At 61.7% G+C, this 57,671-nt stretch carries 44 protein-coding genes (1 of these 44 running past the window's edge); 18 read left to right on the forward strand and 26 right to left on the reverse strand.

The features are described from left to right. The first annotated feature begins 304 nt into the window (after positions 1-304). Positions 305-2,197: a penicillin-binding protein 2 gene (gene mrdA / locus PspCFBP13528_RS24705; RefSeq protein ID WP_137201719.1), complete on the forward strand. Its 1,893-nt coding sequence runs from the start codon at positions 305-307 to the stop codon at positions 2,195-2,197. Positions 2,198-2,376: 179 nt separating this feature from the next. Further along, positions 2,377-2,844, forward strand: a complete 468-nt coding sequence (locus PspCFBP13528_RS24710) for an SRPBCC family protein (protein ID WP_065952323.1) — start codon at positions 2,377-2,379, stop codon at positions 2,842-2,844. A gap of 46 nt (positions 2,845-2,890) precedes the next feature. Here the strand turns inward: PspCFBP13528_RS24710 and PspCFBP13528_RS24715 are convergent, their stop codons facing one another. Continuing rightward, positions 2,891-5,092: a TonB-dependent siderophore receptor gene (locus PspCFBP13528_RS24715; RefSeq protein WP_065952322.1), complete on the reverse strand. Its 2,202-nt coding sequence runs from the start codon at positions 5,090-5,092 to the stop codon at positions 2,891-2,893. A gap of 204 nt (positions 5,093-5,296) precedes the next feature. Between PspCFBP13528_RS24715 and PspCFBP13528_RS24720 the strand changes: the two genes are divergently transcribed. From PspCFBP13528_RS24720 to PspCFBP13528_RS24730, 3 genes are all read left to right on the forward strand, one after another. Further along, entirely contained in the window at positions 5,297-7,654 is a 2,358-nt protein-coding gene (locus tag PspCFBP13528_RS24720) for a DNA polymerase II (RefSeq protein ID WP_137201720.1), read from the forward strand. Between the two features lie 42 nt (positions 7,655-7,696). Then, positions 7,697-8,329 (forward strand): glutathione S-transferase, encoded by a 633-nt coding sequence (locus PspCFBP13528_RS24725; RefSeq protein WP_101221163.1) that lies wholly within the window; start codon positions 7,697-7,699, stop codon positions 8,327-8,329. A gap of 152 nt (positions 8,330-8,481) precedes the next feature. Next, complete coding sequence (locus tag PspCFBP13528_RS24730; protein WP_065952319.1) at positions 8,482-9,054, forward strand: DUF4174 domain-containing protein; 573 nt, start codon at positions 8,482-8,484, stop codon at positions 9,052-9,054. 116 nt (positions 9,055-9,170) lie between these two features. Here PspCFBP13528_RS24730 and PspCFBP13528_RS24735 read toward each other — a convergent pair whose 3' ends face one another. From PspCFBP13528_RS24735 to inhA, 16 genes are all read right to left on the reverse strand, one after another. Further along, entirely contained in the window at positions 9,171-10,214 is a 1,044-nt protein-coding gene (locus tag PspCFBP13528_RS24735; RefSeq protein WP_137201721.1) for an acyltransferase family protein, read from the reverse strand. Positions 10,215-10,236: 22 nt separating this feature from the next. Beyond that, positions 10,237-11,646 (reverse strand): lipid II flippase MurJ, encoded by a 1,410-nt coding sequence (locus PspCFBP13528_RS24740; RefSeq protein WP_137201722.1) that lies wholly within the window; start codon positions 11,644-11,646, stop codon positions 10,237-10,239. Next, complete coding sequence (locus PspCFBP13528_RS24745) at positions 11,646-13,079, reverse strand: O-antigen ligase family protein (RefSeq protein WP_137201723.1); 1,434 nt, start codon at positions 13,077-13,079, stop codon at positions 11,646-11,648. Before PspCFBP13528_RS24745 ends, PspCFBP13528_RS24740 begins: the two co-directional genes overlap by 1 nt. Beyond that, on the reverse strand, positions 13,076-14,179 hold the full coding sequence (locus PspCFBP13528_RS24750; protein WP_137201724.1) for a glycosyltransferase family 1 protein: 1,104 nt from the start codon (positions 14,177-14,179) through the stop codon (positions 13,076-13,078). The genes PspCFBP13528_RS24745 and PspCFBP13528_RS24750 overlap by 4 nt, the downstream gene beginning before the upstream one ends. Then, positions 14,170-15,387: a glycosyltransferase family 4 protein gene (locus PspCFBP13528_RS24755; protein ID WP_137201725.1), complete on the reverse strand. Its 1,218-nt coding sequence runs from the start codon at positions 15,385-15,387 to the stop codon at positions 14,170-14,172. The genes PspCFBP13528_RS24750 and PspCFBP13528_RS24755 overlap by 10 nt, the downstream gene beginning before the upstream one ends. Before the next feature lie 8 nt (positions 15,388-15,395). Beyond that, on the reverse strand, positions 15,396-16,724 hold the full coding sequence (locus PspCFBP13528_RS24760; RefSeq protein WP_137201726.1) for a cellulase family glycosylhydrolase: 1,329 nt from the start codon (positions 16,722-16,724) through the stop codon (positions 15,396-15,398). Next, complete coding sequence (locus PspCFBP13528_RS24765) at positions 16,714-17,904, reverse strand: glycosyltransferase (protein WP_137201727.1); 1,191 nt, start codon at positions 17,902-17,904, stop codon at positions 16,714-16,716. Before PspCFBP13528_RS24765 ends, PspCFBP13528_RS24760 begins: the two co-directional genes overlap by 11 nt. Then, complete coding sequence (locus PspCFBP13528_RS24770; protein ID WP_065952311.1) at positions 17,904-19,895, reverse strand: exopolysaccharide transport family protein; 1,992 nt, start codon at positions 19,893-19,895, stop codon at positions 17,904-17,906. The genes PspCFBP13528_RS24765 and PspCFBP13528_RS24770 overlap by 1 nt, the downstream gene beginning before the upstream one ends. A 14-nt stretch (positions 19,896-19,909) precedes the next feature. Further along, entirely contained in the window at positions 19,910-20,686 is a 777-nt protein-coding gene (locus PspCFBP13528_RS24775) for a polysaccharide biosynthesis/export family protein (protein WP_065952310.1), read from the reverse strand. A gap of 29 nt (positions 20,687-20,715) precedes the next feature. After that, positions 20,716-21,627, reverse strand: a complete 912-nt coding sequence (locus tag PspCFBP13528_RS24780) for a glycosyltransferase family 2 protein (protein WP_137201728.1) — start codon at positions 21,625-21,627, stop codon at positions 20,716-20,718. A 1-nt stretch (position 21,628) separates the two neighbouring features. Beyond that, positions 21,629-23,089: a mannose-1-phosphate guanylyltransferase/mannose-6-phosphate isomerase gene (locus tag PspCFBP13528_RS24785; protein ID WP_065952308.1), complete on the reverse strand. Its 1,461-nt coding sequence runs from the start codon at positions 23,087-23,089 to the stop codon at positions 21,629-21,631. Continuing rightward, positions 23,089-24,528 carry an undecaprenyl-phosphate glucose phosphotransferase gene (locus PspCFBP13528_RS24790; protein ID WP_101221154.1) on the reverse strand — a complete coding sequence of 480 codons (1,440 nt, stop codon included), beginning with the start codon at positions 24,526-24,528 and terminating at the stop codon, positions 23,089-23,091. Before PspCFBP13528_RS24790 ends, PspCFBP13528_RS24785 begins: the two co-directional genes overlap by 1 nt. A 393-nt stretch (positions 24,529-24,921) precedes the next feature. After that, on the reverse strand, positions 24,922-27,405 hold the full coding sequence (locus PspCFBP13528_RS24795) for a TonB-dependent receptor (RefSeq protein ID WP_065952306.1): 2,484 nt from the start codon (positions 27,403-27,405) through the stop codon (positions 24,922-24,924). 101 nt (positions 27,406-27,506) lie between these two features. Next, complete coding sequence (locus tag PspCFBP13528_RS24800; RefSeq protein ID WP_065952305.1) at positions 27,507-28,457, reverse strand: FecR domain-containing protein; 951 nt, start codon at positions 28,455-28,457, stop codon at positions 27,507-27,509. Further along, positions 28,444-28,959: a sigma-70 family RNA polymerase sigma factor gene (locus PspCFBP13528_RS24805; protein ID WP_137201729.1), complete on the reverse strand. Its 516-nt coding sequence runs from the start codon at positions 28,957-28,959 to the stop codon at positions 28,444-28,446. The genes PspCFBP13528_RS24800 and PspCFBP13528_RS24805 overlap by 14 nt, the downstream gene beginning before the upstream one ends. Positions 28,960-29,345: 386 nt before the next feature. Then, positions 29,346-30,026, reverse strand: a complete 681-nt coding sequence (gene inhA / locus PspCFBP13528_RS24810; RefSeq protein WP_101221152.1) for an isonitrile hydratase — start codon at positions 30,024-30,026, stop codon at positions 29,346-29,348. A gap of 88 nt (positions 30,027-30,114) precedes the next feature. Here inhA and PspCFBP13528_RS24815 point away from each other — a divergent pair, with 88 nt between their 5' ends. After that, on the forward strand, positions 30,115-31,080 hold the full coding sequence (locus tag PspCFBP13528_RS24815) for a GlxA family transcriptional regulator (RefSeq protein WP_065952301.1): 966 nt from the start codon (positions 30,115-30,117) through the stop codon (positions 31,078-31,080). On the opposite strand, the gene PspCFBP13528_RS24820 is transcribed toward PspCFBP13528_RS24815, so the two are convergent. Genes PspCFBP13528_RS24820 through PspCFBP13528_RS24830 form a run of 3 tightly spaced genes read right to left on the reverse strand, consistent with a single transcriptional unit; the run spans position 31,069 to position 34,616 of the window. Next, positions 31,069-31,971 (reverse strand): alpha/beta hydrolase, encoded by a 903-nt coding sequence (locus PspCFBP13528_RS24820; RefSeq protein ID WP_065952300.1) that lies wholly within the window; start codon positions 31,969-31,971, stop codon positions 31,069-31,071. The two genes, PspCFBP13528_RS24815 and PspCFBP13528_RS24820, sit on opposite strands and share 12 nt — an antisense overlap. A 25-nt stretch (positions 31,972-31,996) precedes the next feature. Continuing rightward, positions 31,997-33,823 carry a glycoside hydrolase family 15 protein gene (locus PspCFBP13528_RS24825; protein ID WP_065952299.1) on the reverse strand — a complete coding sequence of 609 codons (1,827 nt, stop codon included), beginning with the start codon at positions 33,821-33,823 and terminating at the stop codon, positions 31,997-31,999. After that, complete coding sequence (locus PspCFBP13528_RS24830; RefSeq protein WP_065952298.1) at positions 33,816-34,616, reverse strand: glucose 1-dehydrogenase; 801 nt, start codon at positions 34,614-34,616, stop codon at positions 33,816-33,818. The genes PspCFBP13528_RS24825 and PspCFBP13528_RS24830 overlap by 8 nt, the downstream gene beginning before the upstream one ends. A gap of 418 nt (positions 34,617-35,034) precedes the next feature. Between PspCFBP13528_RS24830 and PspCFBP13528_RS27985 the strand changes: the two genes are divergently transcribed. Both PspCFBP13528_RS27985 and PspCFBP13528_RS24845 read left to right on the forward strand, forming a co-directional pair. After that, on the forward strand, positions 35,035-35,832 hold the full coding sequence (locus tag PspCFBP13528_RS27985; protein ID WP_232790606.1) for a hypothetical protein: 798 nt from the start codon (positions 35,035-35,037) through the stop codon (positions 35,830-35,832). A gap of 630 nt (positions 35,833-36,462) precedes the next feature. Then, positions 36,463-37,386 carry a hypothetical protein gene (locus tag PspCFBP13528_RS24845; RefSeq protein ID WP_232790605.1) on the forward strand — a complete coding sequence of 308 codons (924 nt, stop codon included), beginning with the start codon at positions 36,463-36,465 and terminating at the stop codon, positions 37,384-37,386. Positions 37,387-37,442: 56 nt separating this feature from the next. Here the strand turns inward: PspCFBP13528_RS24845 and PspCFBP13528_RS24850 are convergent, their stop codons facing one another. Then, positions 37,443-38,594, reverse strand: coding sequence for an MFS transporter (locus tag PspCFBP13528_RS24850; RefSeq protein ID WP_101221148.1), 1,152 nt, complete (start codon positions 38,592-38,594; stop codon positions 37,443-37,445). A 282-nt stretch (positions 38,595-38,876) separates the two neighbouring features. Between PspCFBP13528_RS24850 and tssI the strand changes: the two genes are divergently transcribed. From tssI to PspCFBP13528_RS24870, 4 genes are read left to right on the forward strand one after another with little or no spacing between them, the layout of a single operon-like run. Next, positions 38,877-40,895, forward strand: a complete 2,019-nt coding sequence (tssI, locus tag PspCFBP13528_RS24855; protein ID WP_137201730.1) for a type VI secretion system tip protein TssI/VgrG — start codon at positions 38,877-38,879, stop codon at positions 40,893-40,895. Next, positions 40,895-41,731, forward strand: coding sequence for a DUF4123 domain-containing protein (locus tag PspCFBP13528_RS24860; protein WP_101221146.1), 837 nt, complete (start codon positions 40,895-40,897; stop codon positions 41,729-41,731). Before tssI ends, PspCFBP13528_RS24860 begins: the two co-directional genes overlap by 1 nt. Then, positions 41,724-42,503, forward strand: a complete 780-nt coding sequence (locus PspCFBP13528_RS27990) for a hypothetical protein (protein WP_137201731.1) — start codon at positions 41,724-41,726, stop codon at positions 42,501-42,503. The genes PspCFBP13528_RS24860 and PspCFBP13528_RS27990 overlap by 8 nt, the downstream gene beginning before the upstream one ends. Before the next feature lie 14 nt (positions 42,504-42,517). Further along, positions 42,518-44,656, forward strand: a complete 2,139-nt coding sequence (locus PspCFBP13528_RS24870; protein WP_137201732.1) for a lipase family protein — start codon at positions 42,518-42,520, stop codon at positions 44,654-44,656. 7 nt (positions 44,657-44,663) lie between these two features. On the opposite strand, the gene codA is transcribed toward PspCFBP13528_RS24870, so the two are convergent. The 4 genes from codA to PspCFBP13528_RS24890 form a co-directional block, all read right to left on the reverse strand. Beyond that, complete coding sequence (gene codA, locus PspCFBP13528_RS24875) at positions 44,664-45,899, reverse strand: cytosine deaminase (RefSeq protein ID WP_137201733.1); 1,236 nt, start codon at positions 45,897-45,899, stop codon at positions 44,664-44,666. 65 nt (positions 45,900-45,964) lie between these two features. After that, positions 45,965-47,233: a cytosine permease gene (codB, locus tag PspCFBP13528_RS24880; RefSeq protein ID WP_065952291.1), complete on the reverse strand. Its 1,269-nt coding sequence runs from the start codon at positions 47,231-47,233 to the stop codon at positions 45,965-45,967. A gap of 216 nt (positions 47,234-47,449) precedes the next feature. Then, a complete protein-coding gene (gene queD / locus PspCFBP13528_RS24885; protein ID WP_065952290.1) occupies positions 47,450-47,806 on the reverse strand; it encodes a 6-carboxytetrahydropterin synthase QueD in 357 nt (118 codons plus the stop codon). Positions 47,807-47,882: 76 nt separating this feature from the next. Further along, on the reverse strand, positions 47,883-48,962 hold the full coding sequence (locus tag PspCFBP13528_RS24890; protein WP_065952289.1) for a patatin-like phospholipase family protein: 1,080 nt from the start codon (positions 48,960-48,962) through the stop codon (positions 47,883-47,885). Between the two features lie 199 nt (positions 48,963-49,161). Between PspCFBP13528_RS24890 and PspCFBP13528_RS24895 the strand changes: the two genes are divergently transcribed. Genes PspCFBP13528_RS24895 through PspCFBP13528_RS24910 form a run of 4 tightly spaced genes read left to right on the forward strand, consistent with a single transcriptional unit; the run spans position 49,162 to position 51,753 of the window. Then, on the forward strand, positions 49,162-49,464 hold the full coding sequence (locus PspCFBP13528_RS24895; protein ID WP_057726273.1) for a PepSY domain-containing protein: 303 nt from the start codon (positions 49,162-49,164) through the stop codon (positions 49,462-49,464). Further along, positions 49,464-49,775, forward strand: coding sequence for a PepSY domain-containing protein (locus PspCFBP13528_RS24900; RefSeq protein WP_065932885.1), 312 nt, complete (start codon positions 49,464-49,466; stop codon positions 49,773-49,775). Before PspCFBP13528_RS24895 ends, PspCFBP13528_RS24900 begins: the two co-directional genes overlap by 1 nt. Then, positions 49,775-50,443, forward strand: a complete 669-nt coding sequence (locus tag PspCFBP13528_RS24905) for a response regulator transcription factor (RefSeq protein ID WP_065952288.1) — start codon at positions 49,775-49,777, stop codon at positions 50,441-50,443. Before PspCFBP13528_RS24900 ends, PspCFBP13528_RS24905 begins: the two co-directional genes overlap by 1 nt. Beyond that, positions 50,440-51,753: a sensor histidine kinase gene (locus tag PspCFBP13528_RS24910; protein WP_101221140.1), complete on the forward strand. Its 1,314-nt coding sequence runs from the start codon at positions 50,440-50,442 to the stop codon at positions 51,751-51,753. Before PspCFBP13528_RS24905 ends, PspCFBP13528_RS24910 begins: the two co-directional genes overlap by 4 nt. A gap of 504 nt (positions 51,754-52,257) precedes the next feature. On the opposite strand, the gene PspCFBP13528_RS24920 is transcribed toward PspCFBP13528_RS24910, so the two are convergent. Continuing rightward, the gene (locus tag PspCFBP13528_RS24920) at positions 52,258-54,405 is read right to left on the reverse strand and encodes a methyl-accepting chemotaxis protein (RefSeq protein WP_137201734.1); all 2,148 of its coding nucleotides are present in this window, start codon (positions 54,403-54,405) and stop codon (positions 52,258-52,260) included. A gap of 241 nt (positions 54,406-54,646) precedes the next feature. Between PspCFBP13528_RS24920 and PspCFBP13528_RS24925 the strand changes: the two genes are divergently transcribed. Together PspCFBP13528_RS24925 and PspCFBP13528_RS24930 are read left to right on the forward strand one after the other, a co-directional pair. Next, a complete protein-coding gene (locus PspCFBP13528_RS24925; protein WP_162515437.1) occupies positions 54,647-55,966 on the forward strand; it encodes a Na+/H+ antiporter NhaC family protein in 1,320 nt (439 codons plus the stop codon). 177 nt (positions 55,967-56,143) lie between these two features. Next, positions 56,144-57,671 carry the 5' portion of a methyl-accepting chemotaxis protein gene (locus PspCFBP13528_RS24930; RefSeq protein ID WP_137201736.1) on the forward strand. The gene runs 152 nt beyond the window's last position, so only the first 1,528 of its 1,680 coding nucleotides appear in the window; it begins with the start codon at positions 56,144-56,146; the stop codon falls past the right edge of the window.

A 57,671-nucleotide genomic window follows, 5' to 3' on the forward strand; every position in this document is an offset into this window, starting at 1 on the left:
ATGGTAGTGTGGGGTTTCCCCATGTGAGAGTAGGTCATCGTCAAGATTAAATTCCGAAACCCCAATTGCGAAAGCAGTTGGGGTTTTGTTTTGGCCGTTAAAAAAGCACGGCCTTGCCAGATGCGTACAGCCCCCTGAATCGCTCACCACTGCACCCTCGCTTGCCTGGATGAAATAACCCGCCGTTGAGGGAAATCGATAAAAAGTGTTTCTGCATTTTTGGTATGGTGCAGCACATTTTCACAAGGATTGATCTTTATCCGCAGGACGCGGCGTCGACCTTTTTCAACGAGATGCTGTAGAAATGCCTGAGCCGATACCCATCAAGGACCACGAAAAAGAACACCGTCTGGTCAACAAACGTTTGCTCGCCTGTGCACTCCTGGTGATCGGGATCACCTGCGCCCTGGTGGGACGGATGTACTTCCTGCAGGTAGTGCAATACGACTATCACTCCACTATTTCCGAAAACAACCGCGTTCACGTGCTGCCCATCACCCCCACGCGCGGCTTGATCTATGACCGCAACGGTGTGGTCCTGGCTGACAACCGACCCAGCTATAACCTGACTATCACCCGCGAGCGCACCACCGACCTCAAGGGTGAGTTGGACGCGATAGTCAATCTGTTGCATCTGCCCGCCGAAGATCGCGCTGTTTTCGACAAAGCGCTCAAACAGGCCCGTCACCCGTTTGTTCCTGTGACGCTGTTTTACGAGTTGACCGAAGAGCAGATCGCCGTCTTGGCCGTCAACGAATTCCGTCTACCGGGTGTGGACGTTGAACCCCAGTTCGTTCGCCACTACCCGTTGGGCGCGCACTTTGCTCACTCCATCGGCTATGTCGGACGAATCAACGAGAAAGAGTCCAAAGCCCTCGATTCAGTGGAATACCGCGGCACCCAATCGATCGGCAAAACCGGCATCGAACGCTTCTACGAATCGGAACTGCATGGCCACGTCGGTTATGAAGAAGTCGAAACCAACGCTCAGGGGCGGGTGCTGCGTGTGCTCAAGCACACTGACCCTGTCCCTGGCAAAAACATTGTCTTGAGTCTCGACGTCAAGCTCCAGGAAGCTGCTGAAGAAGCCCTGGGCGATCGTCGTGGTTCGGTGGTTGCCCTGGACCCGCAAACCGGTGAAGTGCTGGCCATGGTGAGCAAGCCGAGTTTCGATCCGAACCTGTTCGTCACCGGCATCAGCTTCAAGGAGTACGCCGCGCTGCATGACTCCATCGATCGCCCGCTGTTCAACCGCGTGCTGCGCGGGCTGTATGCGCCAGGCTCGACCATCAAGCCCGAGGTGGCCATCGCAGGTCTCGACAGCGGCGTGGTCACTCCACAAACCCGCGTGTTCGATCCAGGGTACTACCAGCTGCCGGACTTCGATCACAAATACCGCAACTGGAACCACAGCGGCGACGGCTGGGTAGATATGGACGCCGCCATCATGCGCTCCAATGACACCTACTTCTATGACCTGGCCCACAAACTCGGGATCGATCGCCTGCATGATTACCTGGCCGAATTCGGCTTGGGTCAGAAGGTGTCCCTGGACATGTTCGAAGAATCCGCCGGCCTGATGCCTTCCCAGGCCTGGAAGCGCGCCACACGCCGCCAGCCCTGGTTCCCCGGCGAAACCGTGATCCTGGGCATCGGCCAGGGTTATATGCAGGTCACGCCGCTGCAACTGGCCCAGGCCACTGCGCTGATCGCCAACAAGGGGGTATGGAACCGGCCGCACCTGGCCAAGACCATCAACGGCGTGCCACCGGTGGATGAGAACCCGATGCCCAACGTCGTCCTCAAGGACCCGCGTGACTGGGAACAGGTCAACCACGGCATGCAACTGGTGATGCACGACCCGCGCGGTATCGCCCGCGCGGCCGCGCAAGGTGCCCAATATCGCATTGCCGGCAAGAGCGGTACCGCGCAGGTGGTGGCGATCAAGCAGGGTGAGCGTTACAACCGCAACAAGACGCTGGAGCGTCATCGCGATAACGCCTTGTTTGTCGGCTTTGCGCCAGCCGAACATCCGAAGATCGTGATTTCAGTGATGATCGAAAACGGCGAGGCCGGCGGCCGTGTAGCGGGCCCGGTGGTGCGCCAGATCATGGATGCCTGGCTGCTCGACCAGGAGGGGCATTTGAAGCCGCAATATGCGACGCCGGCCAAAGCGCCTGGCGATCCCCACGTCTAGATCACTGCCACTCCCATGGGCTATCCATGCGATAGCCCACACATTTGTGCAAGGCAACTTCCCTTCGAGCATTCAGTCATACCCTATGACCAAGTCAAGGATGGGCTCATCATCATCGCGCATAACCAAAAGTTGCGCATTGGTCGATGTCGCCTAGTGTTCAATGGAGGAGGTGTCTTATGCACGTATTAGATCGCATCGAACGAAAAGTCCTGCTCAACGCATCACGTAAACAAGTGTGGGAAGCGCTCACGAATGCTGAGCGATTTGGCGATTGGTTCGGTATTGCCCTCAAGGGAAAGACCTTTGTGGCCGGAGAAACCCTCGAAGCGCCGATCACCTACCCAGGCTACGAACATGTAGTGTGGAAGGCCAGGATCGAACGCATCCTGCCGCAAACCCTGTTTTCTTTCTGGTGGCATCCCTTCGCGGTAGATAAACATATCGACTACGACAAGGAAGCACCGACGCTGGTGGAATTCACGGTTGAGGATCGCGCACCGGGCATTCTGCTGCGGGTGGTGGAATCCGGTTTCGACAACGTTCCCCAGGCTCGACGCCAGAAAGCGTTCAAGATGAATTCCCGAGGCTGGGATGAGCAAATGGGCAACATCGAAAACTATCTGAACAAAGCCCAGCGAGCCTGACGCGAACGGGCATCAACGCTGATGCCCGACGTCAACAACCGTGGATTTAGAAATCAATCGTCGCCGACAACTTCGCCACCCGCGGGTCACCCTGGCTCAGGAAGCCGCCTTGAGCCGATTCCCAGTATTTCTCGTTGGCGACGTTCTCCACCGTAGCGCCCAGTGTCATCTCACGTTGAGCCAGCGTGAAGGTGTAGCGCGCGCCCAGGTCGAAGCGGTTCCAGGCGGGCAGGCTCAGGTTGTTCGCCGCGTCGGCATACTGGCCGCCCGTGCGCAGCATGCGCCCATTGAGGGTCACACCTTGCAGGCCGGGGACGTCCCAATCCACGCCGGCGTTGAACTGGAAGGAAGGAACGCCGATGGCGCGGTTGCCGTCGTTGGCACCGTTGAGGGTACCCTTGAGTTCGGTCTTCATCAGCGTCACTCCGCCGAGCAAACGCAGGCCACTTACCGGTTCGCCGAAGACGTTCAGTTCGACGCCTTTGTTGATCTGCTGACCTTCGCGTACATAGCGCGCGGTGGTTGCATCGATCACTTGCGCATAACCTGCGCCTGGCTGCTCGATACGGTACACACCGAGGGTGGCGCCATAGGTGCCCATGTCGACCTTGACGCCCGCTTCGATCTGCTTGGAGCGCGCCGGTGCGAAGGCTTGCCCGCCACCGATGATCGTCCGGTCGCCGGATTTGAGCGGCGAGGTGGGGCCCTGTGCCAGGCCTTCGATGCGGTTGGCGTACAGGGATACGTGCTCCCATGGCTTGAACACAATGCCGTAGACCGGCGTGGTGATCGATTCGTCGTAGTTGGCTGTGCGCGTTCCGCTCATGTAGTTGTAACCCTGCACCACCATTTGCTGGCGACGTGCACCCAATGTCACCAACAGACGGTCATCAAAGAAGCCAAGCGTGTCGGACACCGCAGCGCTGCGCACGAATGTCTTGCCGGTAATGGTCGGGTCGCTGAAATCGGTGCCGGGGGTATTGCGCGGCGTGTTGAGGGTGGGGGCGGCGCCGGTCACAGGGTTGTAGAGGTTGGTTGCCCCCGGTGAACCGTTGAACACATAGGCGTTGCGCGCCTGGGTCCAGATGCCGGCCAGGCCGAAGTTGAGTCGGTGGCTGACAGGGCCGGTCTGGAACTTGCCGTTCAAGCCGGTCATTAAGCTGGCGTTGTCTTCTTCGTGTGCAATGGTCGAGCGGCTGGAGGTGGCATTGCCGAGGTTGTCGGTCAGGGTAATCGAAGAATATCGGCCCATTTCCCGGCTGTGCTTGGCACCGCCTGCGGCGTAAGCCGTCCAGTTTTCATTCAGGTCGTATTCGGCGCGCAGCATGCCCAAGGTGTCCTCCAGATTGGTGCTGCTCCAGCGGGGCGCATAGTTGGTATCCGCTGAAGGCGCATCCGGGACGTGGGTCGCGTTACCCAGGAACACCGAGTTGCGTCCGCCATTGATACGCTGCTTCTGGTACACGAAATCACCCGACAGGCGCAGTGCATCGCCACGGTAATCGAGGCCGACCGCGAACAGCTTCGAGCGCTGGTTTTCGTCGTCAATACCGGTGTCGCCTTCGCGCTGGGACAGGTTGATCCGCGCGCCAAAACGATGATCCTCACCAAAGCGCTGCCCGATATCCAGATGCTCGCCCACCCGGCCATCGCTGCTGATGTCCGTGCTGAAACGGCGCAGCGACACGTCACCGGCACGCTTGGGTTGCAGGTTCACACCGCCGCCGATACCCGAGCCGCCCGGCGTGACACCATTAATGAACGCATTGGGGCCCTTGAACACTTCCACACGTTCCAGCGCGTCAGTGGACATAATCTGGCGTGGCAGGATGCCGTACAAGCCGTTATATGAGATATCGTCGCCATTCAACGGCAAACCGCGAATCATGAAGGTCTGGGCCTGGTTCGCAAACCCTGACGCCTGGCGCACGGACGCGTCATTGAGCAGCACATCGCCGATCGTTTCCGCCTGTTGGTCGCGAATCAACTGCTCGGTGTACGAGGACATGCTGAACGGCACGTCCATGATGTCCTGATTGCCCAGTACACCCAGTTGACCGCCGCGGGCAACCTGCCCACCGGCGTACACCGCAGGCAACGCATCGGGCGCGGGGGCCTGGGCATCGATGCGCGTGGCATCCAGTTGCAAGGTGTTGCTGGTATCGGCCTGCGCAGCAACGCTCAAGGAGCAGAAAAGGGCAAGCACGGTGGGGCGAAAGGGCACGGCGAGGCGGCTACACAGAGGCATGGTCAATCCGGACGGTGAACCGTCAATGATGAGGAAGGGGGCAACACGGTGCGCTTCCTCACTGCGCGAATACGACTCCGGCGCGAATGATAGTAATTGTTATTCATATTCCGCAACAGATTTGTGAGATGACAGTTAACCTGCCGCCTTGACCGGATGCCGAGTAGAATCACGCCCTGAAAGCAATTGCCGAGGTGCGGTACGGTGGATTTACAGCAGGGTTTTGTCCTGACCCGGCATTGGCGCGACACTCCGGCGGGTACGCAGGTCAGCTTCTGGCTGGCGACCGACCAAGGGCCTCGGTGCATTCGCCTACCCGTGCAGACCTCGGTGATGTTTATCCCCGAGATCCATCGCAAGCCGCTGGGCTGGCTGCTCAAGGACGAGCGCGATATCGAGTTGCGCGCGTTGCAGTTGTGCGATTTCCATCATCGACCGGTCCTGGGTCTCTACGCCCGGCAGCACCGCCAACTGATGGACATCGAAAAGCGCCTGCGCAGCGCCGGGGTCGACGTCTATGAAGGCGACGTGCGGCCGCCCGAGCGCTACATGATGGAACGCTTTATCACCGCCCCGGTGTGGTTCGGCGGCACTGCGGATGCAGGCGGCATCCTGCTCGACGCCCAGATGAAGCCCGCCCCCGACTACCGCCCGCCATTGAAGCTGGTGTCCCTGGACATCGAAACCACGGCGCAGGGCGATCTCTATTCCATCGCCCTTGAAGGCTGCGGCGAGCGCCAGGTGTACATGCTCGGGCCACCCAATAAGCGCGATGCGGTGGATTTCAAGCTCGATTATTGCGACACCCGCGCCCAGCTGCTTGAACGTCTCAACCAATGGCTGGCCCTCCACGATCCGGATGCGATCATTGGCTGGAACGTGGTGCAATTCGACCTGCGCGTACTGCACGAACATGCCCAGCGCCTGAACGTGCCGCTCCTGCTCGGGCGCGGCGGTGAAGCCATGACCTGGCGCGAACACGGCAGCCGCAATCACTACTTCGCCGCGGCGGCAGGCAGACTGATCATCGACGGCATCGAAGCCCTGCGTTCGGCCACCTGGAGCTTCGAGTCGTTCAGCCTGGAGAACGTCGCGCAAACCCTGCTGGGCGAAGGCAAGGACATCTCCACGCCTTACCAGCGCATGGACGAAATCAACCGCATGTTCGCCGAGGACAAGCCTGCCCTGGCGCGCTATAACCTCAAGGACTGCGAGTTGGTCACGCGGATTTTCGAAAAGACCGACCTGCTCAAGTTCCTGCTCGAACGCGCCAGCGTCACCGGCCTGCCTGCCGACCGCAATGGCGGTTCCGTCGCGGCGTTTACCCATCTCTACATGCCGTTGATGCATCGCCAGGGCTTCGTAGCGCCCAACCTCGGCGACAAACCGCCCCAGGCCAGCCCCGGCGGCTTTGTCATGGATTCACGCCCGGGCCTCTATGAGTCGGTGCTGGTGCTGGACTACAAAAGCCTCTACCCGTCGATCATCCGCAGTTTTCTGATCGACCCGGTGGGCTTGATCGAAGGCCTCAGGCATCCAGACGACAGCGCCTCGGTGGAAGGCTTTCGCGGCGCGCGCTTCTCCCGCACCCGTCATTGCCTGCCGTCCATCGTCACGCGGGTTTCCGAAGGCCGCGAAGTGGCCAAGCGCGAACACAATGCGCCATTGTCCCAAGCCCTGAAGATCATCATGAATGCCTTTTACGGCGTGCTTGGTTCCAGCGGCTGCCGGTTCTTCGATACGCGGCTGGCGTCGTCGATCACGATGCGCGGGCACCAGATCATGCGCCAGACCCGTGAGCTGGTTGAGGCCCAGGGCTATGAAGTGATCTACGGCGACACCGACTCCACGTTCGTCTGGCTCGGCAGCGGCCATTCCAACGAGGACGCCGGTCGTATCGGCCAGGTGCTGGTGCAGCACGTCAACGACTGGTGGCGCAGCCATCTGCACAGCGAATACGGCCTGCAAAGTGCCCTCGAGCTGCAATACGAAACCCATTTCAGCCGCTTCCTGATGCCGACCATTCGCGGCGCGGAGGAGGGCAGCAAAAAGCGCTACGCCGGCCTGGTGGTGCGCGGCGATGGCAGCGAAGAGATGGTCTACAAAGGGCTGGAAACCGTGCGCAGTGACTGGTCGCCCCTGGCGCGGCAATTCCAGCAGGAGCTCTATCGGCGCATCTTCCATCGCCAGCCCCATCAGGATTATGTCCGCGATTATGTGCGTCGCACCTTGAGCGGTGAACTCGACGACCTGCTGATCTACCGCAAGCGCCTGCGCCGAGCGCTGCATGACTACGAACGCAACGTCCCGCCCCATGTGCGCGCCGCACGCCTGGCCGATGAATACAACGACCGCCTCGGGCGCCCGCGCCAGTACCAGCGCGGCGGCTGGATCAGCTATGTGATCAGCGTCAATGGTCCGGAGCCGCTGGAGGTGCGGCAAGCGCCGATCGACTACGATCATTATGTGACCCGGCAATTGCAGCCCGTGGCGGATGCGATCCTGCCGTTCGTGAACGATGATTTTGGCACTTTGGTGGGCGGTCAGATGGGCCTGTTCTAGGCGAACGCCCGCATAACCCCCGTCTCTCAGGAGCAAACGTCCATGTACACACTCTACGGCACCGACGAGTCCGGTTCCTGCATGATCGAAATCGCCCTGCAACGCTGCGCCGTGCAGTGGCATCGCGTGGAGGCCAGTTCCTGGCAGGACGGCGAGGGCAGCGAAGCCCTTGCGCGCATCAATCCCTTGAAACAGATTCCCACCCTGGTCACCCCCGATGGCCAGGTGCTGACCGAAAGCGCCGCCATCCTGATCCACCTGGGCCTTGAGTATCCCCAGGCCGACCTGCTGGCCGGCAACCGCGCGCAGATTCTGCGCGGCCTGCTGTATATCGCCGCCAATTGCTATTCGGCCATCGGCATCATCGACTACCCGCAACGCTGGCTGGGCGACGCGGATGAGACCCTGCAAGCGCAACTGACCACCGGCACGCGGCGCTATCTGCATCAGGCCTGGGTAGTGTTCGCCGACCAGTTTGCCGACCAGTTGTTCACGCACGACAACATCCCCAACGCGCTGGGCATCATGGCGGCGGCGGTGTCGCGCTGGGATGACGCGCGGGAAGCGCTGCACAATTTGGCCCCGGGTTTTGCCCATACCCTGGAGCGGGTGGACGCCGACCCGGTTGTGCAACCCGTATTCGCCCGGCATTGGCCGGATTGGCAGGTCTCGTAATCAGAGGAAACAATGGCCTCACTGCCCTGCAAACCCTTGCGTAGCGTGCGCCCTGACCTACGCTTCTCAACGTGGCGTAGGAATCATCCTTGAATTTGACTGTCGCAGACATGAAACTCAAGAACCCTGCATGGAATTCAAAGGAGGTGCGCATGCTCATCCGGTCGCTGACCCTGGCTACCTTGATGGCTTTTACGGGGCCGTTGTTGGCTGCCGATGATAATCCGCTCAAGCTGGAGCTGGGCAAAACCCGTCCTCTGGTCGTGGTGGAACTCGATGCGGGTAACCCGACGTTGGCCACGCTCAAGAAACAACTGGAAGAGCCTGCCACCAAGCAGTCCTTCGAAGAGCGCAGCATGGTGCTCTACACCGTGAAATTCGGCAGCATCGGTGCCGAAGGCGAGAAGTTCGCCAAGGACCCCAAGGACAGCAAAAAGCTCACACCGCCTGAGACCAATGCGCTGATCCGCGCCCTCAAACTCGGTGTCGGCAGCGGCACCAAGGTGATCCTGGTGGGCAAGGACGGTGACAAGAAACTCGAGAAGAACGTGCCGCCGGATACGCTCGATCTGAAAGAGTTCTTCAGTACCATCGACCAGATGCCGATGGCCGAGAAAGAGGCGGCTGCTGCGCCGGAACCCGCACCGGTCGAACCCGTGCCAGCGAAGGGCGCGAAACCGGCCAAACCCGGCAGCAAGCCTGCGCCGCAACAACTGGACGACTGAGCGTACAGATCCAAATGTGGGAGGGGGGCTTGCCCGCGAAGACGTCGGCCCAGCCAACATCGATGTTGGTTGACCCACCGCTATCGCGGGCAAGCCCCCTCCCACATCAGTCCTGCTTAAGGTTTAGGCGCCTTGCGCAGCGGAAACGGGAAATAGAAAAACCGCAGGAATGCCACCCGCTTGATCACTTCGCCGATCAGCAATGGCACCACCACCGCCACCACAAAGCCCACACACGCCGCCATGAGCGGATGCAGGCCCAGGCGCTCCATGAGGTCGAAAGTCTTGTGCTGGATCTCGCCGTGGAAGATCAACAGGATCAAGGTGGATTGGCCGATATAGGTCATCACCCGGGTCAGCAGGGTCGACACCATCAACACCCGCGCCAGCGCCCAGCACAGGTACACGCCGATCACCGCCAGCAGGCTGGTCCACAACCAGTGGTCGTAACGGCGCTGCGCCAGGTCCATGGTGTCGTGGCTATAGAGGAACACCGCGGCGAACAGCGCCACCGCAATCAGCAGGGTCAACAGCGAACTCTCATGCCGACGCAGCCAATCGCGCAGCAGGTAGCCGTAGATGAAGTAGGTGCTGCTGATCAGCGTCACGTCGAGGCTGAAGGGCAGGCCGGGCAGGGTCCAGGTCTGCTCGCCGACGCTGACCGGCACTTGCCAGAACCACGGCAGCATCCAGATGCCGAGCAACAGTTGCGCGCCGGCCAGCACGCAAGCGCCCGGCAACGGCAGCTTCAGGCGCTGGATCAGCCGCAGCATCAGCCAACTGAACAGGATCGCCACCCAGAAGTGCGGCAAAAACCACAACGCCTGCCACGGGATGGTATCCACCGAGGCGTAAAACACGCCGCCGATGTCCGGCAGCAACGGCTGCCCGCGCAGCACAGCGCGCACGATCACATACACCAACATGGTGAAGAAGAACGGCTTGAGCAAGCCATCGGCCTTGCGCACCGCCATCTCCACGAACGGCTGCTCGGGCTTGAAGAACACCCCGGACAAAAAGAAGAACAACGGCAGCACGAACGAGGCAATGATCGGGTAGAGCAAATCCACCGAGTTGGCGACAAACCAACTGTGGGCGTACACGATAACCAGGATACCGATGCCTTTGGCGATATCCATTTGAATCCAGCGATGTTTCATTTGAGTCTTCCCGAACAATCATTCACGCCTTGCGCCACGGCTTCAGCCACAGCCCCATACCCAGCAACACTATCGCGCCTGCCAGGGTGCTCAAGCCCAGTTGCAGCCACACGCCTTCGATTCGAAACAACAGCAGCGCCGCCAGCCCCATCAGCACGGTGCTGATCAGCCAATGCCGGGCCCACGGCAGGGCGGTGAGCAACGCCTGGCGTTGCATCAGCAGCAGCGCGGTACAGACCACGCCCGCCAGCGCCGCCAGCGGAATGCCAGCCAAACCAAACACAAACGGCAGCACGCCCAGCAGCAGCACGTTGACCAGGCTGCCGAGCAGTTCGCAGCGCAGCGGCTGACGCGTATCGCCGGCGGCGTAGGCGTAACGCGCGAGCAGGGCGTTCCATGCACCGAACACCAGGGGCACGGCAAACCATGCCAGCAACGGCGGTAGCGGCGAGCCCGCCGCCTGGTTGGGCAGCAGCAGCGCCACCAGGCTCGGTGCCGCCGCCACCAGGCCGACGCCGGCCGGCAGGGTCAGCACGCTGGCGGTTTCCAGGCCGCGCTTGAGCAGGGCCAGGCGTTCATCGCCCTGGCGTCGGCTCATCATCCCCAGCAGGACTTGATTGAGGCTCATCAGCGCAATCAGCGGCAGGTTCATCAGCTTGCGTGCCAGGTTGACCCAGGTCACCGCGCCTTCCCCCAACAGCGACGCCACCAGGCGCTCGATCAACGCCAGGCCCTGACTGGCACCGTTGCTCAGCAACAGCGGGCCGATGCGCTGGCCCAGTTCGCGCAAGGGGACGAGCGACAGCTGCACGCGCCAGGGTCGCCAGCCCTGGCGCCAGAGCGACGGCAGCAGCGCCAGTGGCATCAATGCGCTGCCGACCAGGCAGGCCAGCGCCAGGCTGTGCGGCTGGCTGGCGGTGCCTGCCACTGCGAGGTACGTCACCGGCGGCAGGTTGAACAGCAGCGAGCCCAACCCCGCCAGCACGAAGCGCTCGCTGGCCTGCAATGGAACACTGAACAGCGCATGCAGCATCAAGCCCGGTACACACCACGCCACGATCTGCAGGTTGCTGGCGGCCAGGGCCGTGGCGCCGGCCGCCAGTCCAGGGCCGAGCACCTGTACCAGCCAGGGCGCCAACAGCATCAGCAACAGGCTGGTGAACAGGGCGATCAGCATCAATGCCGGAAACAGCACCGCCAGCCAGTCCAGGCGTTCGTCGTCCTCGCGTTGCAGATACAGCGGCAACGCGGCGGCGCTCAATACGCCGCCGGCCAGCGACATGCGCAGCGCCTCGGGCAGGAACAACGCGATCAAAAACGCATCACTGCGCTCGCCCGCGCCCCAGGCCGCCACCAGCAACCACTCGCGCGCAAACCCCAGGCACAGACCCAACAGAGTTGCCACGGTCAGCCATGCGGCAGAACCGAGCATCAGGACCGCGCGCCATCAAGTACTGGCTTGCGAAACGCCACCGTTTTGACCTGGGGCAGGCGCGCCGGGAACAAGCGGCGCGCCTCCAGCACGTTAATCCCCACCATCAGCCAGAACAGCGCCACCATCACCACGGCAAAGCTGAAGTAGTGGTCAAACAAACCGCTGACCAGCGCCGACAGAATCCCGGCCGTGCTGCCCAGCCACAGCGCATTGTCCTTGGTCAGGCGGATCGGGCCTTTTTCCGGCCGGGCTTCACGCCACCAGCGCACGGTGACGGCGATAAACAACAGCATGCCGACCACGCCGGTCTTGTAGATGAAGTTCAGCCACAGGTTGGAGATCCCCAGCAACTGCGTACCCGGTACCGGCGGGTCGACCTTGAAACCGATGCCGAACGGGTACGCCGCCACGGCCTGCGGGAACATGCGGTACTCGTCGAAACGCACTTCGGTACTGGCGTTGCTCGACGAGAAAATCGTCGCCAGGCGCTCCTGCAACGGCGGATACGCGATGACCAGCGCCACGGTCAGCGCCGCGCCGATCATCAGCAAGCGACCGGTGTAAGGCACGCGCCGGGTGGCCAGCCATATCAGCACCAGCGCCAGGCTGACCATCGCCCCCCGGCTGCTGGCCAGCAGCAATGCCGCCGCCCCCAGGCACGCCACGCCCAGTCCCAGCGCGCGTTTCCAACCCTGTTCGGTCATGCCGTAACAGAAGGCCAGCGGCAGCAGCAGCGCCATGATCCCGCCGATGGCATTCGGGTGCATCCACGGCGAACCCATACGCGACGACATGGCTTCCAGGCCGAATTTCAACATGTCGAAGTTACCGTAATTGAGCAGCGCCAGGATCGGCGCAATTCCCGCCCCGGAGCGCGTGCGCACGAACACCGCGATCGACATCACCAGCATTGCCAGGGTACCCAGCAGCAAGGCGATCACCAGGCTTTCGCGGCGCTTGTAGTCGACCAACAACCTGGCCGCGAGAAATACCCCTGACAGGTTCAGCAACCAGCGCAGCCAGTTGGCCACGCCGCTGGTTTCGGCGTGGATGCTGACCTGACCGACAATGAACGGGAACACACTGAACAGCATCAGCCACAGCAGCATCTGGTCGGTGGGACGGCGGGCCAGGCGCGGCGCATCCGGCAGGCGTGACAGAAAACCGTGCCACAGCACCGCGCCCCAGGTCAGCGCAAGAATCGCTTCGCTCACGGTACTGCGGATGCCCAGGTTGAGCGTGGAGTAGGGCATGAAGGTCGCGACCAGGGCGAACAGCAACAAGCCCCAGAAGGGAAAGCGCAGGATGGTCACCGCCGCCGCCAGGCCAATCACGGCGAGAAACGCCTTGGCCGGTGACAGCACCAGGGCGACCACGCCAAACAGCGCGCCGAGGAGGATAGCGACGAGGCTTGCCAGGGAGAGTCTCATTTCAGCTCCTCGATCAGTTCGGCCAGGCGCCGGCGATAGGCGTGTTGATTGAAACGTGCGGCCCATTGGCGATGGTCTTCGGGGGTGCCTTCATCGCCGCGCTCACCCAGGCTCAGCATCAGCTGTACCAACGCAGGGCCATCGGTGGGCGAAAAGCGCGGCGCCGACGGCGGGGTGATTTCGTCCAGCGAGGTGCCGCTGGCCACGGCCACGGGGGTGCCGACGCTCAACGCTTCAATCACCGGCAAACCGAAACCTTCAGCGTAGGAGGGTTGCCATACACGTGACGCCTGGCGGTACAGCCCGTGCAACTCGGCATCAGAGACGCCACTCAGCGCATGAATGCCCGCCAGGGTGCGCTGGGCGTCGGGCAAATGCTCCAGGCTGCCCACCAGCACCAATTCCGGCACGTTGACGGACAGGCGCCGCGCCTGCTGCCAGGCATCCACCAGGAACGGCACGTTCTTGCGCAATTCACGGGTGCCGACCAGCAGCCAGAAGCCCTTGGGCAGTGGGCGCGCCGACAGGTCCGCCGCCGGTTCGTTGAACCCGTCCACCTGATTGGGCAGCACGCGAATCTTGCCCGCTGCCTGGGGAAACAACCGTGCGGTTTCGTCGGCGCTGTACTGGGAGGGCGTCCACACCCGGTCGGCGCTACGCACGGCATAGGCAATCGACAGCCGATCGGTGGTCTTGTACACCAGTGCCTTCAGGCGGCTGGCGTGGTAGTTGTCCAGGGTGATCTGGAACAGGTCGTGCAGCAGCACCACGGTACGCAACCCTGTGGGCCGGGGCGGCAACGGCAGGCCCATATTGAAGGTGCTGATGTACAGATCGATGTGCTGTTCGCGCAGGGCGCGGGGTAAAAAACCGGCTTCGAAGCGCAGGCGATTCTGCGGCTGGTGCATCGCCGTTTTCGCGCAGCCCCAGGCCGGGCAGTGCGCCTGCAACCGCGTTTGATCGCCCAGGGGCGCCACGGTAAAGCGCTCCAGTTCCAGGTCCGGCAAACTGCGCAGGGCGCTTTCCAGCGCATACACCTGGCGGCTGATGCCCGATTGCGGTGAGGTGCCGACGGTGCGGTAATCCAGGCCTACACGCATACGGGCTCCTTTTGATTGAGCGGCGACAGGGTAGCGTACACCTGCTCCAGTTGGCTGGCGGCAACGCTCCAGTCATGGGCCCGCCGCACATAGGCGCGCCCGGCTTCACCCATGGGCGCGGCGGCTTCGGGCGATTGCAGCAGGCGTACCACGGCGTCCGCCAGGCTGACGGCGGTTTGCCCGCCGAGATAATCCAGGCCGTCCACCAGGTCCAGGCCCGACACCCCCTGTTCGGTGCTGGCCAGGGGCAGGCCGGCGGCCAGCGCTTCGAGCACCTTGAGCTTGGAACCACCGCCATGGCGCAACGGCGCGAGAAACACCGAACAGGTCGATTGCAGGCTCAACAGGTCTGGCACAAAGCCTTGCCATTCGATGCGCGGGTCCTGCCAGCGTTCGCGCCAACTGGCGGGCATGCCGAAGCCGCATACGCTCATGCGCGCGTCGGGGCAGTGTTCCCAGACTTTGGGCAGGATTTCATCCAGGGCCCATTCGATGGCATCCACATTGGGCGCGTACTCATAGTTGCCCAGGAACAACACGCGGCGGGTCGACGGGTCAGGACGGGCAGCGGCGAAGTGATCGCAGTCCACGCCATTGACCACCACCGGCACCGGTTTGCCGGCGATTTTTTCCAGCACCTGCGCATCGCTGTCGGTGACCGCCACCACCTGGGTGGCCTGGCGCATCACGCGACGTTCCCAGCGCGTGTAGCGCCATTGGTCATAGCGAATGAACGGCAGCGCCCAACGCGGCAAGCGGTCGTAGGTGGCCGCACCGAGCGCCGACTCAACATTGTGTTCGGTCAGCACGAAAGGTTGGGATTGACGCACCAGGGCCTCTTCATAAGGTTGGAAGGTGTAGGTGTGCTCGACCTGCACCACGTCCCAATGTTCATTGAGCAGTTGGTTGAACCGGTCCTGCAGCGCGCTCGACAGGCCGTTGACGCTGGCCAGCAACGGGTAAGGCGCAAACAGCCCGGCCACCAGGGTCTTCACGCTGCGCAGCGGGCGGCGCGGCAGGATGATCAATTGCTCGAGAAACGCCTCCAGCACCTGGCGATCGGCCAGCGACACCGGGTGCTTGTCGTGCAGCAGCAGGGTGATCCGGTGCCCACGCGCCGCCAGGCTGCGCAGCAGATGGAACTGGCGCGTCTTGCCGCCGCTGGTGGCGGGCCAGGGCGAGTAGGGCAGGATCCATAAAATGCGCATGGCGAGCTTCAATCCCATAACAGAATTTGCAGGTTCGACTTGACCGGGACAGTCAACCCATTGGTGCCGCTCACCGGTGTCTGCGTGCCGCGCAACGGGTCATACAACGTCGCGCTGGCGAGGTTCGGCAAGTGCGCGTTACCGCCACGGGCCGACCAGAAAAACCACAGCTTGCGCCCGTCGGCGCGGGTCCAGCCGATGCTGAACAGGCCGTCGGGCAATTGGTCGGCGGTGGGCGGATCGCCGGGGGTCATTTGCGGGCCACTGACGTCGAGAAAATTTTTCAACGCGGCGTAGACCGGCTTGGGCTTGGCGTCGATATCAAGCAAGCCGTAGGCGCGGTCGCGCACGCTGGCGCGCTGGTCCAGGTCGCTCAGGGTGAACAGGAAAATCTTGTCGAAATCCAGCGCGCTCATCAGCGCCAGGCGGCGTATCACATAATCGGCCTGGCCCTGTTGGGTGATGATGTCCTGGGCTTCCTTGGGCCCGAGGTAGTTCGACCAGCCCCATTCGGTGCTCCACAGGGTTTTCACGCCGCTGTTGCGCAGCTTCTGGTTGAGGGCGGTGGTCTTGGCCACGAAGTCGAGGTTGGCCGGGTCGTTGCCCTCGGGCAGTTGCGTGTAAGGGTGGTAGGACATGACGGTGTTCAGGCTCGGCACGCCGAGGGCATCGAGGGCATCGAGCATGGTCTGGCCGTTGGGCATTTCGCTGAAAAACGCCATGCCGGCGGCCACCACCGGTTTGTTCGGGGCGACAGCGCGCAGTGCGGCGGCGGTGGTGCGCAGCAGCGTGGCATAACCGGCCGGGTCCGCCGCCGGGCGCCAGAAGCCCAGCAGGTTCGGCTCGTTCCACACCTGCCAGGCGTCGACGCTGGGGTAGCGCTGGGCCAACAGCGCCATGCGCAGCGCAAACACATTCGGGTCTCGCGGCGGGTATTGATCCTGGTAGGGCGCGCCCACCGGCGCGGTGGTGATAAACGGCGCCGAGCCGACCAGGTAAAACACTGACTTGAGCTGGTTGTCTTCAAGCCTGGTCACCAACTGGTCCAGGGTCGCCACCTGGTACTGGTCGGCGACCGGCTCCAATTGGTCCCAATGCAGGTCCAGGCGCACCCATTCCAGGCCCAGCTCCTTGAGGCGGTCGATTTGCAACTGGTAACGCTCGGGGCTGAACCACAGGAACTGCGCGTTGACGCCGAGGAAGTCCTTCCACACCACCACCTTGTTGCCTTTGAGCACATGGCTCTCGGCGTCGGCCTGGCGCCCCCAGATAAAGGCGGTCAGCCCCAGGGCGGCGACCAGCGCAAGGGTGGCGAAATAAGTCCGTTTACGTGCCATACGGGGCCCCCGCAATTGCCTGTTCGAAGAGCTGCTTGAAGTGCTGCGCCGTCAGCGGCCATAAGCGTTCGCGGCCGATGGCGCCGGCGCGTTCGGCCCAGTCGCGGGCCAGGGTCGGCGTACGGGCCAGGCGCAACAACTGCTCGCCCAGCGCAGCCACATCGCCTTCGGGATAGATCGCGCCGTTGCCGCTGGCGACTTCCTCGGCAAACGCCCGCGCATCGGAGGTAATCGCTCCACGTCCGCACGCGGCGGCCCAGGACAGCGCGCCACTGGTGCCGCGTTGGCGGCCGAGCAGGCCGAGTTTTTTCGATTCGCGATACGGCAGCACCATCACATGGTGGGCCTGGATCGTCTGGGCAATCTCGTCAGCCGGCAGGTTCAGCCGCCAATCGATGACGCCTGCCAGGCCGAGGTCGGCGATCTGGCGGTTCAACTGCTCCAGGTAATTGCCGCCCGCGCCAAACGCCATTTCGGCGGCAGTGCCACCGGCCAGGGTCAAGCGCACACGGTCACGCAATTGGGGGGCTTGCTCGAAGACGGCGGCCAGGGCCTGCAACAGGTCTTCAATGCCTTTGCCACGGTAGATGAAACCGAAATACAACAGGTGCAGCGTATCCAGCGGCGGCAAGGCCACGGCTGCAATCGCCAGGTTGGCGTGATGGATGACCGCCACCTTGCCGGCCGGCAGTTGCATACGCTGGCTGAGGCAATCGGCGCCCAGGCGGGTCAGGGTAATCAACCGCGTCAGGCCCCGCGCGACCTGGCGTTCTTCACGCAGGGTCAGCGGGTCTGCCAGCACCACTGCCGCCTGCGGCAACGGGCTGGGCAGGCGCTCCAGCAGGTTGAGCGGGAAGGGCAGGTGCTCGCGCCGCCACACGATGCGCTCGGGGTCATGCACGGTGGCCGTCAGCGGCAGGTCAGGGTAGCCCTTGCGCAACTCGCGCAAGGCCAGGAACTCTCCCAGGCGCCCGCCGCCCAGCTCGGCGTGGACCAGGTCCACGCTGCGCCAGTCGAACGCGGCAACGGCCTGCCTGATCGCCGCGCTCGAGCCTTCCACGCCGCTCAACGGTGTCAGCACCGTCACGCCCAGTTGCTCCAATGCCGTCTTGAAATGGTTCGCATAGTCGGCGATCCCGTTTTTTTCCGGCGGCAAAGGTGCAAGCAGGGCGATGCGCATCAGAACGCCCCCCGGTATTTGGCGATGGTGCGCAGTACCTTGGCCGGCACTTCGAACTTGCGCCGGTTGATGATGATGCCGTCGACTTTGCCGAATGCTGTATTGAGGATCGACAGCGCGTGCTCCACCACCGGCACCGTGCTCTTGCGGGCTTCGACCACCAGCGCGATCAGGTCGGCGCGGCGCAGGTTGACGAAGGCATCGCGGTTGTCCAGCAGCGCTGAGGCGTCCAGCAGCACCACTTCACCTGGCGCCGCCGGATCAACCCCGCCGACGCGCACGGTGATACCGTTTTCCTGGAGCAATAGGCGCAGTTGCTCCACCACGAAGGTCACCCCTTCACCGTGGCGCGCCGAGGTCAGCCCGAGGGTCAGGCCGCGTTCGGCCACCCGGTCCAACTGCAACAGGCCGTACAACCGGTAGATGCTCGCATTGAACGCGTTGGTGCCTTGCGCGGTGCTGGTGTCCAGCTCCGGCAGCGTGGTCCACAACGGCAGGCCGAACTTGCGTTCCACCAGGCCACCATCGTGAATGCGTTGATCAAGCAGGTAGCACAGGTAGACCACCAGCAGGCCGACGACGATGGCGAACGGGATCGCCAAAAACAGCATCAGCAGGGTTTTCGGGAAAATGCGGCCTGGGTTCAGGGTGGCTTCCTCAATCACTGCAATGTTGCTGATCTGGCTGTTATCCAGCTCACGGTCGATGCGCGATTTTTCCAGGTTATCCACGTACAGCGCGTAGTTACGCTCGGTGGTATTCAGCTCACGGGACAGGCGCGCCAGCTCCGGCTCGATATCCAGGGCTTCCTTGCGTTGCGCTTCGAGGTTGACCAGTTGTTTCTGCTGTTGCACCAGTTGGGTACGCAACGCCAGGTTGTTGCTGGACTCATCGAGCAGCACGCGCTGCAAGTGGATTTCGAGCGTGTTCGGCGCGCGGTTTTCCGAGCTTTGCACGGTGTTGCTTTCATTCGAGACCTGGACCTGCATCGCTCGAATCGACGCGTCCAGGGCTTTGACCGGCGGCGCGTTATCGGTGTAGGTGCGCATCATGTCGGCTTTTTCCAGCAGCTTCTGGTTGAGCAGACGGCGCAAGTCCTGCTGCTGCGGGTTCAGCGCAATCTGGCGAACCGTGGTGACTTCCTTTGGCTGGGTCTTGAGCTGGGTGCGCGTGCTTGCAATGGCGCTGTCGGACGAGGCGATCAAGCGACTGGTGTTGAACGTCTCGCCCCGCAGTACGTTGATGCGTTCGGATAAATCTTCCAGGCGATCGGTAATGCTCGCTGCGCCGATCCGGTTCAGGTGAGTGAGGATCTGCTGCTTGTAGCTCTTGATTTCGGTCGCGCTGTTGGCCGCCTGACCTTCATAGAAGGCATACAGGCTCTTGCGTCCCAGGGCCTCGGTGCGTTCGTTGATGTAGGTCTCGACCCAACTCTTGACCACCGCCTGGGCGATTTGCGGGTCGCCCCATTTGAAGCTGATGTCCATCACCGTGGAGCCCGCCGCGTGGCTGACTTCAAAGTTCTTCTCCAGGCTCGCGGCGAGGCGCTCCACCGGTGTGGTCTTTTCAACGATGCCCACGGTTTCCAGCACCACCCGTACGCCGTCGAACACTGCGCCGATACCGTTTTTGACATAGAACTTGGTGCGCTTCCAGACGCCTTCCGGCGGCGGCATTTTGTCGATGACTTCCAGATAATGCTCGGCTACCGCCCGCACGATCGGGCGCCCGGTGAGCAGGCGTTCTTCATCGACAATCGGGTCGCGCTGAGTGCTGGGCATCACCAGCGCCTGACGGTTGCTGATTTCGATCGGCAGCGTCGAGTCACGCCCCGGCTTGACCAACAGGCGCGCGGTGGATTCGTACTTGGCCGGCAGCAGGAAAGCCCCCAGCAAAATGATCACCAGCGCCGCGATGGCCGCCAGCCTGAACTCCTTGCGGAAGATGAAGAACAGGCGCAGAAGATCGCGAAAAGAACGGATCTCGATCATGGGATGTCGCTCCTTTAGTTACTGCCGCCGCTGGTTCGGGTGTAGTTGTAGCCAACCCCGATCGACTTGGTGAATGGGATCAGTTGGTTCAGGTAGGTATCCACGCCCTGGATGCGCTCGCCCACGTTGGATTTGGGCACGAACACCACGTCACCGCGTTGCAGGGGCACTTGTTTGCGCCCGTTGGGACCGGTCTTGAGGTATTGGCTGAAGTCCAGGAAGTAAGCGCGATAGACGCCCTGGGTATCTTCGCGCAGCAGCGCGACCATGCTCGCATTGCCCGCCGGGTTCACCCCGCCGGCGCCGACAATGGCTTGCTCCAGGGTGTTGGCCGAGGCGATTGCCACCGTGGTCGGGTTGTTCACCGCGCCGCCAACAATGATCGAATTGGCCGGCGCCTGGTTGATGTTCACCGTCACCCGCGGCTCGCGATACACCGGCGCGAGCTTGTTGCTGAGCTCGTCCGCCACTTCCGTCGGCGTGCGCCGGGCGACCTGGATCGGGCCCAGGAACGGGTAGTTGATCTTGCCGTCGCTTTGCACCGTGTACAGCGTCAGCTCGTAGATCGTACTGACGTTGAACGCCGACAGCGTTGGCATTTCCCCGGCGTCGCGCACGATGCGCAACTGATCGCCGACGCGGATGCGTTCCACCGCCGGCGGCAGTTGGGCAAGCTGGTCGAGGGCGCGCTTGCCTTCCTCGACGGTCTTGTCATCAGGCGCGACGATGCGCGCGGGTGTATTGCAGGCGGCCAAGGCCATCATGGCCAGGACGAGCACGGTTCGTTTCATCAAATAGGATTTCCTGTAGGTCATGATGCTCACCTCCAATAACCGGGGAACATGCTGATGCGCCGCTTGAGGGCCAGAGGTAGCCGGCGTTCCTGATGACCCAGCCGATAGCCGAGTAACTTGAACGCGCTGCGCACCAGTACTTCAGGTACGCGGTGCCAGGCACCGGCTGCGCGCAATGCCGCGAATTCAGCCAGTACATAGCGTTTACCTTCACCGCCGGCATCGCCAAAGGCCTGGCGTATCCACGGTTCGCGACCGTAGAACACGCCGATGTCGAAGTAGCGGTGAAACTCGTCCATGAGCCGGTAATCGTGGGAGTGGTACACCTGCGCGGAGGCGGCGTAGCGCACGGTGTAGCCTTCGATCAGCATGCGTGCCGCAACGTAGGCGTCTTCGCTGCCGATGACATCGGCGGGGAAGCCGCCTACGGCTTGCAGGGCGCTGCGCCGATAGACGGAAAACGAATCGGAGCTGAAACAGGTCTTGATCCCCAGTTCCGGCGCATCGGCCAGGCGCTTGCTGCGGCTTTGGGCCGGGTAATTGAAGTGTCGCGACTGCGCCCCCAGCACCCCGGCATCCGGGTGCGGCAACTGGCGCCCGTAGGCCACGCCGTTGAGCGGGTCCTGCTGCAATTCAACGAGCAGGTTGGCAAAGGTTTCCGGGGTGGCCGGAATGGCGTCCTGGGTCATCACGATCAGGGCGTCACCGTTCACCTGTTCACTGGCCCAGCGCCGCGTGCCGCCGTGGTTGAAGTCGCGGGCGTCGATCACCTCGACCCGCGCGCCGTAGTCGCGAAAGCGCGCTACGGTGTCATCGCTGGAGGCGCTGTCGACCACCAGCATCTCGTCCGGCTGCAGGGTCTGCATCTTCAGCGCGGGCAGCAGCCGCGCCAGGTGGCTGGAGGCGTTACGTGTCGGGATGATCAACGAGGTGCGCATGTCACTTCTTCACTTCGGCAGGCGCACGCCCGTAGATGTCATCGAAGCGCACGATATCGTCTTCGCCCAGGTATTCGCCGCTCTGCACTTCGATCATCACCAGATCGATGATGCCCGGGTTGGTCAGGCGGTGTTTGTGTCCGGCCGGTATATAAGTGGATTCGTTGGCGTTGATCAGGAATTCACGTTCGCCATTGGTGATCTGCGCCGCGCCGCTGACCACCACCCAGTGCTCGCTGCGGTGGTGGTGCATTTGCAGCGACAGCGACGCCTGGGGTTTGACCACGATGCGCTTGATCTTGAAGCGGCTGCTTTCCTCCAGCACGGTGTAGGTGCCCCACGGCCGGGTCACGGTGCGGTGCAGGCTGAAGGCCGGATGATTCTGGCGCTTGAGTTCGGCCACGATGTAGCGCACGTCCTGGCTGCGGTTGGCGTCGGCGATCAGCAGGGCGTCGGGGGTGTCGACGATGATCAGGTCACGCACGCCGACCGCACCGAGTACGCGCTTGGGCGAATCGATGTAGCAGTTGTGCACGTCGTGCAGGATCGCTTCGCCATTGACCTGGTTGCCCTGGGCATCGCTGGGGGTGAGCTGGCGCAGGGCTTCCCAGGAACCGATATCGCTCCAGCCGATGTCGCACGGCACCACGGCCACTTGCTGGGACTTTTCCATCAGCGCCACGTCAATGGAGATGTCCGGCGCGCTGGCGAAGGCATCGCTGTCCAGTTCGCGCTGGCGCGAGGTTTTGTTTTGCAGGTGCTGGCTGTGTTCGAGGGCGGCACGCGCAGCAATCAGAACGTCGGGGGCATGGGTGTTCAGTTCATCCACCAGAGTGCTGGCCTTGAAGCAGAACATGCCGGCGTTCCACAGGTGTTTGCCGCCGTCGAGGTAGGCTTGGGCGGTGGCCAGGTCGGGCTTTTCGACAAAGCGCTTGACCCGGTTGCCCAGGCTCAGCGCTTCGCCTTTTTCGATATAGCCGAAGCCGGTTTCCGGGTGGTCAGGCTGGATGCCGAAGGTCACCAGGTAGCCGGCTTCGGCCAGTTCGCGGGCCTGGGTCACTGCCTCGGCGAAGGCGCTTTCATCGAGCACCAAGTGGTCGGCTGGCATCACCAGCAGTTGCGCGTCACCGCCGAAATGTTCCTGCACATGCAGCGCCGCCACGGCGATGGCCGCTGCGGTGTTGCGTCCGAACGGTTCGAGCAGCAGGTCCAGGGGCAGGTGGGCCTTGTTGACGCCGCGGTAGTCGTCCAGGGTGCGAAACAGCAGGTCGCGGTTGGTCACCGTCAGCACGCTTTCCACACCGGGCAGGCGTGCGGCGCGCTGGAAGGTTTTCTGCAGCAGGCTCTGGCCGTCGCGCATGCGCATGAACGGCTTGGGCATGTTCTGCCGGGACACCGGCCACAAGCGTGTGCCCGAACCACCGGAAATAATGCAGGGAATCAATCCGTTGAGGGTATTCATCAATAGACTTCCTTGGTGGAAAGGACGGCCGGGACCGTCATGAAAACGATGTACAAGTCAAACCACACCGACCATTTGGAGATGTATTCCAGGTCGTACTCGACGCGTTTCTGGATTTTGAACAGGGTATCGGTTTCGCCCCGGTAGCCGTTGATTTGCGCCCAACCGGTGATGCCTGGCTTGACCCGATGCCGCGAGCTGTATTCGCTCACCGCCAGTTCAAAAGGAATGCCTGCAGCCTTGGTTGCGGTGGCGTGGGGGCGCGGGCCGACCATGGACATGTTGCCCAGCAGTACGTTGAACAACTGGGGCAGCTCGTCGATGCTGGTTTTGCGGATGATGCGGCCGACGCGTGTGATACGCGGGTCTTGGCGGGTGGTCTGGCGTTCGGCGGTGAAGTCGCTTTGGTCAGTGAACATCGAACGGAACTTGAACACGCGGATTTCATTGTCGTTGTAGCCGTAGCGGTTCTGGCGAAACAGCACCGGGCCCTTGGAATCGAGCTTGATCGCGATGGCCGTCAACAGCATCACCGGAGACAGCACCACCAGGGCAATGCTGGCCAGCAACAGGTCTTCGCAGCGCTTGATAAAGGGCGCCCAGCCGCGCAGCGGTAGCTGCGAGGTGTTGAACATCAAGATACCGCCCACGTCGGTAATGCGGCTGTGGCCGTAGCGCAGGGCGGCCATGTCCGGCACCAGCATCACGTTCACCGACATCTGTCGCAGGCGATTGACCAGCCCAAGGATACGCTGCTCGGCAGACCACGGCAGGCAGATCATCACTTGGTTGACCTGCTCGGCGCGGATCAGTTTTTCCAGGTCGCGGGTGTTGCCCAGCAGCGGCAGGTTGCTCAGCTCCTTGGGGATGCGTTCGGTGCGGTCGTCGATAAAACCAATCAGGCCGGAGCGGATATCGCCATTGCGTTGCAGGTGGTCGGCGATATGCACGGCGGTGTCGGTGAAGCCCAGAAGCACCGTGCGTTGCAGGTATTTGCCCCGGCGCATCAGGCTGCGGTACAGGCGCAGCATCATCATGCGTTCCAGGCAGAACAGCCCAAGGCTTGCGAAGTACCAGGCCACAAGATTGCGCGGGTTCAACTGCGGGAACACCTGCAGGATCTGGTACATGAACAGCAGGATGCAGAACGCCGACGACCAGGCCACGATTTTGGCGCGCAAGCGCAGGCGGTTGCTGAACAGCTCTTCGGAATAGATGCCCAGGGCCTGGAACAAAATAATCGTCAGGAACGCGAAGAACAGCAACAGACCCAGAAAGCGCGAGCGCATTTCAAGTTCCATCGGGTCGATGAAAAACGCCAGCACCAGCGGCGGCAAAATGGCAGTCAGGCCATGGATCAACTTGACAAAAATGACAAAAAATTCAACGAAACCTGCACGAGTCAAAAACAAACTGACAACTGATGACTTCTCTCGCATACGAACATCCCTCATTGCATACCAGGTTCGCTTTGCGACTGTTCAACTGAGCAGGCGGAGCGCTACAACTGGTTAAAACGCAACCATCATCCAAGTGGAACCATCCAAATGAAGGTAGTTTTGCGGGAAAAAGGTAAAAAAAAGACTCCTTATGCGAATTGGCCAATAAATTGACGTCGTGCTGGATTTGGCATTGCTGGGAGGTAGAACAGGCTTTTGCATGTCATATGCTTGACGTTCCTTGTACTGGCACTTGGCACTGGGGGGGGTGATTTTGAGTGTAGGAACAAATGTGAGAATTTTCCTGCCAGCTGTGAAAAGGTTTTTTCGCGTGGCAGGAAAAGGGGACGCGCAGGGGCGATTAAGTGAAGCAATCGCCCCTGGGAAGGGGGGTTAGAACGTGCCTTTCAAACTGACGGTGAAATTGCGCGGTTCGCCATAAAAATTACCCCAGGACGCCGTGCCTACGGTTTGATAATAATTTTTGTCGAAGAGGTTTTTGCCGTTCAGCGCGACGGTCCACGTGTCATCCACACGGTACGCCAGGCGCGCATCCCACAGGGCATAACCGGCTTGCTCCAGCTTGATGCCCTGCAGCCGGTAATTGCTGCTCTGTGCATTGACGCCAGCTCCCACGCTCCATTTGGACAACGCGCCATCAAGCTGGTAGTCGCCCCACATGCGCAGCATGTGCCGGGGCACGTAGGTATTGGACGCGCCACCTTCAAGGCTGCTGTCGATATTCTTCAACGATTTGGTCTGGGTGTAGGTGTAGCCGCCGGATACCTGCAGACGCTCGAGCAATTGGCCGCTGACTTCGGCTTCGATGCCCTGGGCGCGTACTTTGCCGGTGTCGGTATAGCAATAGCCATCGGCGGAGGTCGGGCAAAAACTCAGGAAGTCGGTCTCGGCGCCGTTTTTCTCGATCGCGCGGAACAGCGCCAGCGAGCTGTTGAGGCGCCCGTCGAACCATTCGCCCTTGATGCCCAGCTCGTAGTTGTTGCCGATTTTCGGTTTGAGCGCTGCGCCATCGGCCGTTGCATAGGCACTCTGCGGCTGGAAGATATCGGCGTAGCTGGCGTATACCGACAGGTGCTCATTGAGGTCATAGATCAGCGCGGCAAATGGAGTGACTTCGCCGCTTTCTTTGGTGTGTGCGTCTTGCACGCTCCATTCGCCCCAGCCCAGGTTGTTTGACTGGCGGCGGTTGTCGTACCAGCTTACTCGGCTGCCGACGATAAACATCAACGGCTCGGCCAGACGCAGGCGCAGCGTGGCGTAGGTGCCGTATTGCGTGGCAGTTTCCTTGACCGTGCCGCCGCGGTACATGTTCGGCCAGAAGGTGTCATTGGCCGGTTCCGGGAAATGGTGGTCGGGTTGATAAATGCTTTGGCGCCTGGGCAAGTTCTGGATCGCGTAGATGTCGTCCTGGGTGCCACGGCTGCCGTTGGCGCCGAGGATCAATTCGTGCTCCAGGCCGAACGCTTCGAACTTGCCGTCCACGTAGGCATCGAGGCCGAAGTCCTTGTGGTCGTAATCCATCAAGGCTGCATAGGAATTGGCGGTAGGCAGCGGGTTGCCGTAAGCGATGGTGCCTTCGCTGGCGGCATACTTGGTGTCTTGCAGGTTGCGGCTGTGCACGGCGGCGACTTTGAGTGTCCAGTCGTCGTTGAAGTGATGGGTAAGGTCGGCGAAGAACGTGGCACGCCGGCTTTGCCAGTCGTTCCAGGATTGGCCCAGGCACGTGGAGCGGCTGAGCTTGGCACTCTTGCCGTCGCTGTAGCGCGGCAAGCCACCCCAGCACGGGCTGGCATCGACGTCTTCATAACTGGCGCCCAGGCCCAGAGTGGTGTCGGGGTTGAGATCGATGTCCAGCGCGCCGTAGAACGCGCGATCCTTGCGCTTGGAAATATCCATATAGGAGCCGCGATCCTGCTGGCTGAACGCCGCGCGGCCACGCACGGTGCCGCTGTCATTGAGCGGGCCACCGGTGTCGACATCGGCGCGGTAGTTGTCCCAGGTGCCGGCGGACAGCGACAGGCTGGACGTGGGCCTGGCCTGCGGTCGCTTGCGCACGAAATTCACCGCGCCGCTGGCGGTGCCGGCGCCCTTGAGCATGCCGGCCGCGCCTTTGAGCACTTCCACACGGTCATAAATCGCCATATTGGCGCTGAAACTGTCGGCTTGTACGTAGTCCTTACCCATGTCCAGCGGCACGCCGTCGTACTGGTACTGGCCAAGCATCTTGAAACCACGGGAATAGAAATACTTGCCGCCCATGGGCGATTCATAAGTGGTGATTCCCGGCGTGCGCTCCATCACGTCGTCGATGGTGGTGACGTTCTGGTCGTCCATCAATTGGCGGGTCATCACGCTTACCGACTGCGGCGTTTCGCGCAGGCTGTGTTCGCCTTTGCCAATGGTGACCGCGCCAGTGGTGTAGGCGCCGGTGCCGTCGGTCATCGCCCCCAGGCGTTCACCACTGATCATCGTGGCGCCCAGGTTCAGCGCGCCGGTATCGGCTGTTTGCGGTAGCAGCAGCCAGGTGCTGTTGCCCTGGCGTTGGGCTTGCAGGCCCTGACCCCGCAGCAATTGGCCCAAGGCGTGTTCGGGTTCAAAGCTGCCGTTGAGCCCGCTGCTGTTCTTGCCGGCGACGCTGCTGGCGTCGTAGGACAGGCTGATCCCGGCCTGTCGGGCGAACTGGTCGAGTGCCGAGGCAAGCGGGCCGGGGGCGATCCGCCAATCGCGAACCTGGGTGTCGGCGGCACTTTCGGCCAGCGCCGTCAGGGGCAGGCTGGCCCCGCCCAGGCAGGCGCCGAGCAGGGCGGCCCGTACCGCGTGCTTGAGGGATGAACGTTTGGAGGGGAACGCTTGCATGACCGCGGGTGCTCCTGAAGAAGTGGATAAATCCGGCCTGTTGATCGGCCTTTCCTTACAGGTCGAGCGGCAATGAGAATTCACCTCATTTATTTTTCCGGTTAAGCCCGCGAGGACAGGGTCACCCAATAGCGACTGTGGTAGGTCAGGTTGACCGGCAACGATTGGGCCAGCAATTGGAGCACCTGATCGGTGTCGTCCAGTTGATACGTGCCCGACACCCGCAGCGCGGCCACGGCTTCGCTGCAACGCACCAGGCCGTGGCGGTAGCGGCCCAGTTCGGCGAGGAAGTCATCCAGGCGCATGTTGTGGGCGCTGATGACACCTTCGCTCCAGGCCCAGGGATCGAGACCGTTGACCGGGGCAGGGCGCACGCCGCTGCGGTCGAACAGCACCTGTTCGCCGGGCTTGATCACGTGGCGTGCGTGAGCGGCGTGGCGGTCGGCAAACACCGCCACCGCACCCTGTTGCACCACCAGCAGCGTGCCGTGGGATTCTTCACGCACCAGAAAGCGCGTGCCGAGTGCGCGCAGGTCACCGTCGCGGGTGTGTACCCAGAACGGGCGATTATCGGCGCCGGTATTGATCAACACCTCACCCTGGCGCAGGCTCACCAGGCGCCGCTCGGCATTCAGCGCGACGTCGATAGCACTGGCGCTGTTGAGCTGCAGCTTGCTGCCCTCGTTCAACGCCACCCAGCGCCGCTCACCGGTGGCGGTGCGGTAGTCGGCCATCAGCGCGGGCAGGGGCGTGTAGTCGCGGCCCAGCCAGGTCAAACCGGCGGCACCGGCCAACAGCCCGAGCAGCTTCAAGCCATCACGACGGCTGATGCGCTGGCGCGCGCCATCCAGTGCATGGCGACCGATATGCGCGGGCAATTGGCTGAAATCGTCATTCATCGTCGCCACTCGCTGCCACGCCAGTTGATGCGCGGCGCTGGTGTGCAGCCACTGTTCAAAGGCGGCGGTGGCGGCGTCGTCAGCGCTGTTGAAGCGCAGTTTGATCATCCACTGGATCGCCTGGTCCACCAGGCGCGCATCAACAGTCGGCATAACGCAAGCGATAACAGGCATGCAGCGCCTTGGACAGGTCGCGCTCCACCGTGGCCCTGGACACGCCCAGGCGCACGGCGATCTGCGGGCAGGTCAGGCCGTCCAGTTGCGCCAGCAGGAACGCCTCACGCACCCGCGGTTTGAGTTGATCGAGCAAACGGTCGATGCGCTCCAGGCTGTCGAGGATCAGCAAGCGGGTTTCCTCGCAAGGCACTTCGACCTGTGGGAAATGCGCAAGGCTTTCCAGGTAGGCGCGCTCCAGTTCGCGACGCCGGTATTGGTCAATCATCAGACTGCGCGCAATGCTGCTCAAGTAAGCGCGTGGTTGCTGCAAGGTCTGTTGCCGGCGCGCGTTGAGCAGGCGCACGAAGGTTTCCTGGGCCAGGTCGGCGGCGTGCTCGCGGCAGCCGGTACGCCGGCTCAACCAGCCGCGCAACCAGGCATGGTGGGTTTGGTACAGCTGGCCGATGGCGGCATGGTCCAGTGGTTGATCGCTCGACATGGGCATCCCGGCGCAGCCGTCTTAATTGATAATGTTTCGCATTCTAGTCGTTGAGTGTGGGAATGGGCAATGAGTGCAGTGAGCGTGGCTTGCACCCATCACCGATCTGACGTCGAGCGCAGTCCAAAGGGTGGGAGGGGGCTTGCCCCCGATAGCGGCCTCTGGGCTAACCCGGCGTCCTGCCAGGTTGCCCACGGATTCAAGCCTGTGTTCGGCCAGCGTGGTTTAACGGGGCGCCTAAGATCAAGATCAAGAGCCAGATCAAGAGCGACTCGCTGCGCATCGTGGTTAGCGTTGGGCGCTACAGAGTTGTGTAGATACTTATGCTTATCAGGGGCGAGCCCTCTCCCACATTTAGATCTGCATGCATCAGTGGGAATTCAGGCTCAACCCAGGCGCGCCGCCGCCCGCGCAACAATCTCCCCACGCACCCTGCGCGATTCTGCGGTGCGCTTGTGGGCTTCCTCCAGCACATGACTGGGCGCCGTATCCGGGCGGCCCGAGTCGAACGGTGGGGCCGGCGCATATTCGATTTGCAATTGCACCAGTTGCGCGGCCGCTTCGCTGTACAACTCCGCCGCCAGAGTCAGTGCAAAGTCGATACCCGCCGTGATCCCACCGCCGGTGAACAGGTTGCCGTCACGCACCACGCGCGCTTGCACCGGGATGGCCCCCAGTGGCGCGAGCAGGTCGTGGTAGGCCCAATGGGTGGTGGCTTTGCGACCGCGCAGCAGACCCGCCGCGCCCAGTACCAGCGAGCCGGTGCACACCGAGGTCATGTAGCGCACGGTTTGCGCCTGGGCCTTGAGGAAGTCCAGGGTGCCGGTGTCTTCCATCAATGCCCCAACGCCCGAGCCGCCGGGTACGCACAGTACGTCGAGTTTCGGGCAGTCGGCGTAGGTCATGGTCGGCGTAAACACCAGGCCGGTGCTGGAGGTGACGGGTGCCAGGTCCTGCCACACCAGGTGCAGCTTCACGTCCGGCAGCGAACCGAGCACGTCATAGGGGCCGGTCAGGTCCAGTTGCTGGATACCGGGAAATAGCAGAAAGCCGATGTGCAAGGTCATGATGCAGCTCCGTCAGGGGGTGGACGGTTCCATTCTAGAGGCCTAGGCTTTGGCGAATACGCCATTGAGCCCACAGATCTCGCCAAATATGCCCAGAGTCATTCATGTTCTCGCTTTCGATAATGCCCAGGTACTCGATGTCACCGGGCCTCTGCAGGTATTCGCTTCGGCCAATGACCTGGCCCGCCAGCGCGGTTTGCCTTTGCCGTATGCGGTGAATGTGATCGCTGACCAGGCGAAACCGGTGGTGACTTCTGCGGGCCTTGGGCTGCTGGCCGATCCGCTGCCCGCCGTCGATCAGCCGTGCGACACGCTGGTGATCGCCGGCGGCTGGGGCGTATACGGCGCCGCCGAAGACCCGGCGCTGGTGCACTGGGTGCGGGAAAAGTCGCGGCACACCCGGCGCATGGCCTCGGTCTGTACCGGCGCTTTCCTGCTGGCCGCCAGTGGCCTGCTCGACGGTTGCCGCGTGGCCACTCACTGGACGCGTTGTGAAGAACTGGCGCGCAAGTTTCCTGCGCTGACGGTGGAGTCCAATCCGATTTTTATCCGGCAAGGCGCGCTGTGGACCTCAGCCGGCGTGACCGCCGGTATCGATCTGTGCCTGGCCCTGGTGGAGGAGGATCTGGGGCGTGCCGTAGCCCTGGAAGTGGCGCGGCATCTGGTGGTGTTTCTCAAGCGCCCCGGCGGGCAGTCGCAATTCAGCGTTACTTTATCCCTGCAAAAGAGCGACAGCCGCTTTGCCGAGCTGCACGCCTGGATCGCCGAGAACCTGAGCCTGGACCTGAGTATTTCCACGCTGGCCGCCCAGGCCGGCATGAGCGAGCGCAGCTTCGTGCGCCACTACCGCGCCGAAACCGGCCAGACCCCGGCGCGGGCCGTGGAGCTGATACGTGTCGAGAGTGCGCGCCGGCAATTGGCCGACAGCACCACCTCGATCAAACGCATCGCCGTGCACTGCGGGTTTGGCTGTGAAGAGACCCTGCGGCGCAGTTTCCTGCGGGCCCTGTCGGTGACGCCCCAGGCTTACCGCGAGCGATTTTCACCGCTGTAGCAATTCCAACAGCGCCGCCAGGGTGGCCTGCGGCGCTTCCTGGGGAATATTGTGGCCCACGCCGGGCAGCACTTGCCGTCGATAAAATCCGCTGAAATGCTCGATGTCGTCGTCTTCTGCAGGCGGCGGCCCCACGCCGTCATCAGCACCGCACAGCGAAATGCTTGGCACCGAAATCGGGGGTTGCAGCGCCAATGCCTGCTCGATGGACGCCAGCGCCGGGTCGCCCGGTGCGTACAGGAAGCGATGGCGGTAGGAATGGATCACCACTTCGACAAAATCGGGGTTATCGAACGATGGCGCGGTTTGTGCGTACAGGCTCGGCCCGCGCGTCCAGGACGGTGACCACAACGACCACAACAGCTCGCACAGTTCCCGCCGGTTGGCGGTCAGGCCATCCACGCCGCGCTGGGTGTGAAAGTAATACTGGTACCACAGGCGGTGTTCTGTCTCAGGTGCTCGCGGCTTGAGTGACCGGGCGATGTTCTGGATGTTGTAGCCATCGCCGGTCACCAACCCGCGCACCCGTTCCGGCCACAGCGCCGCGACGATACAGGCGGCGCGCCCGCCCCAGTCATAACCGGCCAGGGTGGCGCAGGGGATGGACAGCGCGTCCATGAAGTCCAGCAAGTCCTTGCCCAGCGCTGCCTGCTGACCGGAACGCATGACCTGCTCATTGATAAAACGCGTGGGGCCGTACCCGCGCAGGTAGGGCACCAGCACGCGATAACCTTGCTCGGCCAGGCCCGGCGCGATGTCGTCGTAGCCGCGAGGGTCGTAGGGAAAACCGTGCAGCAGGATCACCGGCTCACCGTCGAGCGGGCCGTGGGTTTCATAGGCGATATCGAGCATGGACGTGCGCACGTAGAGCAGTGGGGCGAGGGTGGTCATGACCGGCTCCTGAGCAGGGGGGATATCATGGTTGCCATACCGTTTTCGCACCACTGAGTTTACGGTCCAGAAACGTCGCCGCACTGATCAGCGCCAAATGGCTCAATGCCTGGGGCGTATTGCCCAGGTGCCGTGCCTGGCTGTCGAACTCTTCGGCGTACAGCCCCAGCGGGTTGGCGTAGCGCAGCAGTTGCTCGAACTCAAGGTGAGCCTTTTCCACCTGGCCGGCGCGGGCCAGGCATTCGACGTACCAGAACGAACACGCGGCAAACGCGCCTTCAGTGCCTTGTAACCCATCGATCTGGCTGTCGTCGTTGCGATAACGGTAGACCATGCCATCGCGGACCAGGCTTTTCTGGATCGCCTCCAGTGTCGACAACCAGCGTGGATCGGTGGCGGCAACGAAGCGCACCAGCGGCATCAACAGCATCGAGCCGTCGAGGGCGGTACTGCCGATGTGCTGCACGAAATGCCCACGTTCTTCGTTCCAGAAGTTGCTCCAGATATCGGCATAGATCGCTTGGCGGGTCTGGTCCCAACGCGCGAACGGCGCCGGTAACGAGCGCTTGGACGCCAGGCGGATCGCCCGGTCCACGGCCACCCAGCACATCAGGCGCGAGTGCAGGAAGTGATGCTGCTCGCCACGCATTTCCCAGATGCCGACGTCTTGCTGATTCCAGATTTCGCAGACTTGATCGACCACTTCCACGGTGTGCTTCCAGCCTTCGTGGGAGATGGCTTCGCCGTATTTATTGACCAGGTAAACCGCATCCATCAGCTCGCCGTAGATATCCAACTGGACCTGGTCAAACGCTTCATTGCCCACGCGCACCGGCTGGGCGCCGCCATGGCCGCTGAGGTGATCCAGGGTGGTTTCCGACAACTCCTGGCGGCCATCGATGCCGTACAGGATGTTGATTTTGGTCGGCTGGCCGCAACAGTCGCTGACCCGACCCTTGAGCCAGCGCATGTAGGCGTTGGCTTCCTCGACGAAACCCAGGCGCATGAACGCGTAGACGGTAAACGAAGCGTCGCGGATCCAGGTGTAGCGGTAGTCCCAATTGCGCTCGCCGCCGGGTGTCTCGGGCAGGCCGAAGGTGGCGGCGGCGATGATTGCGCCGTGTTTGCGTGAGGTCAGCAACTTCAGCGCGAGGGCCGAGCGGTTGACCATTTCACGCCAGCGTCCGCGGTAGTTCGATTGACCGATCCAACTGCGCCAGAACTTCAAGGTGCGTTCCAGGTAGAGGTCGGGGCAGGCGTTCGTCACGCGGGGATCGTCCTGGCCGCCGAGGACGAATTCAGCGCTCTCGTTCTGGGCCAGGGTGAAGCTGGCCGTCGCGACATGTTCGTCGAGGGTCAACGGGTGGCTGCCCGCCAGCCGTAGTCCGGGCTGACCGTCCGCGCGGAACAACACGCCTCGATCGACGGCCTCGGCGTGGGTCTTGGCGCGGGCGTAGTCATGGCGCACGGCGCAGCGTAGATGGAGCGTCGCCGTGCCGCTGACCACTCGCACGCGGCGGATCAATAAAGGTAGATCATCGACTTCTTCGCTGACGGCCAGCAAATCAGTGATTTCCACCACCGCCGCATCGCTGAGCCAACGGGTTTGCAGCACATTGGTGTCGGGCAGGTAGATCTGCTCGCGGCGTGCATTGGGCAAGTCCGGGGTGAGCTGGAAGGTGCCGGCCTCGGGGCTGTCGAGCAACGCGCAAAAGATCGATGGACTGTCGAATTCCGGCCAGCAGAAAAAATCGATACTACCCCGGTCATTCACCAACGCTGCGCTGCGCATGTCGCCGATGATGCCGTGGGCATCGATGGCACTTTGTGGTTCGTTCTTCAAATCAACCATTGCCACGAAACTCCGGATAAAGGCTCATGCCGCCATCGATGAACAGGGTGCTGCCGACCACGTAATCGGACGCGTCGCTGGCTAGCCACACCACCGCATTCGCCACGTCTTGCACATCGCCGACGCGGCCGTAGGGAATCAACTTGAGCAGCTCCTGTTCTGCGGCGCCTTCAGTGGCCGCACGGTTGATCGCCGTGCGAATCGCCCCCGGCGCAATCCCGTTGATCCGAATGCGCTGCTCGCTGACCTCCTGGGCGAGGGTGCGCATCAGCATCTCCACACCGCCTTTGGACGCTGCGTAATTCACGTGCCCGGCCCAGGGAATCAACTGGTGCACCGAGCTCATATGGATGATCTTGCCGGCGGCGCGGGACACGCCCTCACGCACACCCTGGCGGTTGAAAATTCGCACTGCAGCGCGTGCGCAGAGAAATTGACCGGTGAGGTTGACGCCAATCACCGTGTTCCAGTCCTCGAGGCTCATGTCGACCAGGTTGGCGTCTTTCTGCAGGCCGGAGTTGGCGACGAGAATATCCAGATGGCCGAAGGCATCGAGGGTCTGGGCGAACAGACGTTCGACGTCGGCTTCTTTGGACACGTCCCCAGCGACGGCAATGGCTCGGCCACCGTTGGCATTGATCTGCGCCGCGAGCGTTTCGGCCGGTGCCGCCTGGGAATTGTAGTTAAGCACCACGGCTGCTCCGGCCTCGGCCAGCGCTTTGGCTGCACCCGCGCCGATGCCGGAGCTGGCACCGGTGACCAAGGCCACTTGTTGCTGCAAGGAAATCTGCATCACCCACCCGCTGTTTAATGAGAGTCTTTTGTGCTGACTGATGCGGGGCAATGGAAGTTCAGCATGCTGTTGCGCGGGACGACGGGGAATAACCGATGGAACTGTGATTTCTCACGTACACCAAGGCCCCCTCTGAAGGCGATGTGCCGTTCAAGGGCCGCGACCTGCCGCTCATCCTGCCCAGGGTGAGCGGCGATTGGCGTTGTGCTGTGAATGGGGAAAATTTCGCGGTGTGCCTTTCATCTGTCACGACCTCCTTCCTACCCGCATTCAGAAGTTTTCAACACGTCGAGGAACCCAATGCCATCGCTCTGCCACACAGCAAATGCCTGCTGGTGCATACCTGCGCCACGGTTCATTCATCGCTGGCACAACTGCAGCAGCAAGGCACCGCCCTAAATCAGAACTGGAGCACCACATGTCGGTATCCGCATCCAATCAAGCGTTGCCCTCAGCCATTGACAACCTCTCGCAGCCGCCTGCAGCCGCCCAACCCAGCCCTGCGGCCAAGGGTGCGGGCGCGGCAGGCCCAAGTTTCGAGCAGTCGGCGAGTCAGCCCGGCCCGGTTTTCGATAGCGCAACGCAGTCTTCGAAATCCGGCTTCAATCCAGGCCCACCTCCACGTCCCAACCCCACGCTGCCGGATCCTTATTACGGCAAGCAAAGCAACGAGCTGTTGGCTCAGGGGCTGTTGAATAGCTACAACGCGTTCAAACCCTGGTATGCACCGAACGTCACGCCTGGACATGTCGATAAGTTGGCCGGTCGGCCCCTGACCGGTAACCCGGAGCGGGATGCGAATATCAGGCTGGCCAGGGAGTTGCTCAAGCGCCCAGGCCTGATGCAGGCTCTGGATCGAAATAACGGAACGGGGTCTTTGGACCAGTCCTTGTCCAAAGACGACATCAATAAATTCATTCTTTCGTCCAACCCTCTGAAGCTTCAGGACGACAGGCAACTTGCCCAGAATGTCCTGAATAACTTCAGTGCGTTGAAAGGGCCGTGGTGGAGCGCTGACAGAAACGCCATCGATATCAACAAGTTCGCACAGCTCGCTGCGCGCCCGCTTTATGGTCATGCGCCAACCGACAGCATCACCCAACTGTCTAGGGAAATCATGAATCGTTCGGAGCTCAAGGGCTCGATGGACAACGTTTTCGGGTTCCTGCGCGATGGCAAGATCACTCGAGACGACCTGTATCGGCTCCTGCGCTAAGACCTGGCTTCACTGCGTTGTATCGGCTGGTGGATTCCCCAGCCGCGAAATCGCCCGTCGGCGATGCGGGAACCATTTGCAAGTATTTACCACGAACAGAGCATCCATCGGTCTTACCCTTGGATGCCTTCGTCTACTGGAACAGGTAATGGCCTATGAATTCCACATCATTTGAACCTCGCCAGTCTCACTCCCAGTACGCTGTTGCAAGCTTGCCTGCTCCGGCAACTCCGGTGCAAAGCCCAGGCAAATCTCAGGCAAAGGGGCTCAACCTCACGTCATCGCCCAAGTTCAGTTTCAAGGCGCCTACGACCGAAGACTTTGACAGGGGCTCGCGAACCTCGGAGGACGGGCCGGCGCCTCGGTCTGCGTTGTCATTGCTCGAAACACTCTGGAGCAAATTATCACGTCGACCGTGATCCCTAGACGGACCACGTTGGGGAAAAGTCCGGCCAGTCTGGCTGGTTACAAACGCTCAAGTTTTACCTCGCCCATGCGCAGGACTTCTCGGAACCAATATTTTTTGAGTTGCCACACATCCGTTGCGTGTCTCGTGCTGACAGTCGACGAGGGTTGAAGACTGGGCACTCCAGGTTCAGTTGATGGAATCTAACTAGGGTGGGAATGAACATGACTTACGGGATTACTCCAGGCGCTGGAATACCTCTCATACCAAATCAGGAGCCTGCGCCGGCCAGTGGTGGTTACACGCGACTCAGCGTCGTCGACAAGGCGATCGGCACTCAGCAGCCGCTGGCAACGAACTCGAGTTTTGTCTCGAACAACCTGATGGTCAACGGCGCCAGCCGGCATTTCGACGGTCAAGGCATGTACGGCGGAATGTCGAATGTAGGAAATCCCTATATCAGTTCGGATGACCATCTGCTGGCGACAGACCTGGTCAGCAACTTTTCCATGCTGGATAAGTTCAAGACAGATGGCCATCTGACCCAGGGCGGACTGCAAAAAATTGCCGGTGAGGATGTGCATAAAAGCAGCGTCTCGGAACGCACCATCATGTTGGCCAGGGAGATACTCAATCGCCCCAGGGTCAACGAAGCGATTCTTGTGGATGGCGGTAAAATCACACCGGAAAGTCTGGCCAAAGCAGCCGAATTGCTCACCGGTAATACCAACCCCAATACCCAGAGCGCGGATCCGTTCCATAGCATGTCCAACGCCCAGGTCGTTACGACATTCAGGGGCATGTTTGACCAGCTACGGGATAAGTCGGAAGATTTCTCCTGGCCATGGGATAAACACAGGTTTGTAAAAACAGACACGCTTGTCGAGATGAGCAAGGATCCTGACGAGCTGGATAGTAAAGGTAATGTTGTGCGAGACCCCGCCAACGGTTTCCCGAAAAAGCAATACAGCGAACAGCTGGTGTACCTCGCCAAAAATATCGTTGAAAGGCCCGGCTTGCTGGACTCGCTGGACAATTACAAGGCTAACGGCTTCGCCCTGACGGGAAGTCGTAACAGTGATGGGTGGCTGAAGAACTACAGCATCGATCGATGGTTGGAAAACGATAAGATAGAAAAGGGCAACTGAAGGCGCCGCAGAGGCATGAGCGGGTTGCATGAATCAAGCCGCTCATACAGGCGAATTTATACGCGCAGTATCCTTCCGCTGATCGCCACCGCCGCCAGCAAACCACCGATCAGCAGGAAGGCGGTTGCCATGCTGCTGCCATGGGCAATGAACCCGATCACTGCCGGCCCTGCCAGGATGCCTGCGTAGCCCAGTGTGGTAATGGCGGGTACGGCAATGTGTTCCGGCATCACGCTCTGCTTGCCGACAGCGGTATAGAGCACCGGGACGATATTGGAGCACCCGGCGCCCACCAACGCGTACCCGAGCAGCGCCATTTCCCAGGCAGGGGAGAGCGTCGCCAGGAACACACCGGCCGCTGCCAGCGTCCCACCGCCCACGATCACTCGGGTAGCGCCCAGGCGCCGCACAATAATGTCACCGGTCAGGCGCCCGGCGGTCATGGTCAGGGCGAATGCCGCGTAGCCCAGGCCTGCATACGCTGCGTCCAGCCCGCGCTCGGCACTCAGGAACACCGCGCTCCAGTCCAGTACCGCGCCTTCAGCCAGGAAGACGATGAAACACAGGCAGCCGATAAACAGCACCACGCCATGGGGAATGGCAAACGCCGGCCCCGAGCTTTCACTGCCGTAGGGCAGTAAATGGGGCGCGGCCTTGAGCAGCGCCACTACCATGATGACGATCACTACCAGGGTTGCCTGCAGCGGCGACAAGCCCAGCCCCAGCAGGCCGGAGACACCCGCCGCACCCACGATGCCGCCCAGGCTGAACAAGCCGTGGAAGCCCGACATCATGGTTTTCCCGCTGGCTCGTTCAACAATCACCGCTTGCAGGTTGACGGTCGAATCCACGGTACCCAGCCCTGCGCCAAACAGGAACAACCCCGCCATCAACAGCGGAATCGAACTCACGGTGGCCAGCATCGGCAGCGCCAGGCAGATCATGATAGTGCCGGCGGTCAACACGCGCCGGCAGCCAAAGCGCGACGCCAACACCCCTGCCACGGGCATGGCGAGAATCGATCCGACCCCCAGGCACAACAACAACAGACCAAGCGTGCCTTCGTTGAGTTGCGCGCGTGCCTTGGCGTACGGCACCAGCGGCGCCCAGGCCGCGATACCGAAGCCGGCGATGAAAAAAGCGATGCGGGTGGACATTTGCTCCAGCCGCCCGGGAACCACGGGGGCGGAAGTGGGGATGGCAGTCATGAATAATCCTTGGCGTTGCGTTCAACGAACGATGTCCGGCGCGACATCCTTGCATATCAGGCCTCGTCGGGCGAGCCGGGTTCCGTCGGGATCAGCGGGCGAGGCTTGGTAAAAGACGCTTCCATTCTCGCCGTACGAATCTTCTGTTTTATTTTCAAAGGGCCGTTTTTTTCCTGAAATCGCTAAGCTTCAGAGCGTTCAGGCGCTTTTTCTCGGTCAGCGTTCCAGCAATCAACGGGGAGAGCTTTTAATCAGCGGGTTATTGATGGCGGGTAACAACGGATGGTTGACGCGTTTGTTTCGTCACGTTTCAAATTAATGATTTCAGGCTGTACTGCCAATTTGCAGGTACTCGCTTTCGAAGGCAGTGAGTGTCTTGATCAGCCGTATTTCATACAGGTGCAAGTCGTCAGTGAAAACCCTGACCTGGAGCTGGAGGCGTTGCTGCATCAGCCGGCCTATCTGGATCTGGGCGCAACGGATCAAGGCCTGCACGGGGTGGTCTACGCCATCGGCCGTGATGCCGCGGGGGCCCGGCTCACCCATTACCACCTCACGCTCGCGCCCCGCTTGGCCTGCCTCGCCCATCGCCTTGACCAGCGGGTTTTCCAGCAGCGTAGCGTGCCGCAGATTATCGCCAGCGTGCTTGCGCAACACGGCATCCTCGCAGATGCCTACGCCTTCGAGCTCGGCCCGGTGATTTATCCGCCGCGGCTGTTTTGCGTGCAGTATGGGGAAACTGATCTGCACTTCATTCAGCGACTGTGCGAGGAAGAGGGTATCCATTACCACTTCCGTCATAGTGCCGACGGTCATTTACTGGTGTTTGGTGATGATCAGACGGTGTTTCAGCGTCTGCCGATGCAGCGATACTGCTCGACGCTTGATCCGTTGGCCGCAGCCAACGGCGTCAAGCGCTTCGATATACGCCTGGAAACCCGCAGTCGGCGAACAGTGCGCCGGGACCACGACTTCGAACACCCGTCGCTGCGGCTTCACGACGTCTCTGGCGGTGCACCGGGCACAGACCTTGAGGACTACCGTTACCCGGCAGGTTTCACCCGGCGTGCACGCGGGGCGCAATTGACGCGTCGCAGTCTGGAGCGGCATCAGTCCGACCGCCATCGCGCGTTGGGCAGCAGTGACCAGCCCCTGTTGCGCAGTGGTCACTTTCTTGCGTTGCAAGATCATCCGGATCCGACCTGCAATGACTTGTGGTTGCTCACCTCGGTGCGCCATGAAGGCTATCAGCCACAGGTCCTGGAGGAAGCGGCAGGCGATACGGACGCCTTCGTGAGGTATCGCAACCGTTTCACCGCGACCCCTTGGCGTGCCGTGCATCGGCCCCCCCTCAAACATCCCAAGGCCTCCATCAATGGCAGCCAGACGGCAACTGTTACGGGGCCCGCGGGCGAGGAGGTGCACTGCGACGCGTACGGTCGCGTGAAGGTGCGGTTTCATTGGGATCGGCTGGACAGGTCGGATGATAAAAGCAGCTGCTGGGTGAGGGTCGCAACCGGTTGGGCCGGTTCCGGGTTTGGCGCCATGATGATTCCACGGGTGGGTATGGAGGTGCTGGTGACCTTCCTGGAGGGTGACCCGGACCAGCCGGTGATCAATGGTTGCCTGCCCAACGCATCGCACATGCCGGCCTTTTCCCTGCCGCAGTACAAGACCTGCAGCGTGTTGCGCAGTTGCAGCGTTCCAGGTGGCGCGGGCAGCAACGAGCTGCACCTGGAAGACCGCTGTGGCGAGGAACTGATCTACCTGCGCGCCCAGCGTGATCTGGAGCAGCACGTGGGCCATGACAGCCGTTTGCACGTGCTCGGTGAGCGCAGTGAAGTCATCCGAGGCTTGAGCACGGTTCGTCTTGAGAGCGGTGAGCAGCGCCACATCACGGGCGAGCGCAGGGTTGTGCTCAAGGCAAGCGACCACCTCGCCGTGCAAGGCGACAGCCACACCCAGGTGGCCCAGGTCATGGTGATCGAAGCCGGCCAACAGATTCACCTGAAGGCGGGAGCCAGCCTTGTCATCGATGCGGGCGCTCAGTTGAGTTTCAAGGCGGGCGGCGAGTATTTGCAGATTCAGGCCGGCGGGATTTTCAGCAGCCGGCCGATCACTGTCGGCGGTTCGCCATGCGCTGCAAGGTCGGCCAGCCCTTCGTCTGTTGCGGGCATTCCTGAGGTTTCGGTCGTACAGGGCCTCATCACAGACTTGGCCGGCCAGTTGGATGCGGATTTTTGCCCCCTATGCGAGCGTTGTCGCGAAGGTCAATGCGATAGCACCGGGAGGGCCGCTTGATGCAGGACGTGCCTTATCAATGGATGGCGCAGCAGCAACAAGCGGGGCGTCGTCTGTGCCTGATACTCGAAGCCAGCAACGAGCGTTGCCAGTCGCTCATGGCGGCTCGCGACCTCTCGCAATATTGCCCGCTCTATGCTGAAACCGCGGCAGCGGAGCTGGCAAGCAAGGGCCCGGTGATCCTGCTATTGGAACAGACAGGCGAGCCTGTGTTGGCCAATCTTCTGCAAAACCCAGAGGCAAATCGAGGGTGGCTGGGCAGTTTGCCCAACGATGACTTGGCCAGTGTGACCCGACATTGGCGTGAGCGCCTGCTGGTCGGGTCAGAAGGTGAAAAGGCTCTGTACCGTTTTCACGACAACCGCACCCTGGCCCGTGCCCTGGCGTATCTGCCGGCAGAACACTGGCCGGTCTACCTGGGCCCGCTGACCAGCGTGTGCTGCTGGCATGAGGGACGTTGGTGCAGCCACGACAACCCCGCACCGGGTGAGTACCCGGTGCCCGATCCCGCGCCCTGGTTACAGGTGCCCAATCCCCAGGCGTCGGCCATTCTCCAGGCCAATATCCTGCGCTACCTGCTGGCCGAACACAGTGAAGACCTGGCGGCCCTGGTGGAGTTTCACGACCCCAGGATCTGGTTGGCCGGTGTGCTCGAGCAGGCCCGTCTCTGGCAATGGCGTTCGTCTGAGCAACTTGAATTCCTGGTGGTGCGCCGGCTGGAGGAGGCGACCCGGAGCAGTGTCATTCGCTGGCAGCCGCTTAAGGGGGAGGCACCCGGGCAGCATTTTGAGCGGGTGCGGGAACAGTGGTGCACAGAAGGGCTCGGGAATGCGTAGGTGGATGGGAAAAGTGTTGCTAGGCATTGGGATGGTGTGGCTAACGGGGTGTGCGGGGAGGGCGGCGGATAGCTTTACGTTGGAGGTGGATTTGCCGGCGGGGTTTGACGCGTTAGGTGACGCTTCATATGCACCTGCATCAGGCGAACGCTGCAAACTGCCTGCAAGAAAGGGCAGGCGACCTGAGCTCAAAATATTCAAGGCTGTCAGCAAACCCGTCGCCAATAGGGTCAGTTTTGAGGTGCCATTAATGGAGCAGGTAAATGGCTGCCCTCTGGTATTGCGCAGCCTCGTTTTCGTAATTAATGCCAATTGGGGGCAACGCTGGTCGGATATCGGAAGGGACTATGCCCTTATCTATTTTCACGATAGCTGGGAGCCTGGAGTGCCTTTGATGCCCGAAGCGGGGGTCCAAGAGCTTCTTGGGCAATGCCAGTGGTTATTTCGTACCGCTGGCCCCAGGCATGCCCTTATTAAAAACCTTCGGTGCAAGTCACTGGATGCTGCCGGAACGCTAACTAGGGCGAGGCCAGGGGGGCATGTGCACCGTGACGGATTGTCCGGGAAAACGTTAAGGATGGTGTTGGCGTTCACAGAAGAGGAACAACCCGCTTTTGGTGATAACTGGGTAAAAGTTGCCCGTGGCTGGAAACGCTGCAGGGGCGAAAGTGAGGAGGATTTATTCGCGTTTTGTCGCGGCAATGTCTCCGATTTCAAGACTTTCAAAATGCCAGATGGGCGCTTATGCAGCGTATATCCAACGTGTGATTGATAGGGAGAAGCTTGATGAAACAGGATGCATGGAAGCAGCAGTTTTTTAACGACAGGATGCCTGCTTGCCCATCACGCGGAGATTGGTTGTCCTTGGGTCTCGTTGATGAAACCGGGAGTGGTAAGGCCTACGGTGGCCTGCTTTATACTCTCCAAGACAGTGTTGGACAGCAATACAGGGGACGGCTGGATGGGGACGGTTTTACCAGGCTGGAAGGTGTTTATTGTGGCCCGGTAGTTCTCTTGATGGATGAGCCTTATTCGGGAACAGAAATACCCTATATCACGCTCATGAAGCGGCTTGACTACGCTTTACCCATTACGGAGCTTCAAGTACGCGCGGAGCAAACTTCTTTTCTAAGCAGCGATGGTCAATGTGTCGACGGTAACCCGGCACGGCAAAAAGCAGATCGTTTTTATCAGGTAGAGGTAAGTGATTTGGTTCGGTACAAAGCCCACTTACCTCCAACGTCCTCTGGGGCTCAACGGCCCACACGCAATGCGCTTAAGATGATTGCGGACCTGGGGTTCGGTCCTCCTGAGTCCTTATCCAAAGGGGTGGTGCTGTTCCCAAACCAATTTACGATTTTGGAGGTGCGTCCTCTACGAGCGCTACGGCCAATTATTTCCACTGATGATCAGTTTTGTGCACTGAACCTTTACCAGCTGGCGCTCATGGCGACGTTGAGCTATTGCGAATTTGGTCAAGAGCTTCCAACCGGAGCCACGGATATGGTCACGTTTCCACTGAATCCGAGCATAGGAAACGTGTTTGTAGAGCAGTTGTCATGTTACCGGGAAGCTTGGAAGTTCGACTCAAAACAAGTAAAGCGGTTTTATCCACTGTATGAAGACGTAGCCTATTCCCGTCGCTTCGAAATCTTGCCTTTCGATCCTGAATTATATGAGCGTAACTACCAATCTGGTGAGCATCCGGAGCGCATACACTTTTTTAACGACGTTGAGTTCGGCACCGACACTCAAGCTTTTATCTGCCACCACGATGAGGTTGTACTCATAGCTGTCCGTGGTACTGCCAGTGGCGCGGACGCTTTACGCGACGCAGATGCTCATCAAGTCCCTTTCGTCGAAGGCGTAGGTAAAACTCACCGAGGTTTTTACCAAGCATTTCAAGCTACGTTTCACTTTGTTCTGGATTACCTTTCGCGATATCACATCGGTCAACGCGTTGTCATCTGCGGCCACAGCCTGGGCGGCGCGATTGCCTTGCTGCTGGCTGAAGGGCTGCGCCGAATCCCGGACGCCCATTACAACCCACTCCTCTACACCTACGGCGCGCCCCGCGCCGCCGATTCCGAATTCACCGCAGGCGCCCGCGCCCTGGTTCACCACCGAATCGTCAACCATAACGACCCTGTCCCCAGTGTCCCGGCGCCGTGGATGAACACCACTGCCAAACTGTGGGTGCCGGGGGCTGTCACCTTGTTCAGTGCGCCCACCGCCGGCGGTTTGCTGTTCGCCGCAGGCCTGGTGCGCGTAGGTGGGAATGCCTACCAGCACCAGGGCGAACAACAGCACTTCATGCCCATCACGCTCCCGGATGGCACGCATTCTTCAGTGCTGTGGAAACCTGGCTGTGAATCGATCCAGGAACTGGGCTGCAATCGGGCGTTGCGGTTGCACGGCGACATGCCCGACCGCGACAACCTGTTGAGGCAGCTCTTCCAAACCAACCAGCACTTTATGACCGCCAGTTATATTCCTGCGGCCTGGGCGACATTGCGACGCTGGCAGCAAACCCTGGATAGCCAGGGTCCCCTGGTCACTGCGAGGGAGTTCGAGTTGCTTGATCGGGCGCTCGAAGACATGCGCGAGCAACTGAGGGCCAAGCGCCGCGAACTTGCCCGTATGCGCCCGGCCAACGACCGTGGCCATGAGCATAACGACGCCTTGAACGCAGAGATCGACCGCTTGCATACCAGTCGCGAGCGCTTGGCCAGCCTGCGCTGGCGCCGTCTCGATGGGCGCGATGTGTACGGCAGCCACGCCCAGGGCGCGCACCTGCAACAGGGCCTCAAGCGCTGGTTCACTCACCGCGAAAACCGAGTCTTGGCCCAGGTTGCCAGTATCCCTTCACCTGTCCACAGCGACCTGGGCAAAGTGCAAGTGCTGGACATCGACTCGATCGTCTAGCGCAGCGTTACATAAATTCCACCTGGGCCGGCTGACGCTTCATCAGCACCTTGCCGTTGCGGATCGAATACAACGGCAGGCCCTGGCTGCGAATCACCTCATAGTCGCTGTCTGCCGACAGCACCAACAGGTTGGCCGGTCGGCCGGGTGCCAGGCCGTAGCGGTCGCCGAGCGCCATGGCCTTGGCGCTGTTGTCGGTGACCAGGTCCAGGGCGCTCTGCAGGTTGCGGTAGCCGAGCATATGGCAGATGTGCAAACCGGCTTCCAATACCCGCAGGATGTTGCCGTTGCCCAAGGGATACCAGGGGTCGACGATGGAGTCCTGGCCGAAACACACGTTCATGCCGGCTTCGAGCAGTTCGTTGACGCGGGTGACCCCTCGGCGTTTCGGGAAACTGTCAAAGCGGCCTTGCAGGTGGATACTTTCGGTGGGGCAGGAAACGAAGCTGATGCCGGAGTGACCCAGCAGGCGAAACAGTTTGGCGCAGTAGGCGTTGTCGTAGGAGCCCATGGCGGTGGTGTGGCTGGCAGTGACGCGGGCGCCCATGTCGCGGCTGCGCGCTTCTTCGGCCAGCACTTCGAGAAAGCGTGAGTGCGGGTCATCGGTTTCGTCGCAATGTACGTCCACCAGGCAGCCGGTGCGTTCGGCCAGGTCCATGAGGAACTTCACCGAACTCACCCCTTGATCGCGGGTGTACTCGAAGTGGGGGATGCCGCCAATGACATCGGCGCCCAGGCGAATGGCTTCTTCCATCAGTTCACGGCCATTGCGGAGCGACTCGATGCCTTCCTGGGGAAAGGCCACGATTTGCAGATCGATCAGGTGCGCGCTTTCTTCACGCACTTGCAGCATGGCTTTGAGCGCGGTGAGGTCCGGGTCGGTCACGTCGACGTGGGTGCGCACATGCTGGATACCATGGGCGGCGAGGGTCTGGATGGTTTTCTTCGCGCGAGTCCTGGTGTCTTCCTCCGTGATGGTGGCTTTGCGTTCGCCCCAGCATTCAATGCCTTCGAACAAGGTGCCGCTCATGTTCCAGCGGGGTTCGCCGGCGGTGAGGGTGGCATCCAGATGGATGTGCGGTTCGACGAAGGGCGGGATCACCAGGTTGCCAGCGGCATCCAGGTCGCCGGCCATTGACATCGGTATGCCTGTTTGCGCAGTGATGCTGGCGATCCGGCCATGTTCCAGGTGCAGATCATGCAGGCCTTCACGGTCGCGCAGGCGGGCATTGATGATGTGCATGGTCAAGTTCCTCTTGGCTAAATTCAATCAGGCGACCGTCAGATTACCATTGGCGGTGCTCAGGCTCATGCCTGGGCATCAGCCAAAGGTGCGCGCACGCGCAGTACGGCGCTGAGCAGTATGTAGGTGAGCGACGCGGCCGCGATCCCCACGAGCGGTGCAACCCAAGGCGAGTTGAACGCCAGCAGCGTACCCACCGCGTACGCCGTCAGCCCGGGCCAGTTGAACGCGGGCAGGCGGGCATCCGCCAGGCGTGGGTACTGGCCGCGATAGCGATAGAAGAAGTCCGCCATGATCACCCCGCCAATCGGCGGGATCACCGTGCCCAACAGAATCAGGTACGGCACGAGCATGTCGTACATGCCCAGCAAGGCGAGCAGGGTGCCGATCACCGCACCGGCCAGGGTCACGGTTTTGCGCCGCCGGGTGCGCAGCAGATTGCAACCGGCGACGGCGAAGTTGTAGATGGTGTTGTCCTGGGTGCTCCAGATGTTGAGCAGCAACATGGCCATCGCCGCCATGGCGAAACCCTGCAACAGCAACACTTCCACCACATCCGGTTGCTGATAGACGATCGCGCCGTAGGCGCCGATCAGCACCATCAGGCCGTTGCCGATAAAAAAACCGATCAGGCTGGCCAGCACCGCAACCCTGGCCGAGCGGGAGAACCGCGTCCAGTTGGTGGCCTGGGTTGCGCCGCTGACAAAGGTGCCGAATACCAGGGTGATCGCCGTGGACAGGTCCAGCTCGGCGGTCGGCACCACCGCCAGCAGGCCGTCCAGCCCGCCGACCTTCACGGTGGCGACCCACATCGACAGCAACAGCAAAAGGCCCATGGCGGGCACCGCGATATAAGACAGGATTTCCAGCCCGCGATACCCCACGTACGCGGTCGCACAGAACACCAGGCCAAACACCACCATCAAGGCCAGCACGCTGCCCTGACTTAATGCGAAATACTTGCCCAGCACCACGGCGGCCGTGGCGGTACCCCAGGCGTACCAGCCAATCTGGGTGAAACCGAGGATCAGGTCACTGAGCTTGCTGCCGATTTCACCAAAGCAGAACCGCCCCATCAATACCGAGTTCAGGCCGCTCTTGAAGGCGATGTACCCCAGCCCTGCGGCGTATATACCCAGCAGCAGGTTACCCAGGGCCACGACGCCGAGCATGCCGGTAAAACTGAAGGCCACCCCCAGCTTGCCGCCGGCAAACATCGTTGCCGTAAAAAACGTGAACCCCAGCAGCACCATGGCCGTGGATGCCAGGCCCTTGCGCGCATGCAGAGGCACTTCACTGAGCGGGTAATCGTTGCCGGATTCTTGCTGAGTCATGTGCCTTGCTCCCTGAATGATGACGCAGGCCTGTTGCACCGAGCGTGCCAAGCCTTCGGCAACGGTGTATCGACAGCCAAGCGCAGGGAGATGGTCGGCGCGATGGTTCCAGGTGGCCTATCAAGCGCGAAAGCAGTGCAGCCGTGGAACAAATTGGATCAGTGGCGGCCAGGCGTAAAAAAACCACCCGCAGGTGGTTCTTCAACGCTGGATCGCTTACTCGCCGCGATAAATGCACCCGCTGGTGCACGTCTCATGGATGCGGATCGCGCTGAGTTCCGGCAGCAAGGGTTTCAATTCAATCCAGATCCACTTGGCCAGCACTTCGCTGGTGGGGTTTTCCAGGCCGGGGATGTCATTGAGGTAATTGTGGTCGAGACGCTCGTAGAGCGGCTTGAAAATCGCCTTGATTTCCGAGAAGTCGCGAATCCAGCCGGTATGGGGATCCAGGTCGCCGCTCAAGTGGATCGCCACCTTGAACGAATGCCCGTGCAGGCGCCCGCATTTATGGCCGTCCGGGACGTGGGGCAGGCGGTGGGCGGATTCGAACGTAAACTCTTTGAAGATTTCCACGGTATTTTCAGCTCGGTCAGGTATCTGGCAGGCGGCGAGTTTAACAGCTTGACCTGTCGCCGCGCATACCGCTGGGTCAAAGTGCTTGCAAACGCTCGCCCAGGCCACCGTTGTCCGCCAACTGCAGGAACTCATCCCCCAACCGCCGACTCTCGCTCATTGCCGTCTGCCAGTACCTGTTGCGACTCGGGTCATCGCCCATGAAGCGCTTGAAGTCGCTGCGGTCCGGCAATTTGCCGTGGGGCAGGCGGGCCAGGTAGTCCTTTGACGGCGCCAGCAGCAGGACATCCTGCAATCCTTGTGGGTTGCTGCGTCGCCACGGCAGTCCCTTGTCAAACCAGCCCGGAATGACGCGATCGGTAAAGTGCGGGTACAGCACGATATCGTCGCCGCGGTAGGGCAGGTCGAGGTGGTAGTCCAACAGGCCGCCGTCGCGGTAGGTTCCGACGCCTGCGCCGGGCAGGTCGCGCACACCTTGCATCACCATGGGAATCGAGCCGGACGCCAGCAGCGCCTGGCGCAGGTTGCCCATTTGCAGTTCTAGGAAGCGCGACGGGAAATCCTTCAGCGCATGCACCGGCGGCGCTTGGCGGGGGTCGTGGACGATCAGCCGTTCGAAATGCCGCGACAGCCGTGCGCGGCCGCGCAGGTTATCGGCAATCACCGATGACAGGCCCAGCCCCAGCCGGCCGCGATGGTCATCGGCGAGCAGGCCATGGCTTTTAACCACCATGATGTTCAGGCGATAGTCGGGGTTGTTCAGTACGTGTGCATCGCGGCCGGCCAGCAGGTCATCGAGCATGCGCTGACAGCTCTGGCTGACTTCGGCCATGGTCACGCCTTTGGCGAAACGCTGTTCGTTATATAGGCGGCCCAGGTCGAGCAAGCCTTGCACCGGGTCGGGCAGGCAAGCGCTGGCAAACCGCCAGGAACCAATGGAAGCACCGATCAGCGCCCGCTCCCGAGGCGCGCGCGCCAGCCAGTCGCCGAATAGCGCCAGGTCCAGGCCTTGTATGCCCAGGGCCTTGGGGCCGCCGGCCGCGCCCGGAAGGATGCCAACGTCAGCAGGGGCAAGGCCTTGTTCACGAATGCGTGCAAAGGCGCGTTTGCCGGCCTTGAGCGTCAGGGCGGGGAACTTGATGTGGATTGCAGTCATACCGGTCTCTGTCAAAGCGATCGTAGGCGCGAGCTCGCCAAACATGTCAACGATGCCGCGTGAACCTTTATAAACGCTGCGCCAGCGAGAGCAAGCGCGCGCCTCCAGCAAATTGCCATGGTGGCAATTCAGTTTCAGTTAAGTTGCCGCGCGTACCGTAATCCGTTGTAGGAAAAACATCCTGAAACGGAGACTTATCATGAAGCGCCTCACAGCGCTGGTCGCCGCCGGTATCATTGCGTCCTCGGTCACGCCGGCCTGGGCAATGGACCCCGACAAACCACTGAAATTGCCTGGCACTGTTACAATTGTTGCCTTCGATCAGCTTGAAGCCGCCGCCCTGGCTTTGCATCCGGGTTCGACCTTGCTGGGCACCGACCTGGACGAGGAGTACGGCAAGTACATCTACCAGGTCGAACTGGAAGATGCCCACGGCCTTGAATGGGATGTTGAATTGGACGCGCTCACCGGGCACGTTCTCAAGAATCATCAGGACACGTAATGACGCTATATCGACGCGCCGGTAGTCTGGTGCTGCTGGCGCTCCTGGCCTTTTGCTCAAGCCTGGCCGCTCGCGACCTCAATCAGGATGAAGCCTTGGCGCTGCGACAGCAGGGCGTGATCCTGCCGCTGGAGCTCCTGTTGCATAAGGCGATGTCACGCTACCCTGGGGGCCGGCTGCTGGAGGCGGAGCTGGAGCTCAAGCATGGCCAATACGCCTATGAAGTGGAACTGGTGACCACCGAAGGCGTCGTGCGCGAAATCAAGCTCGACGCCACCGACGGTACATTGATCAAAGATAAGGAAGACTGATGCGCCTGCTTCTGGTGGAAGACAACGTCCCGCTGGCCGATGAGCTGCTGGCCGGCCTGCAGCGCCAAGGCTATGCCGTCGATTGGCTGGCCGATGGACGCGACGCGGCGTACCAGGGCCGCAGCGAACCCTATGACCTGATCATCCTCGACCTTGGCCTGCCGGGCTTGCCGGGGCTTGACGTGCTGGCGCAATGGCGCGCGGCTGGCCTGGCCACGCCGGTGCTGGTGCTGACGGCGCGCGATTCCTGGGCAGAACGCATCGAGGGGCTCAAGGCCGGCGCCGATGATTACCTGAGCAAGCCTTTTCACCCCGAAGAGCTGCACCTGCGCATCCAGGCGCTGTTACGCCGGGCCCACGGGCATGCCAACCAACCGACCCTGCAAGCCGCCGGCCTGCACCTGGACGAAGGCCGCCAGTGCGTGCTGCGCGACGGTGACGAGATCCAGCTCACGGCCGCCGAGTTCCGCCTGTTGCGCTATTTCATGCTGCACCCCGAACAGATCCTGTCCAAAAGCCATCTGGCCGAGCATCTCTATGACGGCGAGACCGAGCGCGATTCCAACGTGCTGGAAGTGCACGTCAACCATCTGCGCCGCAAACTGGGGCGCAGTGTGATCGAAACCCGGCGCGGCCAGGGTTACCGGTTTGGCGCCAGCCCTGCATGAAGTCGATCCAACGGCGCTTGAGCCTGGGGTTGATCAGCGTGATGGTGATCGTCGGCGTAGTGCTGGCGCAAACCAGCCTGTGGCTGTTCGAGGCCGGTTTGCAGCGCTACCTGGAGGCGGGGCTGCGCAACGACAGCGAAAACCTGCTGGTGGCGCTGGTGCGTGGGCCCAACGGCGTACAGCTGGATGAGCAGCGCCTGTCACCGGCCTATCAACGGCCATTCTCGGGGCACTACTTCCGCATTGATTTTGCCGACACACACTGGCGCTCCCGCTCATTGTGGGACCAGGAACTGCCGACGCTTCCCGAGGCCGGGCTCAAGGGCAACCTGCAACTGGGGCCTGAAGGCCAGAAACTGTTGGTATTGCGCTCGGACTACAAACGCTTCGGCCAACCGATCTCCATCAGCGTGGCGCAGGACTACACGCCGGTACGGGAAAGCTTTCGCCTGATGCGCCATATCGGCCTGGTACTGGGGCTGGCGGCCTTGCTGGTGGTGTTGGTGTTGCAGCGCATCACCGTGCGCCGCGCCTTGCGTCCGCTGGAAACCGCGCGCAATCAGATTGCGCAATTGCAGCAGGGCCAGCGTTCGCAATTGGACACCCAGGTGCCGCTGGAGCTGGAGCCGCTGGTGGCGCAGATCAACCATTTGCTGGCGCACACCGAAGACAGCCTCAAACGCTCGCGCAACGCCCTGGGCAACCTGGGGCATGCGCTGAAAACCCCATTGGCGGTGATGCTGAGTGCCGCGTCGAGCGAGGCGCTCAGGGATCAGCCGCAGTTGAGCAAGTTATTGCGCGATCAGCTTGAACAGGTGCAGCAGCGCCTCAACCGCGAGCTCAATCGCGCGCGCCTGGCCGGTGAAACCTTGCCGGGTGCGTTGTTCGACTGTGAAAAGGAACTGCCGGGGCTGTTGGCCACCCTGCGCATGATCCACGGCGAACACCTGGACCTCAGCTGCCATGTCGCCCCCGGCCTGCAACTGCCCTGGGACCGGGAAGATTTGCTGGAGTTGCTCGGCAACCTGCTGGACAACGCCTGCAAATGGGCGGACGCCGAAGTTCGACTGAGCGTGAGTGAGACGCCGCACGGCTACCGGCTGGCGGTCGAAGACGATGGCCCGGGAATTCCAGAGATCCAGCGTGAACAGGTGTTCAGCCGTGGCGCACGCCTGGATGAACAGATCGACGGCCACGGCCTGGGGCTGGGCATCGTGCGCGATATTGTCGAAGTGTGGGGCGGGGTGCTGCAGTTGCAGGAAAGTGAGCTGGGCGGGCTCAAGGCGCTGATCGAATTGCCCAGGCGGTAGTGCAGATTTAAACATGTGGGAGGGGCGGTGCGACGATTCGACTTGCCCCCCCATTGCTACTCGTCAGCCTATGACTATCTTTCTGATGCTCCACAATCCTATGTGGGAGGGGGCTTGCCCCCGATGGCGGCCTCCGGGCTGGCCAGGATGTTGGATCAGACCGAGTACATATCCGTTTCTGCGGTAATGGCTGCTATGGGTTCCGCCCTTACGGCGGCTCACTTTTGAACAGCGCAAAAGTAAGCAAAACGCTCTTGCCCCACCACTCGGCACCTCGCTTAGGCTCGGTGTGCCCGAACGCAGGCTTGAATCCGTGGGCCGCCGCCACGCGCCATCCATGGCGCGGGGCGGCTAACCCGGCGTCCTGCCGGGTTGCCCAAGGATTCAAGCCTGCGTTCGGCCAGCGTGGTTTAACGGGGCGCCTAAGATCAAGATCAAGAGCGGCTCGCTCCTACAGACGGCAATGCCCCCTCCCACATTGAACCTGCGCCAGGACCAGAGTCGTTACACCCGGAACTGATCCATCAGCCCCTGCTGCTGATTCGCCAGACTGTTCAACGCCCGGCTCACCCGCGCCGATTCATTGGCCTGTTCCGACAGCGACTCGGTCACGTCGCGAATCGTCGCCACGTTGTTGTTGATCTCCTCGGCCACCGCGCTTTGCTCTTCGGCGGCGCTGGCGATTTGCAGGTTCATGTCGCTGATCACGGTGACGGCGTCACCGATCTGGCGCAGCGCGGTGACCGCCTGGCCGACCTGCTCGACACTGCCTTGAGCCTGACGATAGCTGTTGCCCATGGCACCGACGACTTCCTGGGTGCCGCTTTGCAATTGCTCGATCACCACGCGGGTTTCTTCCACCGACTCCTGGGTGCGCCGTGCCAGGTTGCGCACTTCGTCGGCCACCACGGCAAAACCCCGGCCGGCCTCACCGGCACGGGCGGCCTCGATGGCCGCATTGAGCGCCAGCAGGTTGGTCTGCTCGGCGATGCCACGAATCACTTCCAACACCGAGCCGATTTTTTCGCTGTTGCCCGCCAGGCCCTCAACCTGGGCCATGGCAGTGCTCATGTCAGCCGCCAGCAAGCCGATGTTGCTGGTGGTCTGATCGATCACGGTCAGGCCGTCGCGGGTGGACTGGTCGGCATCGCGAGCCGCTTGCGCAGCCTGGGCTGCACTGCGGGCGACGTCCTGGGCGGTGGCGCTCATTTCGTGGGAGGCCGTGGCCACCTGGTCAACCTGGCGATACTGCTGCTCCATGCCGGCGCTGGTTTCGCTGGCAATCGCGGCGGATTGGTCGGCTGTGCCGCGGGCGTCCTGCACCGAGCGTTTGACCTCGGCGATGATCGGCTGCAGCTTGTCGAGGAAACGGTTGAACCAGCCGGCCAGTTGGCCCAGTTCGTCCTGTTTGTCGTAGGCCAGGCGGCGGGTCAGGTCGCCTTCGCCGCTGGCGATATCCTCGAGCATATGCGCCACGCCGAGGATCGGCCGGGTCACGCTGCGCGCCATCAGCCACACCAGGATCAAACCGATCACGGCGGCCAGCAGGCCCAGGCCGAGTTCGAGCAGGGTGCCCCGGGTATTGTCGGCGTCCAACTGGGCTTTGAGCGCCTCGGCCGGCGCCACCAGGACTTTTTGCGGTACGTCCAGCAGCACGCCCCAGGGTTTGCCGCCCGGGATCGGTGCAAAGGGCGCCAGCACTTTGAGCTGGTGATCGGTGCGCAGGCTGCGGATCTCGGTGCCGCTCGCCAGGGCACTGATCAGCTGTGCGCCGCTGGCGGGGTCGACCTGGTCCAGGCGTTGGCTGAGCTTGCTGGCGTCCGCGCTGTAGCCGGCGAGCAAGCCGGTCGGGCTCAGAATGCTGACCAGGGTCTGGCCGTCGTAGAGCTTCTGGCTGGCCTGTTGGCTCACGGCCTGCAAGCTGTCGAGATTGATGTCCACGGATAACGAGGCAATGACTTTGCCGTTGACCATCAGCGGGAAGACAATGCTGGTCATCAGCACGTTCTGCCCGTCGATCACATAAAAGTAAGGTTCGATCACGCAAGGCTTGAGGGTGGTGCGCGGGCAGGTGAACCAGGCGTTGGCTTTTTCGCCGCTGGGGCTGACGGACGTGTCGGTCATGTCGCTTTCGGGCAGCGCCATGGAGGTGATTTTGCCGGGCGTCGGTTGCGACCAGTACAGGGCGAAGCGGCCTTTGTCGTTACTGCCCAGTTCCGCCTGGTTGGCGAACAGTTCATCCTTGCCATCCAGCGCATTGGCTTCGAACACCAGGGACAAACCCAGCAGGTCGGGGTTGGCCTGCAGTGCGGCGCGAACTTGACGGGTCAGGTCTTCGCGGGTATCGAAAGCATCCAGAAAGCGTTTTTCCGCCTGCTCGCGCAAAAACAGCACCTGACGCGAAAACCCATGGCCGTATTGGTAGGCATCCATGAACTGCTGACGAATGCCCAGCGCCTGCACTTCACCTTGAGCCTCGATACGCGCCTGGGCGGCTTCATCGAGCATCTGCATGCTCGAAGCCTTGACCTGCTCGGAACTCTGCGCCATGCGATACAGCGAAAGACCCACCAGCAGGGTCACGATTCCCAGCAGGCAAAGGCCCGCGAGCAGGGTGATTTTCCATTGAATGGAGAGCTGCCTGAGCGACATCGGGACATCCTTACCTGAATACACATAGAAAAACCGTTATCGGCTGCGCGCGTTTTTTCTTTATTCAAACAGTCAATTTAAACCTGCCCAGGGTCACAGCTTTTTGACATGGCCGGCCGGCTGCTGCAAAGTGCGCGCCCTCTAATAAGACCTCTTTGAGCCCGTACGCCGGCAGCGCCTTCAATGGCCGCTGCGGCGCGGGCATGCCTGTCTTTTATGTTTCTGTCTTGAGGTAACCATGATTAACGCTGTTATCGCCGCAGTCGGCACCATGCTGGTGCTCAGCCTGTCCCGTGTGCATGTGGTCATCGCCATTATTGTGGGCGCCCTGGTGGGCGGCTTGACCGGGGGGTTGGGGATCGACGCCACGCTCAAGGCGTTTAACAGCGGCTTGGGTGGCGGTGCGACGGTGGCTTTGTCCTACGCCTTGCTCGGCGCTTTCGCGGTGGCGATTGCCAAGTCCGGCCTGGCCCATGCCCTGGCGGACAAAGCGCTGTTGCTGGTCGATCGCCAGGAAGCCAGCGGCGGCAACCACGTCAAATGGTTGCTGATCGGCCTGCTCTGGGCGGTGGCGATCGCTTCACAGAACATCCTGCCGATTCACATCGCGTTCATCCCGCTGCTGGTGCCGCCGTTGTTATATGTGCTGACCAAGCTGCAACTGGATCGCCGCCTGATCGCTTGCGTCATGACGTTCGGCTTGATCACGCCGTACATGTTCCTGCCGGTGGGCTTCGGTAATATCTTTCTCAACCAGATCCTGCTGGCCAACGTGGCCAAGAGCGGCGTGGACATCAGCCAGGTCAACGTGACCCATGCCATGAGCCTGCCCGCGCTGGGCATGGTGGTCGGGCTGCTGGTGGCGGTGTTTATCAGCTATCGCAAAAAACGCGTGTACGACCTGGAGAAAATCGAGCGTGTCGAGCAGGTGGCGGTGCAATACAACCCGTTGACCCTGCTGGTGGCCGGCCTGGCGATTGCCTCGGCGTTCATCATTCAACTGTGGCTGGACTCGATGATCATCGGTGCGTTGGCCGGGTTCCTGATTTTCTCGGTGTCGGGCATCGTGCGCTGGCGCGAGACCGATGACCTGTTCACCGAAGGCATGAAGATGATGGCGATGATCGGCTTCATCATGATCGCCTCGTCGGGCTTCGCCGAAGTGCTCAAGGCCACTGGTGATGTGCGCTCCCTGGTGGAAACCTCGGCGGCGTTCATCGGCCATAGCCGTGGAGTAGGGACGCTGTTGATGCTGCTGGTGGGGCTGTTGGTGACCATGGGTATCGGTTCGTCGTTTTCCACGGTGCCGATCCTGGCCGCGATTTTCGTGCCGTTGTGTGTGCAACTGGGCTTCAGCCCGGTGGCGATCGTGTGCATCGTCGGCACCGCCGGCGCGTTGGGCGACGCCGGTTCACCGGCCTCCGATTCCACCCTCGGTCCGACCTCCGGCCTGAATATCGACGGCCAGCACCATCATATCTGGGACACCGTGGTGCCGACTTTCCTGCACTACAACCTACCGCTGCTGGCGTTTGGCTGGCTGGCGGCGATGACGCTCTGACATCAGCTCCCTCACCTCACTGTAGGAGCGAGCTTGCTCGCGAAAAACGCCCAGATAACGCGTTCATCCAGACTGCACGCGTTGTCGTTGACGACCTTCGCGAGCAAGCTCGCTCCTACAGAAATGACGCATTTGGCCGCTAACCTCTCAAGTCGCCCCTAATAAGAGAGAAAAGCCATGCGTCTGAGCCTCAAGGCCAAAGTCCTGTCCCTTGCCGTCGTGCCGGTGCTGCTGTTCGCCCTGGTCATCAGCCTGACCACTGTGTGGATGCTGCAGGGCCAGGCGCGCAACGAAGTGGATGAAACCCGCCAGCGCCTGCTCAACGACGCCAAGGCCACCCTGAAAGGGTATGTCGAGGTGGCCATGACCACCATCAAGCCGCTCTACGACGCCGCTGCCCCCGGTGATACGGTGGCGCGGGCGCAGGTGGTCAAGTTGCTGTCCAGCACCAGCTACGGCAAGGACGGCTACTTCTTCGGCTACGATTCCGAGACCATCCGCCTGTTCAAGGGCAACAGTCCGGACGGCGTGGGCAAGAGCTTCAAGGACAACCGCGACCCCAACGGCGTCTACGTCAACCGCGACCTGGTCAACGTCGGCAAGGACGGCACCCACTACCTGCAATACAGCTCGACCCAGCCCGGCCAGACCGAGCTGGTGCCCAAGCTCGGCTACACCGAATACCTGCCCAAGTGGGACATGGTCATCGGTACCTCGGTCAACCTCGATGGCATCGAAGCCCAGGTCGCGGTGGTCGAGGCCAAGGTCCACGAGCGCATGGAGGGCGTGCTGTTGAGCATCCTCGGTGTGGCGGCCGTGGTGTTGTTGGTGATCGCCGCCGTCGGCCTGTTGGTGGCCAACACGATCCTGCGCCCACTGAGCCTGATGAAAGCCAACCTGGACGATATCGCCGCTGGCGAAGGTGATCTGACGCGCCGCCTGGCCATTACCAGCCAGGACGAACTCGGCGACCTGGCTGGCGCGTTCAACCGGTTTGTCGACAAGATCCACGGGCTGGTCCGCCAGATCACCGAAATGACCGCGCAACTCACCGGCCTGGTGAGCCAGGTGTCCGAGCAAGCCCAGCGTTCGGAAACCGCCATGGAACGCCAGCGTCACGAAACCGACCAGGTCGCCACCGCGATCAATCAGATGTCGTCCGCCGCCCATGAAGTGGCGCGCAGTGCCCAGGGCGCTGCCGTTGCCGCGCAGCAGACCGATGCCGAGGGCCAGGCCGCCAAGCGCGTAGTGGACGGCAGCATCGCGCAGATCCATGCGCTGGTGAACGATATCCGCAGCAGCGGGGTGTCCCTCGACAGTCTGCAGCAGGACGTGTCTTCGATTGTCAGCGTGCTTGGCGTGATCCGCTCGATTGCCGAACAAACCAACCTGCTGGCGTTGAACGCAGCGATTGAAGCTGCGCGCGCCGGTGAGGCCGGGCGGGGCTTTGCCGTGGTTGCCGATGAAGTGCGCGCCCTGGCCAGCCGCACCCAGACCAGCACCCAGGAAATCCAGGGCATGATCGACCGCCTGCAAAAAGGCACCGAGGCTGCCGTGGACGCCATGCGCCGCTCCAGCGACGCCGGTGACGGCACTTCGTCCCAGGCCAACCAGGCCGGGGCATCGCTGGACACCATGGCCCAGTTGATCGGCACCATCAACTCCATGAACGCGCAGATCGCCAGCGCCGCCGAAGAGCAAACCG

It is taken from the genome of Pseudomonas sp. CFBP13528, from assembly GCF_005233615.1.
Lineage (GTDB): Bacteria > Pseudomonadota > Gammaproteobacteria > Pseudomonadales > Pseudomonadaceae > Aquipseudomonas > Aquipseudomonas fluorescens_AM.

Bases quoted from the DNA above. Each gene is read 5' to 3' on its own strand.
- mrdA (WP_137201719.1), top strand. From the start codon at position 305: ATGCCTGAGCCGATACCCATCAAGGACCACGAAAAAGAACACCGTCTG.
- PspCFBP13528_RS24710 (WP_065952323.1), top strand. From the start codon at position 2,377: ATGCACGTATTAGATCGCATCGAACGAAAAGTCCTGCTCAACGCATCA.
- PspCFBP13528_RS24715 (WP_065952322.1), bottom strand. From the start codon at position 5,092: ATGCCTCTGTGTAGCCGCCTCGCCGTGCCCTTTCGCCCCACCGTGCTT.
- PspCFBP13528_RS24725 (WP_101221163.1), top strand. From the start codon at position 7,697: ATGTACACACTCTACGGCACCGACGAGTCCGGTTCCTGCATGATCGAA.
- PspCFBP13528_RS24730 (WP_065952319.1), top strand. From the start codon at position 8,482: ATGCTCATCCGGTCGCTGACCCTGGCTACCTTGATGGCTTTTACGGGG.
- PspCFBP13528_RS24735 (WP_137201721.1), bottom strand. From the start codon at position 10,214: ATGAAACATCGCTGGATTCAAATGGATATCGCCAAAGGCATCGGTATC.
- PspCFBP13528_RS24740 (WP_137201722.1), bottom strand. From the start codon at position 11,646: ATGCTCGGTTCTGCCGCATGGCTGACCGTGGCAACTCTGTTGGGTCTG.
- PspCFBP13528_RS24745 (WP_137201723.1), bottom strand. From the start codon at position 13,079: ATGAGACTCTCCCTGGCAAGCCTCGTCGCTATCCTCCTCGGCGCGCTG.
- PspCFBP13528_RS24750 (WP_137201724.1), bottom strand. From the start codon at position 14,179: ATGCGTGTAGGCCTGGATTACCGCACCGTCGGCACCTCACCGCAATCG.
- PspCFBP13528_RS24755 (WP_137201725.1), bottom strand. From the start codon at position 15,387: ATGCGCATTTTATGGATCCTGCCCTACTCGCCCTGGCCCGCCACCAGC.
- PspCFBP13528_RS24760 (WP_137201726.1), bottom strand. From the start codon at position 16,724: ATGGCACGTAAACGGACTTATTTCGCCACCCTTGCGCTGGTCGCCGCC.
- PspCFBP13528_RS24765 (WP_137201727.1), bottom strand. From the start codon at position 17,904: ATGCGCATCGCCCTGCTTGCACCTTTGCCGCCGGAAAAAAACGGGATC.
- PspCFBP13528_RS24770 (WP_065952311.1), bottom strand. From the start codon at position 19,895: ATGATCGAGATCCGTTCTTTTCGCGATCTTCTGCGCCTGTTCTTCATC.
- PspCFBP13528_RS24775 (WP_065952310.1), bottom strand. From the start codon at position 20,686: ATGAAACGAACCGTGCTCGTCCTGGCCATGATGGCCTTGGCCGCCTGC.
- PspCFBP13528_RS24780 (WP_137201728.1), bottom strand. From the start codon at position 21,627: ATGCGCACCTCGTTGATCATCCCGACACGTAACGCCTCCAGCCACCTG.
- PspCFBP13528_RS24785 (WP_065952308.1), bottom strand. From the start codon at position 23,089: ATGAATACCCTCAACGGATTGATTCCCTGCATTATTTCCGGTGGTTCG.
- PspCFBP13528_RS24790 (WP_101221154.1), bottom strand. From the start codon at position 24,528: ATGCGAGAGAAGTCATCAGTTGTCAGTTTGTTTTTGACTCGTGCAGGT.
- PspCFBP13528_RS24795 (WP_065952306.1), bottom strand. From the start codon at position 27,405: ATGCAAGCGTTCCCCTCCAAACGTTCATCCCTCAAGCACGCGGTACGG.
- PspCFBP13528_RS24800 (WP_065952305.1), bottom strand. From the start codon at position 28,457: ATGCCGACTGTTGATGCGCGCCTGGTGGACCAGGCGATCCAGTGGATG.
- PspCFBP13528_RS24805 (WP_137201729.1), bottom strand. From the start codon at position 28,959: ATGTCGAGCGATCAACCACTGGACCATGCCGCCATCGGCCAGCTGTAC.
- inhA (WP_101221152.1), bottom strand. From the start codon at position 30,026: ATGACCTTGCACATCGGCTTTCTGCTATTTCCCGGTATCCAGCAACTG.
- PspCFBP13528_RS24815 (WP_065952301.1), top strand. From the start codon at position 30,115: ATGCCCAGAGTCATTCATGTTCTCGCTTTCGATAATGCCCAGGTACTC.
- PspCFBP13528_RS24820 (WP_065952300.1), bottom strand. From the start codon at position 31,971: ATGACCACCCTCGCCCCACTGCTCTACGTGCGCACGTCCATGCTCGAT.
- PspCFBP13528_RS24825 (WP_065952299.1), bottom strand. From the start codon at position 33,823: ATGGTTGATTTGAAGAACGAACCACAAAGTGCCATCGATGCCCACGGC.
- PspCFBP13528_RS24830 (WP_065952298.1), bottom strand. From the start codon at position 34,616: ATGCAGATTTCCTTGCAGCAACAAGTGGCCTTGGTCACCGGTGCCAGC.
- PspCFBP13528_RS27985 (WP_232790606.1), top strand. From the start codon at position 35,035: ATGTCGGTATCCGCATCCAATCAAGCGTTGCCCTCAGCCATTGACAAC.
- PspCFBP13528_RS24845 (WP_232790605.1), top strand. From the start codon at position 36,463: ATGACTTACGGGATTACTCCAGGCGCTGGAATACCTCTCATACCAAAT.
- PspCFBP13528_RS24850 (WP_101221148.1), bottom strand. From the start codon at position 38,594: ATGACTGCCATCCCCACTTCCGCCCCCGTGGTTCCCGGGCGGCTGGAG.
- tssI (WP_137201730.1), top strand. From the start codon at position 38,877: ATGGTTGACGCGTTTGTTTCGTCACGTTTCAAATTAATGATTTCAGGC.
- PspCFBP13528_RS24860 (WP_101221146.1), top strand. From the start codon at position 40,895: ATGCAGGACGTGCCTTATCAATGGATGGCGCAGCAGCAACAAGCGGGG.
- PspCFBP13528_RS27990 (WP_137201731.1), top strand. From the start codon at position 41,724: ATGCGTAGGTGGATGGGAAAAGTGTTGCTAGGCATTGGGATGGTGTGG.
- PspCFBP13528_RS24870 (WP_137201732.1), top strand. From the start codon at position 42,518: ATGAAACAGGATGCATGGAAGCAGCAGTTTTTTAACGACAGGATGCCT.
- codA (WP_137201733.1), bottom strand. From the start codon at position 45,899: ATGCACATCATCAATGCCCGCCTGCGCGACCGTGAAGGCCTGCATGAT.
- codB (WP_065952291.1), bottom strand. From the start codon at position 47,233: ATGACTCAGCAAGAATCCGGCAACGATTACCCGCTCAGTGAAGTGCCT.
- PspCFBP13528_RS24890 (WP_065952289.1), bottom strand. From the start codon at position 48,962: ATGACTGCAATCCACATCAAGTTCCCCGCCCTGACGCTCAAGGCCGGC.
- PspCFBP13528_RS24895 (WP_057726273.1), top strand. From the start codon at position 49,162: ATGAAGCGCCTCACAGCGCTGGTCGCCGCCGGTATCATTGCGTCCTCG.
- PspCFBP13528_RS24900 (WP_065932885.1), top strand. From the start codon at position 49,464: ATGACGCTATATCGACGCGCCGGTAGTCTGGTGCTGCTGGCGCTCCTG.
- PspCFBP13528_RS24905 (WP_065952288.1), top strand. From the start codon at position 49,775: ATGCGCCTGCTTCTGGTGGAAGACAACGTCCCGCTGGCCGATGAGCTG.
- PspCFBP13528_RS24910 (WP_101221140.1), top strand. From the start codon at position 50,440: ATGAAGTCGATCCAACGGCGCTTGAGCCTGGGGTTGATCAGCGTGATG.
- PspCFBP13528_RS24920 (WP_137201734.1), bottom strand. From the start codon at position 54,405: ATGTCGCTCAGGCAGCTCTCCATTCAATGGAAAATCACCCTGCTCGCG.